The following is a 55,323-nucleotide window of genomic DNA, read 5'->3' as shown; positions in this document are numbered from 1 at the left end:
AGCGTCGTGCTCTTTCCGCAACCGGAAGGGCCGACCAACACAAGAACTTCGCCGCGGATAACCTCGAGAGTGAGGTTTCTAACGGCTGGCTCCGTGCCGGAGCCATAGGACTTGCTTACATTTTCTAGACGAATTAATACATCATTCATCGAATACCCTTCGAGATAGTGGCCAATTTAAGGGCCTGGAGAATCAAGTCAATAACTAGAGCGAGTAGCAGACACAGAATTGTGCCCAGCCATATCGACTCCAGAGAATTTGGCAGTGGCAGCCTGGCAAGACCGCTCTTTATGAAATCACCTAGCCCGCCACCGGCAACCAATGTTGCGATAGCGGCAATTCCAACAACCAGCATTGATGAAACTCGAACACCGGCCAGTATTACCGGCCATGCCAGCGGAAGCTGAACCTTGATTAGAACTTGGGCGGGCGATAGGCCCATCCCTTTGGCGGCGTCAAGGACGCCTAGGTCTATTCCATCGAGTCCAGTAATCGTGTTACGCAAGATTGGTAGCAACGAATATAGAAACAGTGCGATGAAGGAAGGGGCGAAGCCCAGTCCAACCAGTGGAATAAAAACAACGAAAAGCGCGAGCGAAGGAATTGTCAAGAACACCGATGCGATTGCTAGCGCAAGCTCCTTGGCAAGTACATTGCGCCGGGTCACGACGCCGGTGACGATGGCAAATAAGCCAGCCGTCACCAGCACCGAAACCACGTACACGGTGTGCTGGGCAAGACCTTCTAATACCTGCTCTTGACGAGCAAGCGCGAAATCAATCAGGCTTAATAAAAAGTCCATGGGGTTCCTTAGTCGATCAGACCTTCAGAAACCAAGTACTCCTTGGCAACATCAGCTGCGGGTCGGCCATCGGCCGAAACAAAGCCGTTTAGCTCTGCCATGCGGGTGTTGTCCAACGGAGCAAGGATTGCCTCGATGATTGCGTCAAAAGCTTCTGGGGCTTCGTTGTACTTGTCAGCGCCCATTGTTCCAGAGACGTTATACAAGAGGTTGACGCCTGGATCTTCAACAAGGGTCAAACCTAGGGCTGGGATGCGGCCGTCAGTTGTGTAGACCTCGCCGAAGTCGCAGTTATTAGCTGCGGTCTCGGTGTAGATGATTCCAGTGTCAAGAATCAACTGCTGATTGTCTGGAAGTTCGATTCCAGTGTGGTTCTCAGTCAAGATCAGACCATCTTCACGCGATGGGAACTCAGCCTCCATGCAAACAATCGCATCGGAGTTTGCCTTTACATACTCCATCATGGTGGTCAATGTGAATGGGCCACCATTGGCCTCAGTGCGCTCTGGGCTGGATGTAAATCCGTAGGTGTTGATAAATTGTGACATACCAACCCACACAATTTGGTTCTCCGCTAGGTCGCGCTCTTTCACGCCAGCTGTTAGCTCTGCTGGGTCAAAGCTAGGATCTGGAAGGCCCAAGTGCACAGCCCAACCGGTTCCGTTGTACTCCATGTAAATGTCAATTTCACCGGACTCGAGAGCTGCACGAGCCACGTTGGTGCCACCGAGGTCTACTTTATTGTCGACTGTAGCGCCGGCTGCTTCAAACGCGGCCACTAGCATCTCGCCAAGAATCAACTGCTCATCAAAATCTTTTGATCCAACGGCAATCGAAATGCCTGTCAAATCGTACTCTGCAAGGCTTCCGCCCGAACTTGTCTCGGTCTCAGCTGCTGCGCAGCCTGCGAGTACTAGAGCCGACACGGCTCCGATTGCAAACATAGAAAATTTAGTTCTCTGCTTCATATATCTCTCCTTAAGGTATTTGCTAAGGGTAAAGAGGTAGTTCCGCCTGCGCCTAATTGGGTTGACCATAGGTCAACTACTCGGTATTGTTGCCTCATGAGGACCCACACATCAGGCTTGGCGAGGGACCTTGAAGTCCTTGAAGCCCTATCGATGGCTGAGGCTTTTACAAACGGCGGTTTGGGCGTGAACAGAATTGCGGAAATCACCGAGCGGGACAAAGGCCAAATATCTAGAGTTCTAAAGACACTGTCACAGAGCCAACTAGTAGATCGCGACTCAGCAACCCTCAAATATTCATTGGGCTCAAAGATATACTCGATGGCGATGCGCACCAAGGAGGCCCACCTGGCATCCCTTGCTGAACCAAGGTTATTCGAGCTCGTCGCTCAAACCCAAGAATCTGCTCACCTAAATGTCCTAAGAGGAGGCCGATTACTAACCACCAAGACGGTGGTCGCGGCAAACGCTCTCAGAAGGTCTGGTTGGGACGGGTTGATTATCGCAGCGGGCAACACAGCTTCGGGCCGTGCAATTCTTGCCGGTCTGAGCGATGAAGAGGTGTCGCTGTGGTGGTACGAACACGCCCAAGACGCTCCGCTACCGGTCGCCAAAAGCAAACTACCTCGAGCTCTTGAGCCAATAAACACCGAATTCAAAAGACAGCAACCGGCCAAGAACCTGAGGACATTTTTGGTAATGATGCAGGAGATTAGGGATCTTGGCTACGCAATCAGTGATGGTGAGTTTCAGCCGGGCATCGTTGATGCGGCAGCGCCAATTAGAGACTCGAGCAACAAGATTGTCGCAGCTATCAGCACCGGTGTTCCCAAACAGAGAGTCGGAGAACAGTTCGACTCGATTGGTCAATTGGTTTCAGCTGCGGCGTTGAAATTCTCTGCCGACCTGGGTGCCCCGATTATTGGACCGGCTTAGTAGAGTTTTACCTATGAGCAATGTCGCCATCATCACCGGAGCAGCCTCTGGATTCGGGTTCGAACTTTCTAAAAAACTCCTCGGCTTGGGCTGGGTGGTCTATGCCACCGATGTGAATAAAGAAGCCCTGGCTGCCATAGCCGAACACGGCGCAATTCCCATGAAGCTTGACGTCACCCTCGATGCTGACTTTGACAAGGTCGTGAAAAAGGTAATCAAAGACCAGGGCCGCATCGACCTTATGGTCGCGAACGCGGGCTTTGGAAGCTTTAGCGCGGTGGAGGAGACCTCACCCGAAAAGGTCCGGCAGCTCTTTGAAGTGAATGTCTTCGGGGTTGAACGCTCTATTAGGGCGGTTTTGCCTCAGATGCGCAAACAGCGATCTGGCAGAATCCTCTTGGTCACCTCAGTCGTAGGCACGGTTTCACTGGCTGGTCTTGGTTGGTATGCCGCCACTAAGCACGCCGTGAAGGCGGTCGCCAACGCCCTCCGTCACGAGGTGAAAGACCTTGGAATCAAGATAACCGTGGTCGAACCTGGCACCTCTAAGACCGGCTTCGATGCGGTGGCATTCAATAATTTGGCAGAGTCTCGCGGGCTAGGTGATTACGACAAGATCATGGCCGGCTCCGGCAAGTGGCTTGGCAAGCTTTATAAGGCTTCACCCGGACCCAAACAGGTAGTCAAAAAGATGCTCCGGGCATCGACGGTAAAGAACCCCGCGCCAATGTATCCGGCGAGCTGGGACGTTAGGGCGCTAAAGGTGGTCTTCAACCTGTTTGGCCGAAGGCTGACCGACTCAGTGATTTTGTGGCTCGCGAAACGCTGACAAAGCGGCACTGGGGTTCCTGGGTCGTAATTTTTGCATTCACAAGTTCGGGAATCCTGCACCTATTAAACCCGAACGCTTTCCTTGGCTTGCTTCCAAGCTGGGCACCGGAGCCCCTGCTTTTGGTTTACGCATCCGGGGTGGCAGAACTGTTGGCAGCTCTTGGCCTCATTTTGCGACTCAAGTGGGCCCCTATTTTCACCGCCCTGGTGCTGTCGGCAGTTTGGCCGGCTAACTTATGGTTCGCCATTGACACAACCGCTAGTGGGGACCTTCTTGCCACGATCATCGCCTGGGCCAGATTACCTCTGCAAATTCCCCTAATTATTTGGGCGCTCAGGTCACCGGTGAAAAGCTAGCTTCTTAGGTGTTCTGCGAAGAAATCTTCGATTCTTAGCCAGGCGTCCTTAGCCGCTTCGGGTTCTGGCCTAGCGCCAGAGATGCGAAGAATGGTTCCAAACACTGGACCACCGGCTTGCTCAGGATTCATGAAAGCGTGACCAGCACTCGGGTATTCCTTGATGTCATTCACAACACCTTGGTTGTTTGCTGCCTGTTTGAGCTTTTTAGTAGCGCCTTTTAGCTGCCCGTCTCTACCCCCGTAATTCCCAAGAATTGGGCAGGCGCCCAAAAGGGCGGCATCGAGGTCCTTGGGCAGCATGCCGTAGTTCGAGACTGAAGCTCCATAGCCCTTATTGGCATGCAAGAGCGCAAATCCACCACCCATGCAAAACCCGATTACCCCGACCTGGTCGGTGGTCTCATCCATCCCCAGAACTAGATCTTTGGCTGCCTGAATATCTTCAAAAGCCTGGCCCGATCCAGATGCCAAAGACTTGAAGGTGGCGGTTAGGCATTTCCTAAGACCACCACGACTAAATAGGTCTGGCATCAAAACCACATAGCCAGCGCCTGCCAAGCGTTCAATTTGAGCCCGCATGACCTTATCGACGCCAAAAACCTCATGCACCATAACTACCGAAGGAAATGGGCCGGGGCCCTCTGGGATTGCAAGAACTCCAGCTAGCTCGTCATTGATCTGAATGTCTTTTAGCTTCATTTGGAAACAGTAACACCGGGAAATGCCAGGGGGGCCTCTGAAAAGATCAACTTGGTCGCTGGTTTCACAATTGGAGCGAGTGACGGGAATCGGACCCGCGCTACCAGCTTGGGAAGCTGGAGTTCTACCACTGAACTACACTCGCAAAACTATTTGATTCTAACGCTTTGCCGGCTTGCGCTTGAGTCTAAAAAGCTTGCGCAGTTTTGAGGTTCGCCCAAGTGGCTCCAGCTCGGCGAAAGGTTCTCTGGATTTAGTTGCCACCAGCACCAAAAGCACCCAGCTGATTTCAACCAAAAGCCTTGATTCGGTTAGAGATTGCGCAGCAATCACCAAGAAAATAAATAGTGGGTAAAGGTACAGCGGGTTGGTGTGTCTTACGGCAACTCGCCACAACCTCACAAAGGTTGCGATCATTAACCACCCGAGCAAAATTAGACCAAATATCCCGACTTGCAACCAGGTGTCGAGATACGCGTTATGAGCCTGATACATCGGAACACCATTAATCACAATCAAACCGTCAAACGGCTCCACCCCAGGAATCCAATAACTGATCCAACCCCAGCCTTCGATTGGTTTTTCCCAAATCAAACCGAGCACTGTTTCCCAAATATAAAACCGGCCCGAAGCGTCCGCTGATTTACCGAGGAGGTCAAAAAGTTCCACCCGATAAACCAGCGCCACCAGAGCGATAAAGCCCAAAAGCCCGAGTGCAATCCGATAAATCCGATGCCTTGTTGAGCGAGCCCTTCCCTCAGCCAGGATTGCAATTGCAGCCGCAAACACTATTACAAAAACCGCCAACGTCATCCCGCCGGATTTCGCCAAAACGGCCAGCAAGATTGCCAGACCCATGGATGCTATGGGGATTTTCTTTGAGCGGTTTGTCACGATGTATTCGACTAAAAACAGCAAAGCTCCAAGGACTGCGATAAACGCTAAGAGATTTGCGTTTCCAACAATTCCCTGAATTCTTTGTGAATCAAAAAGGTTGCCCTGGCTCCATAGATATGAAGCGCTTGGCGGGGTTTCGCCCTGGTAATTAGGGAATATCGGTTTGATTGGTCCAAAGATTCCGGCCACAATCTCGAAAACCAGGGAGGTCACCAAAATGAAGCGAATCAGATTGCCAAAGATGTTTAGTAGTTGACGCCATCCGAATTGATTGGCTAAGAATATTGCAAACAATGTTGAGATGAACTGCAGTGCTAAACCCAAATAGGTAGCCTCGCGATACTGAGACCAAATAACGCTCAGCGCCATCAAGGCCAGAAGTAGAGCGAGTGGGATTGGCACTCGCAAAAAAGTTCTTCTGGGATTGGTGGCTAAAAGAGTGATTACTAAAACCACCGCCAAGACTCCGACGATTATGCCCCAACCAACCCAGCCCACCGAATAACGAACCGCGTCACCGGCGGTAATTACAAACAACCCAGGGTAGGCAAGCCAACGGCCGGCGCGATAGCGCGGCTGTCGCGAGTCGAAGGGGATTCGAATCGGTTGAGTGATCGGGATTGTATTTGTGATGATTATCTCCGTTTGAAGGGCCTTTCAAGAATACAGTTCTAAACTCAAAGGATGAAACTACCTGTCCCCAAAATCATCGATCCAGCATCAGTCCCAGTTCTTCGGTGGGGGATCATTGGCCCGGGAAGTATCGCAGAGACCTTTGTGGGCGCGACTCAAAACCACACCAAGCAGGAGTTTCACGCTGTCGCATCTCGAACCCCGGGAAGGGCGCAAGAGTTTGCGGATAAATTTAAAATCCCAAAAACCTATGCCAGCTATCAGGACCTAGCCGACGACCCTGATTTAGACGCCATATACATCGCCAGCTATCCGGCAGACCACCACGCTCACGCCCTATTGGCGCTAACTGCCGGCAAGCACGTTCTAGTTGAGAAGCCAATCACTTATTTGCCTGAGCACGCCAAGGAGATCTTCGAGGTTGCTAAATCAAAGGGTCTATTGGCGATGGAAGCGATGTGGACCAGGTATTTGCCACAGTCCACAATTCTTCAGCAACTCTTGACCGATGAATCACTCGGCGATCCGCAACTATTCACCGCAGCCTTTTGCACCGATAACCGAGCAGTTGGTCGGCTATGGGAAAAAGGTGGCGGGGGCGTCATATTCGATATGGGCATCTACCCAATCGCAATGGCCCAACAATTCATGGGTAACCCGGTGAAAATACACGCCCAAGGCAAAGTGAGGGCGGACGGCATGGACGAGGAAAGCTACGTCGTAATGGAGTACGCCAATGGCTCTCGGGCCAACATCACAATGTCTGGCATCTCCTCGCTGCCAATCGAGGCCAACTGCTCATTCGAAAATGGTTTGGTAAAGATTGCCGAACCATTCTTGGCGCCTTCGGCAATATCTGTTCGAGATAAAGAGTTTTATTTTTCGGAGGACACCTGGAAAGACGAAACCGGAATCTTGGGCCACGAGGGCCTGAGCTACCAGGCAACCGCGTTTGCCCAATACGTTGGTGAAGGGCTGATTGAGTCACCAGTTCACAGCTCATCCGATGTAGTTGCCAACATCGAGGTCGCTCACGAAATATGTCGGCAAATTGGAGCTAGCGTCTTTTAGTAATGGTGGCGGCAACTTAGGATTTTGATTTCACCAGGCAAAACCCCGTAAACAAGTCGGTGCTCCAGCGTTATTCTCCGGGAGAAGATCTCTGCCCCTAAACCCCGCAGTGGCTCGGGCTTACCGATACCCTCTCGTGGTTGTCTGAGGACGGCGTCTAAAAGCTTCCTAATCTGTTTTGCAATCCGTCTGTCGTGTTCGATCCACCACTGCAAATCCTCCCAAGCACTTGCCTCAAACGACAGCTTCATTATTCTTTGTCATCAGCTTGTCAATATCCTCAAGGGTAACCTCGACTGTTTCGCCCTTTTTGGCCCGCTCAATACTGGCAAGTAATCGGCTCGCATTAGCCGGTGATGAAAATAGGTGGTTGAACTCTCGCAGACTCCGCAGTTCCGCACTATTAACCAGCTCCACATCCCCGTCTTTTGTGTTGATTATTAGACTTCCGGAATCATCTGCCAGCACTTGTTTCACGTGCTGGTAGATGTTCTGGCGAAATGCTGTCAGTGAGATTGCCACTCAGGTTCCTAACGTACGGGATTAGGTACGCCGTTTAGCTCACGCCAAACCCTGAAGCAATAGATTATTTGGGGCTGTGGATAACTAGTCTCTAACCCCGATAATCATTGGTGTGTGGAAGCTTGAACCAAATGCCTTCTCAGAAGAACCAGAACGATCAAGATAAGGGGTAATTCCACCTAGGTGGAATGGCCAACCGGCACCCATGATCATGCAAAGGTCGATGTCTTCGGCCGATTGCACGACACCCTCTTCAAGCATTAACTTGATCTCCTTGGCCAGACCAACATTCACTGCCTCAAATATCTCCTGCTCCGAGCGGCCCTTATTCGCCGAGTTGCCGACAATCTCAATGGCCCTTTTGTCATAACCCTTGATCTTGCCCTTGGAGTCACGCTCTAATAGCTTGCCGTATTCGGCAAGTTTGTGAAGGTTTGCACTTGCATAGAAGCGCTCAGAGTTGAACGCGTGCATCGAGTCCAAAACGTGAGCACCGACTTTGAGCCCTACCAACTCCAATAGATCAAAAGGGTTCATTGGCAAACCAAGTGGGGCAATCGCGCTTGTTACCTGATCGAAGCTGGCGCCCTCATCGACTGCACGCATGGCTTCTCCGAGAAGGTAACCGAGCAGGCGGTTTACAACAAAGCCTGCCGAATCAGAAGTGATGACGGCGGTCTTTTTTAGACCCCTGGCCACCTTCATTGCGGTAGCAATCGCCTCGTCACCAGAGTTTTTGGCCCTTACTACCTCGACCAGCGGCATAACTGCCACGGGGTTGAAGAAGTGAAAGCCAATAAGGCGCTCTGGGTTTTTCAATGCCGACCCAATTGCGTCCACCGACAACGAAGAGGTGTTGGTGGCGAGGATGCAATCCTCGCGCACTACCTTTTCAATGGCGCTAAAGACTTCCTGTTTGATGGATAGCTCTTCGAACACTGCCTCGATAACCCAGTCGCAGTTCGCAAATGCCGCGTAGTCCAAAGACCCGGACAGGTTACCGACATAGCGATTGCGGTCGTCCGAGGAAAGTCGGCCTTTTTCAACCAGCTTGTCCAGCTCTGAAACGATATACGAAAGACCCTTATCGATTCGATCTTGCGAGATGTCGGTAATAACCACCGGCACCTCGAGCCTGCGTAAAAACAACAAGGCAAACTGCGAGGCCATTAGCCCAGCCCCAACCACACCAACCTTGGTGACTGGTTTAGCTAGCTTGGAGTCAGGTGCGCCCTGAGGCTTTTTGGCGTGTTTTTGAACAAGATTAAATGCGTAGATTGAGGCTCGGAACTGGTCAGAAGCGCTGAGGTCTTCAATTGCCTGGTCTTCGCGCTCGAAGGCGTCTTTTTTGCTGCCAGATTTTGCAGCGCCAATCAAATCAAGCACTCGGTAGGGGGCAAGTGGCACCTTGCCGAGTTTTTCTTCGACCATGGACCTTGCTATTGAGACAGCCGGTCCCCAGATAGTGGCTTTCTCGATTGCGCCAGGCTCGTTTTTGCGCTTTATTTTTTTGCCGCCCAAGACCTCATCGGCCCAGGCTAAGGATTGCTCTAAGAATCTAGGGGAGTCAAATATCGCATCGGCGATCCCGAGCTCAAAGGCTTCTTGGGGCTTTAGCATGCGGTTTTGCTTGAGCGGATTCTCCAGCATCACCTTGAGGGCGTTTTTGATGCCGATCAAATTCGGCAGCAGGTATGCTCCACCCCAACCCGGAATCAGCCCGAGGAACACCTCGGGCAGTGCTATTGCTGGCGCTGCTTGGTTGACAGTTCGGTAATCAGCATTCAGTGCAACCTCTAGTCCGCCGCCAAGCGCCAGGCCGTTGATAAAGACAAAGCTGGGAACACCTAAGTCGGAGAGTTTATCCAGCGCCCAGTGGCCCATCTCGCCAATCAGGCGGCCAGAGTGGCGATCTTGCAGACCCTGAACCTTGGTTAGGTCAACACCCGCTGCCAAATAATATGGCTTGCCGGTTACGGCGACGCCGTGAATTTCCTTATTTGCAGCGCGAGCCTTTAGTTCATCGAGCTTGGTTGCAAATTCGAGCAGGGTGTGGGGACCAAGGGTGTTTGGCCTGGTGTGGTCTTTGCCGTTATCCAGGGTGATTAGTGCGATTATTTTTCCTGAGGCAAGATTTACATCCGAAACATAAGAGTGGGTGATAATTTCATCAGTGTCAGCCAAAAGGGGTGCGAAGCGCTCCATTATTTGCCTCCATGGCTTAGGTTTTCCCAGATTATTGTTCCACCCATGCCAAGCCCGATGCACATTGCTGTTACTCCGTACTTGACCTCTGGGTGCTCTTCGAATTGTCTAGACAGCTGATTCATCAGCCTTACTCCGCTTGATGCAAGGGGGTGACCAAAGGCAATGGCGCCGCCGTATTGATTGACCCTTGGGTCGTCATCGGCAATTCCAAAGTGATCCAAAAAGGACAAAACTTGCACCGCAAAAGCTTCGTTTAGCTCAAGGAGCCCGATGTCCTTTATGGTAAGCCCGGCTTTTTCAAGCGCCTTTTCGGTGGAGGGAATTGGACCTATGCCCATGATCTCTGGCTCCACTCCGGCAAAGGCGAAACTAACCATTTTCATTCTTGGCTTTAGGTTGTGCTTTTTCACAGCATCACCGGATGCCAAAAGCGCAATGGTCGCGCCGTCAGTCAGTGGTGATGCGTTTCCAGCAGTTACTTTGCCGTGGGCTCTGAATGGGGTCTTTAGATCTTTCATGCCTTCGAGTGTTGACTCTGGTCGCATTAGTTCATCCTGAGTGACCAAGTTCCAACCGGCTGCGCTGCCAGCCGAAACTGGAATTAGGTCTTTTTGAATCTTGCCTTCTTTATAAGCCTTGGCCGCCTTTTGCTGGCTGCCAACTGCAAATGCATCGGCCCGCTCTTTGGTGAGGTGGGGGAAGCGGTCGTGAATTTTTTCTGCTGTGCAACCCATGTTTAGTGCGTCTGGCGAGACCAGCTTCTCGGAGAGGAATCTGGGGTTTGGGTCAGAATCAAAGCCCATCGGGTGTCTACCCATGTGCTCAACTCCGCCGGCAAGAACCAGGTCATAGGCACCAAAGCCGATGCCCGATCCGGTGGTGGTTACAGCAGTCATTGCGCCAGCACACATCCGGTCAATTGCAAAACCCGGAACGGTGTTCGGGAGGCCCGCCAAAATGCTGGCGGTTCTCCCGATCGTCAAACCTTGATCGCCCTGCTGGGTGGTGGCAGCGATTGCCACGTCATCTATCGCATCTAAGGGAAAATCTGGGTGGCGCTCCAAAAGACCAATCATCGCCTTGACCACCAAGTCATCGGCTCTGGTGTTCCAGTAAGCACCCTTTTCTCCGGCTTTGCCAAATGGGGTTCTAACGCCATCCACAAAATAAACTTCCTGAGCCTTCATTATTTCCTCACTAGGGTGTTGATTGTGGCGCGGCGTTCGGCTTCATCTTTGGCCAGCGTGCTTCTAACTAGAGACTCATCTAACTCAAAGGCGTCAACCAAGCTAATAACGTGCGGCCTGAGCCTTGGAAGCAGCCTGGTGTCAATGTATTCGGTGATGGCTTCTGCTCGAGAGGAGCTGATTCGGCCATTAATCAAGTACCAGGCCATGTTCTCCTCCAAAATGGTGAAGCCATAAAGATCTCTGAGCCAAGTTAGGATTTTTTTGGAGTCCTGGTCTTTGATGGTTCCCAAAGCATCGGTGAATGCTTCCCAAAGAATCAATTCGCCATGAGCCTTAGCGGCCAAGATGATGTCGTTTTGGTAGCGGTTGAAGAGTTCAGCCTGCTTGAGCTTGTCCTTGCCGCCGGCTTTGAGAGCGTTTGCCAACTTTGCAACCATGGTGTGGACTCGGTCGGTAAGCAGCTGGTGCTGGTGCTCTTGCTCCTTCACAAACCCAACCGAACGGGCTGTTGAACCAAAGTCAATCAAGTTCTGAGCCAAGCCCCTGAGGCCGCCTCGGTTGATGGTTGCTTCACCGACCTGGCCTGCCACAAATTGCGCAAGGGTGGAAAAATCTGGTGACTTGAACGCCTTGGCGTAGTCACCCAATAACCTTTTGGCAACTAGCTGTAGCAAAACGTTGTTGTCGCCCTCGAATGTCACATACACATCTAGGTCTGCGCGCAAACCGGTCATCCGGTGCTCCGCCATAAAACCTTGGCCACCGCAAGCTTCACGGCACTGCTGGATGGTTTCTAGTGCATACCAACTGCTGAGTGCCTTACCGGCCGCCGCAACTGTCTCGAGGTCCTGGCGGGTTTCATCGGTGTCGTTCTCTCCCGAAAAGACCCCGTGAAAGGACTCGAGAAGTTCGTGGTGCATAAAAATTTGAGCATATGTTCTGGCAATCAAGGGAATTAGACGGCGCTGATGGCGACCGTAATCCATCAGGGTCTTTTCTTGACCATCTGGCCCGTGAAACTGCTTGCGCTCCTCGCTGTAGCGAACCGCGATATCCAGAGCGAGTTTCTGAGCATTGGTAACGGCTCCGGTGAGTGAGACTCGACCCTGAACCAAAGCTCCAAGCTGGGTAAAAAACCTGCGGCCGGGAGATTCGATTGTTGAGGTGTAGGTGCCGTCTTCTAAAACATCTGCGTAACGGTTGAGCAGGTTGCGCCTTGGGACTCGAACCTGGTTGAAAAATAACCTTCCGTTATCGATTCCGTTCAGCCCACCTTTGAGACCATCATCCTGCGAACCCACACCCGGCAATAGCTTGCCCTTTTTGCGTATTGGCACATAAAAAGCGTGCACACCCTGATTCTCACCGTCGGTATAAAGCTGAGCAAAAACGACAGCAGCTTCACCGTGCATTGCCGCGTTGCCCAGGTAGTCCTTATAGCTGTGACGATCTGGCGTGTGAATAACGAACTCTTTTGAATCCGAGTCATAGGTAGCGGTGGTGCCGATAGAGGCGACATCCGAGCCATGGCCGGTCTCGGTCATGGCAAAAGCGCCAGGAACCTCAAGGGATATGGCGGCTGGCAAAAGATTCTTCAGGTGATACTCGGTGCCCAGGTAGCCAATTGCCGAGCTAAACAGCCCAATCTGTACACCGTATTTGATTTGAAGCGAAGGGTCTGCAAACACAAGCTCCTCGAAGCTGGCCAGTCCTCCACCAGGGTCACCCTTACCGCCGGCGAACTCGGGGAACCCGTGCTGGGTGGCGCCGGCCTTTCCGAGAACCCGAAGCTGATCCATGACCCGCTCACGGTGCTTTTCGTAGGGCATTCCCTCAATTTTAAATAGTTTATTTTGGGTGATGACGCTTCGAGTATGGCGGCGCACTTCGGCCCAACGGCCCAAAATCATTTCGCCAATTTCAGCCTGGTCTAATTGAACGTCCGCATTGATATCCATGCCCTAAGTGAGCCACAAGAAAGCTTACGAAGCTAGCCAATGCTGAAATTTCGTGAGTCAAGACAATAAAGCCAATATTGTGCCCAGGGTCTTGTAGTTAACCTACAAAAAACTAGCCTCAAATTCTCAGCTAACCCACAAAAGCTAATCACCCTCGAATTTCGCGGGCCGCTTGGTCATGAAAGCCTCCATGCCACGCATCACATCATTCGATTTCATAAGCTCGCCCAATCTCAGCATCAACTGGGCCTTCTCCTTTGAGGTGTCACCGGCCCGGGCCGAAGCCAGGGTTGCCTGCACAGCCAAGGGAGCCTGGTTTGCAATCTTCGTCGCCAACTCCAATGCTCGATCAAATTCCTGGCCGACTTCTACCACCTCGGTCACGATGTTAAATCGATGCGCATCCTGAGCCCCAAAACCATCACCCGTTAGTAAATAGCGCATCGCGTTAGACCAACCGGCTGCTTGAGGAAACCTAAAACTACCGCCGCCAAAGGGCAGGATTCCTCGAGTTACTTCGAGTTGTGCGAATTTTGTGTCAGCCGCGGCCACCACAACATCAGATACCAACGCCAGCTCGACTCCAAGGGTGTAGCAAGTGCCGCGAATTGCCATGACCACCGGCTTTGATACTTGCCTTGTGGCAATTCCCCAAGGGTCAAGGCCACCCTCTGGAATCAGGTTTAGTTGCCCGCTCGTCATCTTGGGTCCAATATCCACTAGATCGAGACCGGCGGTGAAGTGATCACCGTGGGCGTAGACCAGGCCGACTCTAAGGCTGGGGTCGCTGTCCAACTGACCGTAAGCCGTTGAGAGCGCGTGCAGCATTTCAAGATCTGCGGCATTGAGTTTGTCTGGGCGATTTAGGCCGATCAACAAAACATGGCCGCGAGTTTCTAGCGTTATCTTGGTCGAATTTGACATGTCCGAAAGACTAAAGGGTTTGAGTGGGTTGCGCCAATCGGATGCTGGCGGCTATTTTTTCCGTTTGGCAGGCCAAGTCAATATGATCGAAGAGACTGCTACTGCAACAAACGGAACCATGCCCAACGCCCATGCCACACTAATGCCCAAAATTGCCAATAATCCAAGCACCGTGTTCATCAATATTGCAATCCAGAATTTGATTACCTTTTTTCTGGCCAGCACCGCCAGAATCAAATCAACAACCGATAAAAAAATGAGACCGCCAAAGAGCGCGGCTGCCGTGATTGCTAGATCTTCCATGTCTTAATCATGCTGCTTTTCATCGGACGAGGAGCTAGTTTTTTCTTTTGGACTAGTGCCGAATCTTGATAAGCGAACCCAAACCGCCATCGTTAAAACTACGAGGCTAAAACCAAAAAGCAGATCCTCCACGGGAGCGTTTGCGACTCTAAAGCCAAATATTGCCTCGGGTGAATAGGTCACTATGCCGCTGGAGGTCAGGTAGGAGTTTGTGAGAAGCTGAAAGAAAACCACGATTAGATAAGCCATGTAGAAGCTTGGCCTTTTGAAAATTCCGGACCTAATTACTCTGGCTTCTAGAAATAATGACACCACTACCGAAATTATTGCCAAGGCGCTGTAGCTCAAGGTGTCACCTTTTTTCTAGTCGCTAGTTTTTTGAGCGTTCGCATTACCGACTCGACTCCCTCGAGGGTGAGCAGTGCAGCGATTGGAATGAAAACAAAAAACAGATACTCTTCAAGCGGCAGGCCGAAAGGCCCATAGATACCCAGAGTGAGGCTTCGGTCAAAGAACCAGTGTCCTTGTGCTGTTGCATAAGCGTCCCAAATCACAAACCAGGGTGAGACTAATCCAATAGTCAAAAAAAGCCGCTTCGGGTTTCTCAAAACTCGAAGCCTGAACGCCAACTCAAGCCACCAGGAAGCGCCGATCACGAATAAAAGCATTGCTGCGTAGGACCACTGTCCAAACAATTTACTCCCAAGGCTAGAATCAACTCGTGCTTGAGTCTCAACTAAGGCTATTGGTTCAGCTTCGGACCGTCTCCCGATACAGCATTTTCGCTGGAATCATTATTTCCATCCCTCTAAATATTTTGTTGCCACACAGCATTTCCTGGCAGGTGGTGTTAGCCATCACCGCACTGGCTATAGGCATCCCGCATGGAGCGGTTGACCACCTGATCACTGTGCCTAAGTTTAAATTTTTCAAAATGGCGCTTTTTCTAATTGGCTATCTAACGGTCACCGGCCTGTGCATTTGGTTCATTTTGTCCAATAATCTGATCGGTTTTCAACTGATTGTCCTGATCAGCGCATTGCACTTCGGAATTGGAGACGCCTCATTTATTTCTGAGATGGATGCTCGCTCAAATAGAACTGGCTTTCCGAAGGTCTTATTTGCCTTGGCGGCAGGCTTCACGCCGGTCTTTATCCCATTATTGAACTCGCGGTCAACCGAGGCACTCGAGACTGTAAATCCAATTCTTAGTGGCTGGGCCAACCCGATCACAGAGCAGCTTTTCTGGGTGGTGGTGACTCTAAATCTATTTGTCACTTCAGTAATGCTCTTCAAGGGTCGCCGCGCTGAGGCAATAGACCTGGCGGCGCTCTTGGCGATTAGCTTGATAGCACCCCCACTTGTAGCCTTCGCCTTTTATTTTGGTTTTTGGCACGCGCTTAGACACACCGGCAGGCTGACCCTAGAACTTCCTAGCTCTATCAAGGCCCATGAGCGCCAAAAACCCCTTAGGGCATTTTGGTTGGCAGTGGCGGCAGGGCTTCCAGCACTAGCCATCGTGATTGGATTCACAGTAGTTTTGGGCATCACCGGAAACTTTGACCTCGGTGCCGACCTATTGTGGCTCTTATTGGCTGTGGTTTGGGCACTCACGATCCCACACATGGCCCTAACCTCAAGGCTAGACGCCAAAGCTATGGGCTTTTCTAAGAAAAAGTCCGTGGTTAATACGAACTAGCGTTCTGCATGCTCGAAGCTTAAAGTCGATACATTTCTTGAACCAGAAGTGGCTCAAGCAGCTTGTTTTCAATGAAGGCACGCAGCTTTGCCACCGACGGGGCATCGTTGTGGTTTTGCCACAACTCTCTAGATTCCCAGGCCTCAATGAACATTAGCCTTCCCGAGACCTCTTGATAGAGGTCGTAGTACTCGCAGCCAGGCTCTTGTCTAACCTCTTTAGCAATCTCAAGGAGAAATTCAGATACCGCTTGAAGGTGCTCAGGTTTTGGACTAAAGGTGGCGACCACCGTGCAATTAGGCATGTGTCAAGATTAGGCCCTTGTTCGGGTCTAAGCCATCGGGTTAGCAATCCCGACATAAACGGTTTCCAGGTACTCGGAGATACCTTCCGCTCCACCCTCACGACCCATGCCGGAGGATTTCACACCACCAAAAGGTGCTGCGGCGTTTGAAACCAGGCCGGTGTTCAAACCCAACATCCCAACCTCTAATTTCTCAGCCAAGCGCAGGCCGCGATTTAGATCGTTAGTAAAGGCATATGCAACCAGGCCGTATTCGGTGTCGTTGGCAATAGCTATTGCCTCCGCCTCATCTTTGAAAGTTATGATCGGCGCGACTGGGCCAAAGATTTCGTTTCTAAGAATGCTCGCGGTGGCTGGGACGTTTGTCAGCACGGTTGGCGGATAGAAGAATCCTTCACCCTCCGGAATCTGACCACCCGTGAGCACCGTTGCCCCCTTTGCCACAGCCTCCTGCACTAGCGCGTGGACTGCAACGCGTGCCTTCTCTTCGATAAGCGGGCCAATATTCGCGCCCTCTTCGAGGCCTCGGGCCAGTTTTAGGGTGCTCATTTTGTTGACTAGCTTTTGGGAGAACTCTGCGGCAATAGATTCGTGAACCAGAATGCGGTTAGCGGCGGTGCAAGCCTCTCCCATATTTCTAAGCTTCGCGATGATGGTCCCCTCAACCGCCTTATCAATGTCCGCGTCCTCGAAAACCAAGAGCGGGGCGTTACCACCAAGTTCCATTGAGACCCTCAACACCTGGTCCGCGGAATCGGCTATTAATTTTCGGCCAACCTGGGTTGAGCCAGTGAAAGAAAGTTTCCTGAGTCGCTCGTCTTTAATAATTGGGCCAGTTACCTCACCCGGCCTTGAGGTCGTGATTATGTTCAGGACGCCCTTCGGAAGTCCGACTTCTTCGAGAACCTTGGCAAATAAAAGGGAGGTGAGGGGAGTAAGGGCGGCGGGCTTCAAAATCATTGTGCAACCGGCAGCAATCGCAGGCGCAATCTTACGAGTGGCCATCGCCAGTGGGAAGTTCCACGGAGTGATAAACAGACTTGGGCCAACCGGCTTTTTAAGCACCATAATTCGGTTGTTGCCATCGGGTGCAATTGAATAGCGACCGTAGGCCCGAACCGCCTCCTCAGAAAACCACCTAAGGAACTCGCTGCCATAGGCAACCTCACCCTTGGCCTCCGCAAAAGGCTTACCCATCTCTAAGGACATTAGGGTCGCGAACTCATCACTGAGTTCAGTCACTCTCTCGAAAGCTGAGCGAAGAATCTCTGCCCGGAAGCGAGGTGCGGTTCTACCCCAAGCCTCTTGAGCTTCATGGGCGGCGCTAATTGCCTCTTGGCCATCCTCATAAGAGGCATCGGCGACTTTTACCAGGGTCTTCCCGGTTGCTGGATCCTCTACGTTGATTGTCTTTCCATCCGATGAATCGCGCCAGATTCCCGAAATGTATACGCCGGTAGGAACTAGGTCTAAAACGCTCTGCTCTTGCGCCTGGCTGATGCTCATAACACTCTTTCTAGAATCTCTTGAATTTGCTGAACTGTGGGATTGATTGGATTGTTTAGAGTTACCGCGTCCATCGCCGCAGTCTGAGCAATCATCGGAATATCGGAGGCGGTGATTCCAAAATCGGACAGCCTGGCCTTGAGGCCGACCTTTTCCACTAAATCCGCAATGCGCTCGATGCTTGCCGAAGCATTTGCTGCGTCGTCGGATTGAGTGCTTCCTACCCCCAAAGCGAAGCTAATCTGTGCCATCCGGACAGTGCAATTAGAAAGATTGAATTTCAGGGTCTCTTCTAGAACTAAACAAAGGGCTACTCCGTGTGGAATATTGAAGTGCCCTCCAAGAGAGTGGCCGATCCCGTGGACTAGGCCCAAACCGGTGTGTGAGAAACCAACTCCGACCACGTGCGAAGCCAAAAGCATCTGAGATCTGGCTTCTAAATCTGAGCCATCACTAACTGCAATTTCAAGAAACTGATTCACGGTTTCTATTGTCTTTAGCGCAATACCATCCGAATATGGATTAGACCTAATTGATATATATGACTCGACAGCATGAACCAATACGTCCATGCCGGTAGCTGCGGTTGATTTTGGAGGCAGGCCCAAAGTTAGTTCTGGATCAAGGATTGCCGCTTTCGCCAAGGCCGAAGAATGTCCAACATAAAAGCGTGTGTGGCTGGCCTCATCGGTGATAACTCCAAAAGCATTCACCTCAGACCCGGTTCCGGCCGTGGTTGGAATTGCAATGATTGGTAAACCCGGCTGCTCAAACTCAGTCCTATAGTCAAGGCCGAGTCCGCGTTGCGGGTTAAGTGCTCCGAGCGAGACGCCCTTTGCGGTATCCATGGAAGATCCCCCGCCCAACGCAATCAAAATATCGCAACCTGAATCCCTTGCAACATCGGATCCCGCGTCCACGCAAGCTGTGGTTGGGTTCGGCGTTACACCGTCGAACACCTGAACAGAGATTCCACTGGCCCTGAGTGAAGCTTCGACCTTTAGTAAGATCTCCGACTTAGCCAAAAAGGAATCTGTAACTATCAGGGCCTTCGTTGCCCCTTGGGACTTAGCTAAATCTCCAACCTTAGTAACGGCTCCGACACCAAAGTGGGTGGGTGGTTTTGGGTCTAAAAAGAGTTCGTAATCAGAAAGGTTTCGACCTTCACTCATATTGCCAGCCTCAAATCTTGACCAATTATATCTTCGTGGATTGCCATCCTCAAATCTTGGCCAATTAGATCTTCATAAAGTTTGATCGGTGTCATCTCTCCAGCCTTATCACCATATTGAGACTTTGCTCTGCGATAAATCTGTTCAACAACTGCCGATAGTTCAACTGGCACCGAAACAGAACGCGCAAGGTCGATCGATAGACCGAGGTCCTTGCAGGCAAGGTCGATGGCAAATCCCTCGTCGTAATCTGAGTGGTTCAGAACGCTTAGAACATCGTGTTCTAAAAAGTTAGAGTTGGCAGGAGACGCAACTAGAGACTTCACCAAAACATCAAGTTCGACCCCGGCCTTGACCCCAATTGCCAGCACTTCAGCGGTTGCAACCAGGTGGGAAAACCATAGTTGATTAATCATTAACTTCACTGCGTAGCCTGCGCCCGCCTTGCCAACGTGGAGTATTTTCTTAGGGTCACCCATGCCCTCGAAAACGTTCTTTAAGGCCAAAAACTCTTCTTCTGTGGATCCCACAAAAATCTGCAATGTGCCATTGCGAGCTCCAGCCGACATGCCGGCCACAGGCGCATCAACGATGTGTACTTGCAACTCCTCCGAGAAACTGCGAGCTCGCTCGGTCACCTCGGGGACCGAGGTTGACATGTCGACCCACCAGCCATCTTTTTTCATACCGGTCAATATTCCATCGGGCCCCATTGCCACAAAATCGAGCAGCTTTGGGGTTGGCAGCATTGTGATAACCACGTCACTATGAGCAGCGACTTCTGCTGGAGTATCGGCCCAAACTGCCCCGGCCGCTAATAGGTCTGCCGCAGCCTCCTTGCGCACGTCGTGAACGATTAGCTTGAAGCCGTTTTTTTGCAGATTTTTGGTCATACCGCTACCCATGTTCCCGAGGCCGATAAACCCGATAACTGCGTTTTGATTGTCGAACATTTTGTCCCTTTAGGTTGGCGTTATTAGATGGGTTCGTTGCCTAGGTTTATCCAGGTTGTTTTTAGTGCGGTATAAGAATCGAGTGCATGTAGTGAGCGGTCCCTGCCAAAACCAGAGTTCTTGAAGCCACCAAAGGGCACGATGATATCTGAGACATCGTAGGTATTTACCCAAACGGTGCCGGCTCGAACAGCTTTGGCCACCTTATGAGCAAGGGTGATGTCTTGGGTCCAAACACTCGCGGCCAAACCATATTCGGTTCCATTGGCGAGCTCCACCGCTTCTTTAGCAGTCTTGAAGGTTGTGACTGCTAGCACGGGGCCGAATATTTCCTCTTGAGCAATTCGGCTGTTTATCTTCACGTTATCTAGAATCGTGGGCTCAATAAAGTAGCCACCGGCCACCGGCTGATGAGCATTGCCGCCAAATATCACGTTGGCGTTTTCTTGTTTTGCTATCTCCAAATATTCCAGAACCCGAGTGTGCTGTTTTTTGTTTACGATTGCTGACACCTGGGTCTTGGGATCCATGGGATCCCCAGTTACCAAAGCTGCGCCAACCCTGATGACGGCTTCTAATAAGCGGTCCTTTATTGCCTCGTGAACCAGCAATCGAGAACCACCGTGGCAGGTTTGTCCAGCGTTATAAAATATGCCCCAAGCAATTGCCGAGGCGCAGGCTTCGATATCTTCAACATCCTCAAAAACTATGTGTGGGGATTTTCCACCCAGCTCAAGCGCCACCTGCTTGCCGTTAGATTCACCAGCGTATTTCTGGAACATCTTTCCGACTCCAGGCGACCCTGTGAAGGTTATTTTGTCAACTAGCGGGTGTCGCCCAAGCGCCTGCCCGGCTTCGGCTCCGTAGCCGGTGACAACATTTAGTACTCCGGCTGGAATCCCCGCTTCAATCGCCAATTCTGCTAAACGAAGTGAAGATAAGTTGGTGTCTTCCGAGGGCTTTAGAACCACGGAGTTGCCAGCGGCTAGCGCTGGAGCCAGCTTCCAAGCAGAAATAATTAGCGGATAGTTCCATGGCACAACCGCCCCGATAACTCCCAACGGCTCTCTTGAGATGAGGGCGAGTGCCGAGACTGGTGCCGGGGCGATCTGGTCATAAACCTTGTCGATTGCTTCTGCATACCAACGATAGGTTCTCGCTGCCGATGGGACATCGACGTTGAGCGCATCACCAATTGGGTGCCCTGTTTCGATGGCTTCTAAAAGAGCAAGCTCGGCTGCATTTTCCAGCATTAATTCGCTCAGTCGATAAAGGGCCTTTTGGCGCTCTCTAGGGTCTATCCTCGACCAAACACCCTCTTCGAAACGCTGATGGGCGATCCGGACTGCGTTATCGATGTCTATTTCTGCGCCACGCGCAACGGTAGTTATAACCGATCCATCTCTTGGTGAGAGGGTTTCAAACCGCTCGTTGGAGGCTGCCGGAACAAATTCACCATTAATAAATAAGTCTGCTTTAGGTTTTAGGTCTTTGGCTTTTTGGAGCCATTGCTCTTTCGTAAATTTATTCATCCCTAGACCCTAAACCTTTGCACAGCGTCAAGATCAATTTCGGCACCAAGACCCGGTGCTTTTGGCACGTGAACATAGCCCTCTGAATCAATATCAATCGGTTTTATAAAAAAGTCCCTCCGCTCGATGGTCCAACCCGGCGGATCATAGGGGAATTCGAAGTATGGCCCTGAGCCAACACCGGCGGCCACTTGAAGATTCGCCAAAACACCCAGGCCGTTTGTCCAAGAGTGTGGCGTGAATCTGCGGTGCTTCAAGGCAGCCATTTCCGAAGCCTGGCGAGCACGCAACATTCCAACCGCCAGGACAACGTCTGGCTGGTAAATATCAAAAGTGTCTTGCTCAATCAGGTGAGCGAGCTCAGCCATAGAGCGAACCATCTCACCGCCAGAAATTTGAACACCCAGCGCTTGACGAATCGATTTAATGCCCGCTATGTCGGTTTGTGGAAGCGGTTCTTCAATCCACAGCACACCGAGTTCACTAAGCCTTTGCGCGACGCTTCGAACCTTCGATAGCGGGAGGGCGTTTTCGATATCTCCCGACATTCGCCACATCTGATTCATATCTACTGCTATCTCGAAGTCCTCTCCGAGGGCTTTTCTTGTTGCGGCGACCGCTTCGATACCTTCATCCAATTGGTCTCGGGCGATGCGAATCTTGCATGCCCTGAAACCCTTTTCGCGGGCTTTTTCAGCTGCCAGTGCACGGTCTTTAGGCTTACGCAATTCACCAAATGAGGCGTAGGCCAATAACCGATCCGTGGATCCGCCAAATAATGTTGCGACTGGCAAGTTTGCTACCTTGCCGATGATGTCCCAGAAGGCCGCCTCAAGAGGCCAGTAGCGGCCACCGTGAAAATTAATTGTTTCGATTCTTTTGACCTGATTCAGAATTTCCATCGGGTTGGTGCCGATAAATAGATGCTGGTAGCCCTCAAAGCCATCCATGCTGTCACCAGATCCGTAGCCCACCACGCCCTGGTCGGTGTGAACCTCGACCAATGTCGCGAGGAACTCGGTTCTAGGGTTTGGGTCCCAAGCTGCAAAAAAGGGTGGGTCAAGTGGCAAGCGCATCCGTGTGAGCTTGATGTCGGTGATCTTCAAAATCTAGTCCTTTGCGGTGTAGAAGGGGTTGAACGGTAAAGCCTTGTTGGCAAGGACATCTTCGATACTCGGCAGCGCACCAGCGCCATTTTTCAGTGCCGTGAAAGTTGCTTCTCGATTATTTTTATAGACCAAGTCGGCATCATTAGCTTCTGGGTTTACCCAAACCGCAACGATTATGCAACCCAGGTCTACCTCGTCTTTATTTATATGACCGGCCTCTACCGCGTCAGCCACCCCTGAAGACACACCGGCCTGAGCCGGGCCCCAAATCATGTTGCCGTGGGTGTCACTGCCGGGTGCGGCTTTGGTGACAAAAAGGGTGAGTGGCTTCACCGGCAACGAGGGCCGAAGAATTGCCACAAATGGAACGTGTCCCTGAGAGGGAGTGGCTAAGGCCGTAGCCCAAGCCACTCCCGTGGGACCCTCACGATCACCGAACACGGTGTTGATGTGTGCGGCGTTCACGCCTTCTCCAACGAATGATTCGCCGATCTGCATTTTGAGGGTCATCTCAGTTCCTTACTTATTGTTTGAAGGCTTATTAGCCCTGGATTAGGCCTTGCTCGATCAAGAACTGACGAGCGATGTCTTCTGGGTCTTCGCCATCAACATCAGCTTTTGCGTTCAGTGACTGCATTACCTGATCGGTGAGCAAAGCGGTCAAGCCGTTGACGATATCAGCTAGTGCTGGGTAGGCGTCCAGGGTTGACTGCTTCAAGGTGAATGCGCCCTGGTAAACAGGGAAGAAGGACTTGTCGTCGGTCAAGACCAATAGGTCTAGGGCCGCGATGCGTCCGTCAGTTGCAAATACCTCACCAAAGTTGCACTGCTTGCCCTCATCGGTTACCGCATAAATCGCACCGGTATCCAAGGTTACGGTCTTCGCATTGGCTAGACCATAAGCAGTCTGAACTCCGGCCCAACCATCTGGGCGGGCCGCGAACTCGGACTCGATGCAGAAGGTCTGCTCCGCAGCATCAAGGGCAGCAAGGTCGGAAAGCTTGGTAACTCCAAGCTCTGCGGCCTTCTCGGACCTGATTGCAAATGCATAGGTGTTGTTAAAGGCGGCGCCGTTTAACCAGGCAATGCCCTTGGCAGCATCTAGCTCAACAACTGCGTCGTATTGAGCCTGAACTCCGACCACTGGTGCATCCTGCAAGTTATATGACAACCATGAGGTTCCGGTGTATTCCCAGTAGCCCAAGAACTCGTCAGCCTCTAGCGCGGTTCGAACGTTTGCTGAACCAACGATCGTCGAGTAGTCAGTTGATGCACCATTCTCGTTTAGAAGAATGCTGACCATGTTGCCCAGGATGTACTGCTCAGAGAAGTCCTTGGCACCAATTGTCCCGGATAGCCCCTCTAGAGGAAGTGCCTCTGCTGCCGTTTCGGTCTCGCCAGCAGCTGTGGTTTCAGCGGTGGTTGTGCCTGCGGCACAACCAGTAAGTAGTGCTAGGGAGGCGACTAACGCTGACGCGGCCCAAGCGGATTTGACGCTATTCATGAATGCTCCTTGTTTATTAGTTGGGTTGGTGTTTAAGTGGAACTATCTATCGAAGTGCTTGTTGCTAAACGCCTTTTGGTCTCAGCGCGTCTTCCACCAGACCGGCTATCCAGTCAAGTAATAAGGCGATGCAAGAAACCACTACTGCACCGGTGAGCAGCACTGCAGGTCGGGAGAGCTTCAGGCCCACCACGATTACCTCCCCCAAGCCACCGGCATTGATGAATGTGGCAATAGTTGCCACACCAACACTAAAAACCAAAGCGGTCCTAAAGCCAGCCAAGATCACTGGCACCGCAAGTGGTAATTCGACGCGAAACAGAACCTGCGAGCTGCGCATGCCCATTCCCCTGGCACTCTCGACGATATTCGGGTCGATCTGCGAGATTCCAACAATGGTGTTTCGCAATACCGGCAATAGGCCGTAAAGCACCAGTGCAATCACTGCGGTGGGCCAGCCGATTCCCAGGATCAAAGCCAGCAAAATGATTACGCCAACTGCAGGGGTGGCCTGCCCGATATTTGCCAACCCTAAAACAACTACGGTGGCGACCTTGGACTTGGACCGGCTCACTGCGATACCCAGTGGAACGGCAATCGCAGCTACTACGACTGCGGAGAAGACCGAGATTCGGATATGCTCGTCGACTCGAGCGAGCATGTATTCCCAGTTCAGCGCAAAGATCTCAATGGCATCCGGTTCACCGCGCAGGTATAAAAATGCTAAAAGTGACCCGAGGGCGACCAAAATCAGGACCGGCGTGCCAAATCTTTTGGCTGTGAAGTACTTACCTCTTCTATCAGAAGGCTGGGAGTAGGCGGTTGATACGTCTTTGGCTGCCTGGATTTCCATAATTAGCGGCCGATTCCTGAGACGTCCGCACCCAGGGCATTAGAAATTGCCTCCACAGAGATGTTTCCGATAATTTTGCCGCTCGCATCCTTGACTGACACTGCCCTACCACCCGAAAGAACAATCGCATCCAGGGCCGCCCTCAGGTTAGAGTCGGCCAAAACGGAGATCTTCGATTCCGCGCCTCCAGTGCGCATGGCCGAATCCACCGACATCAAGGCGAGGCGCTTTAGCGCCGCACCCTCACCGATAAACGAAGCAACATAATCGGAAGCGGGGTTGGTCAAAATGTTTGCAGGGGTGTCAAACTGCTCGATCTTGCTGCGTTTTGACAAGACCGCGATCCGGTCACCAAGCTTGATTGCCTCTTCAAAGTCGTGGGTCACAAATACTATGGTTTTGCCGATTGACGCCTGAAGTCTGAGAAACTCTTGCTGCAGTTTCTCGCGAGTAATCGGGTCAGTCGCGCCAAATGGTTCATCCATCAACATCACGGGCGGGTCGGCTGCCAAAGCCCTGGCGACTCCGACTCTTTGTTGCTGTCCGCCAGAGAGCTGGCGAGGGTAGCGACCCCCGAATTCCTTAGGATCCAACTCGACCAGTGCCAGCATTTCATCGACACGAGAGTGGGTTTCATCCTTGGTCCAGCCCAAAAGTTTCGGGACGATTGCGACGTTCTCGGCAATAGTTAGGTGCGGGAAAAGACCAATTTGCTGAATGACGTATCCGATGCGGCGTCGCAAAAGATTCTCATCCAAAGAGGCGGTGTCTTCGCCGTCAATTTTGATGACCCCCGAGCTTGGCTGAATGATGCGGTTGATCATCTTCATGGTGGTGGTCTTGCCGCAACCCGAGGGTCCAACCAGCATCACTAACTCACCCGGGTTGACCAGCATGTTGAAGTTCTCAACCGCAGGTTCTGGCTGGTTTGGATAAACCTTTGATACATCAATTAGTTCAATGGATGCTCCACTGGTGGCTTTTTTCTCAGGCACGAATCCCCTTTGAGGTGGTTAGTCTGGATATTGCGGCAAACAAGGCGTCGAACAACAAGGCGATGATCACAATCATTACAGTGCCGGTGAGGGCGAAGTTCAAGGCGTTTTTTGCTCCGAGGCTCGAAAGGCCTTTGAAGATGTATTCGCCAAGTCCGGGGCCGGCCACATAAGCTGCGATTGCTGCGATCCCGATGGCTAGCTGGGTGGCAACTCGAAGCCCGGTGATGATCACAGGCCAAGCCATTGGGAGCTGAATCTTAAAAAGGACCTTGGTCTTGCTCATGCCCATTCCCTTGGCCGACTCCATAACGGCAAGTGGTACTTCACGAAGGCCAACCACGGTGTTTCGAACGATTGGCAAAAGTGAGTAGAGGCTCAAGGCCACAATCGTTGGAAGCCAACCGAGCCCGAATGTTGGAATCATCAGTGCCAAAAGGGCCATCGAGGGGATTGTGAGGATCACGCCGGTTGTGGCGATTGCAAGAGAACGAGCAATCGGTCGTTGCCAAACAAGCAAGCCGGTTGCTACGCCGAAGACAGCCGCGATTGAGAGCGAAACAAGAACGGCAATCACGTGCTCTGCACTGAGTTCGAGGATCTCATCGAACTTGTCAATCATGAAAGGGATCCAAAGCCCTAGGTCGTAATTTCCCACTGGCCCCACCTCCTCATTGATTAGATATAGGGAATCTAGGTAGGAGTTGCAACTGACGCAATTGGAGTTGTTAGTATGTCATCATAATTAGGTAACAATCGCATAAACAAGATGGGTGGGGAACTAATGCCAAGCGCCGTGAGTCAAAGAAGAAACGTCTCTGGGCTAATTCGCGATCTGGAGGTTTTAGAGGTTCTCGGCTCGAGAGAGGCCATCGACTCCGTTGGTTTGGGTGTAAATCGAGTGGCTGAGCTTTCGGCCAGAGATAAGGGTCAAATCTCTAGGACACTTGCGACCTTGGCGGACTCGGGATTCGTGGAGCGCGACCGCGAGTCAGGCAAATACAGCCTGGGTTATCAAATTTATGCTCTGGCGGCTAAAACTAGTGAAGCGAATTTGGTCAAGCAGGCCAGCAAATATTTAAAGCAGGTGGTGGGTCTCACCCATGAAACCGCTCATCTTTGCGTCCTAAGGGGTGGAAACGTACTCACCCTGAAGTCGGAACTGTCTCCCAGTGCTTTTCGTGGTGTGGGTTGGGAGGGCGTCTCCGTTGCGGCTGCCCCAACCTCATCAGGTCGCGCTTTGCTGAGCGACTGGTCGGAGCCCGAAGTGAGAAGATGGTATGCCGATCATGCAGGTGACACCCTGGTGGTCCGATCCGAAAATGCACTGCCCCCGGGAATCGCCGCAATGAATTCAGTGGACAACCCAATTCCGTTAATAAAATCCAAGGTCAGAAACCTCGAAGACCTATTGAAGGAACTAACGGTGGTGAGGCGACAGGGCTATGCGCTAGTGGATGAGGAATTTGAGCCAGGCCTGGTTGGGGCTTCTGCACCAATCAGAGACGCCACCGGTCTGATTGTTGCAGTCATAAACGTCAGTGCTCCAAAGACTCGAATTGGGCCCCACCTTCACCAGGTTGGTGAGATCGTGAAGCAGGTGAGCGCTGCCGCCTCCGCACAACTCGGATACGTTGAGTAATAACCGAGCCCAACGCGATTACCAGGGCTCCCAGTGGCATATTCCAACTGAACGGTTCAGAAAGCACAACCCAACCAATAATTAGAGATACCACCAGGGTTGGGTAAGTTATCGAGCTAGCGATTGCCGATCCGGCGCGTTCTAGGACTTGGAAGTGCCAAATATAAGCAATTCCCGTTCCCAGCCCGAGAATCAAAACTTGCCCAAGAATCAAGGGGCTGCTTGGAGTGGTGAATGCGGGAACCCCCAAAAAGCTGACCTCTATGACAAAAAGCACCGTTAGAACCACGGCAGCCAAAAGCACCTGCACGTGAGCCATAATCATTGGTGAAAATCCAAGCGGAGTAACCTTATTTCTGGCATACGGAATTGCGAATCCATAGCAACTGATGGCCAGGATTAGGGCCAGCACGCCAATCGGCTCGTTTTCGCCAAGGTCGCTAAAACCGACTCCGAGAGCAATCAGCGCGCCTACTAGGCCAGTAAAAAGACCAATAATCTGCCTTGGAATTAGCTTTTCTTGCCGGAAGACAACAGCAATCATCACAAGGGTCATGATTGGCGTTGCCGAGTTGATAATGGCGGCAATAACCGTCGATACGTGGTTTTGAGCAAAAGCAAAGAGTGTTCCGGGAATAACGTTCAAAAGCATTGCGAGCACAAAGAGTCTTCGCACTAGCTGGCTCGGTAATTTCCTCAACCGAGGAAGCTGTCCAAGAATCAACAACAGCACCGCAAGTGCCAAAGATCCGATGATATGCCTCGTGGCAGTTATCCCAATTGGGCTTGTTATAGAAAGGCCAGCCTCGGTGTAGGCGAACGAAGAACCCCACACGAAAGCAAGCAAAAAGTACTGAAGTACCCAACCGTTAGGTGGGTTGATTGTTCTGCGCACGATACAGTGTGCGTCCGCGAATGCTAAAGCACAAGAGGGTTGAAGAAAGATTAATTCGTGTCGCAAAAATACGTAATGAATCCGTGGCCGTGCGTTGGGAACAAAGCTAACATTCGCTCTCAATTTTCGGCAAAAACCGCAATTGAAATTTCCTACGCTAGAGGATTCTTGGGAGGGTCCAAGATAAGAATTTTGTCTTTTTTTCTTTACCGTTCTCTGTCCTCGCAGAGCCGATGTCGCCGGCAAGTAACGAGGTTTTTAATGCAAACCATGCCGTTGATGCATTGATTGAAGTTAGGCCGACCAGCTTATTTACAGAACAGGGTTGTTATTTCCGCGAGGCAGGGTGGTCCGCTCGCATAAAGACTCCCCCCTTTTCTAGTTCGTCTAGCATTTGCTTGAGCCGTTTTTGACGAATTTCATTACGCTCGGCGCGGGTAATCCAATTGAGGTAGTCGTTTCTTTGGTAGCTGGGTCGGTGGTCAAAATCGGCCCGCAACCCACGTTGCTCAAGCTCCAATTTCACATCGGCCGGCATCTCTGGGGCTCTTGCGCGAAGGGCACCTTTTTTATTTCGCATCTCTCGAGAACCCATTGTGGGAGTTTATCTAATTCAAACTCCGGTCAATGGGTAAGAGGGGCTGACCATTCTGGCCTAGCATTCAATGATGACCAGTTATGAACAATTCCATGAGCTTGCTCAGTCCAGGCGCTCAACCAGAGACTTCCTTACAACACCGATAGCCCCAGAGCTTCTTGATAAAGTTCTATCCACTGGCCTAACCGCACCTAGCTGGTCCAACACCAGACCCTTTATGATCGCGATAGCGCAGCACGAGCAGCGCGATCGACTCAGCAAAGCGCTAGTCGACAGATTGCGGGACTCGGCAGAACTTCCAGGCATGGGGGGCAACCCAGATTTCACCCACCAAAACCCCTACCCAGAGGTGCTCTTGCAGAGAAGCCAAAGGGTTGGTAAAGGAATCTACGACACTCTTCAAATTGATCGCACCGACTCGAAAGCCCGCTTTAATTTCCTAGAGCGGAACTACGAGTTTTTTGGAGCACCTACCGCACTGTTCTTTTTCACCCACCGCGGTCTCGACCAATTTGGGACCCTGGATCTTGGTCTATACATGCAGGCCACCATGTTAGCCGCCACCGCAAACGGTCTTGGCACTTGCGCACAGGGCTACCTAGGCAACTACCCTGACATTATTAGAAGCGAGTTCGATGTCAGCGATGACTACGCGCTGGTTTGCGGCATGTCCATTGGCTACCCATCGGAACACCCAATTAATGGCTGGCAGGCTGAGCGCTTGCCTCTGGAAGAGCTGTTGATCAGACCCTCTAATAGCTAGACAGACGCCCCACTAACTCAAAACCCAGCCTTCAAAAACTAAGGGGGCTGGGTTTTTGCATTGCCAAACCCAGAAGCAAAACACTTTTCAGAACTAGGCCGTTCCCTCGGTAACTACTCAGAGGATTGCCAGTGAAGTCCCACTCTTTACACACGGGATAAGCGATTGCCCTTGTTAGTTTTGGGGCCTGATGTGAAATTGTCGCATCGGAAGCACTTCAAGCCGAAAGAAGATCATCATGATAAAAGCGAAGACTATGACAGCCCTTGCAGGAGTCGCCATTGCGGCCCTTGCTCTGACCGGATGTGCCCCAGCGGATGAAGAGACGGCTACCCCAGCGGAGACTTCAACGGTTGATGAGACACCAACCGAGGAAGCCACAATGGAGACTCCAGGCAACATTATTGATGTAGCCGTAGGTGCAGGAACATTCACGACTTTGGCAGCAGCTTTAACAGCCGCTGACCTAGTTACCACCCTGCAGGGCGATGGTCCATTCACCGTTTTTGCTCCAACTGACGAAGCCTTTGCGGCATTGCCAGCTGGACTGTTAGACGCACTGCTTCTTCCAGAAAACATTGGAGTATTGCAGTCAATCCTTACCTACCACGTAGTGTCTGGAACCGTTCTTGCAGCTGATGTCACTACCGGTGATGTCCCAACTGTCGAGGGTTCAAACATCTCAGTTGACACCTCAATGGGTGTTGTCCTAAACGGAACAGCAAATGTCACAGCGACCGACATCATGGCCTCAAACGGTGTCATCCACGTGATTGATGCGGTCATCTTGCCACCAGGGCTTGATGTAACGCCATTGCTTGGCTAATTCGAAAAGCTAGTTCCAATAGAGCCGGAGAGAAATCTCCGGCTCTATTGCTTTAACAAAATTTCAATAAAGTATTTATTCGACAGGCTCCAGGCGATCTACTGCCGTCTTGATAATCTGCTTCTGGTCCTCGGAAAGCGGGCCGTAGCTAATCGATACCACCCCGGATTCACCGGCTTCAACAAATGTGACCTCGTCAAAGTAGCCATCTACCACGCTGTACCTAACGACGCTGACTCCAAACTCACCAAAGTCCTGGGTGGTTTCAAAGACTTCCTCTTCGGCCAAGTATTCAACCGCGATACCAGCCTCAGCCCCCGCCTCTTCAGACAGAGCATAGGTATTGCTTGCCGCACAAACTGCGAACCAGTCGGTTTCATAAATTAACTCGTAGGTGTCTTCGGGCTGAAAATACGCGGCGCTGTAGCCTTCATAGCCTTCGTCTTTGGGAACCAGAACCTGCTCGAAGCCGACCAGCCCGACTTCTATTTCAGAGACCCCAAATTCGAGGGCGCGGCCACAGCTCTCATCAGCGACCGACCTGAAGTCACTGGCCGAGTAGCTCTGGCGCGATTCGGTCGGAGTCTGAGTTGGTGTTTGGCTGGCCCCTGGGGCTACCGGGCTCGAACTGCAACCAGCTAGAAAAATTATTGGGAGTGCAATAAGAAAAATTTGCCTTTTCAAAGCACCTCCCTAAATCACGGTGACCAAGCCACAGCCACAACTCCAATGCTAGGCCCCCAAGGAGGAAGGTAAAACCCTTCATTGCGCGCTACCCATAGGATCCCCAGGCCAAATTATGTGCTTACAGTGAACATCGGCCACGGGGTGGAATGAATACCCAGTACCCCTGTTGTAGTAAAGGTACGTCTCGAGTCTTTCGTTCCGTATTCCACCGAGATCGAATCATTGAGGAAATCATGACAGACAAGAACATAGTAGAAGTAGCAGTAGAGGCCGGATCATTCACCACTTTGGCAGCAGCCCTTGGTGCAGCAGGCCTAGTCGAGACATTGCAGGGCGCAGGTCCATTCACCGTCTTCGCACCAACCGACGATGCATTCGCAGCCCTTCCAGAGGGTCTAGTAGCAGCACTATTGCTACCAGAAAACGTTGACGCCCTAAAGGCGATTCTTACCTACCACGTAGTAGCTGGCCAGGTACATGCAGCAGACGTCACAACCGGTGATGTTCCAACCGTTCAGGGCTCTACATTCGCCGTGGACACTGCAGATGGTGTAGTTATCAATGGCACCGCCAAGGTAACCGCAACCGACATCGCAGCATCAAACGGTGTTATCCACGTAATTGACTCAGTGCTAGTTCCAGCAGGAATTGACCCAGCAGCGTTGCTTGCATAATTCATAAGTAATCTAAAAATTAATGAGCCAGGAAGAAATTCCTGGCTCATTTTTTATGAACTTTGGCAACCTGTTGCCCAGACAAATTGAATAACAAAAGACACAATCTTTTGTTCGAATCCTAAAGTGCTCTCTCTCAAGCCTGTCTTGCCCTGAAATAAGCAACCAGCGCGTTGGCATGACCATGGCCCATACTGTGATCATTCTTTAAAAATGCGACCTGTTGCATGTGAGTGAGGTTGTCTATCAGAGCTAAAAGCGTGAACCAGTGTTCCACTGGGTGCTGGTACTTGGACACAATGGCTGGGAAATAGCTTTGTGGGCCCTTTAGCTGCTCAGACATGCAAAAAGGTTATCCCTTGTTCTTGATTCAGGAAAGTCTTTGCCCAAAAAGATGGCGACCCAAGACGGTTTAGGTAAGTTGTGCCACTCGCTGCGGAGACACCTGCAAAAGCACACCTATGTCCCTCATGCTCAAACCCTCTTCGCGCAATCTTGCAACTACTGAGCGAATTTCTCTGGAGGACTCCTCCTGGAGGCGATTAGCTTCGCGCATCTTGACCTGAGCGCTCTCGAGATCACAAATGATTCCCGGCATCGAGGTTTCGACCTTAACAATCACATCGCAGCGATCTACACCTTGAAACTCGTGAACTAAATCCTTGATTTGCTCAGTCGCAATATCCAGCCGCTTAGTTGAAATTAAGAGGTTATCTAGCTGGGGCACTCGGACCCTCCAGGCCCCACCCTTGCGCTCACACTCAGCTTTAATTTCCATTTAGTAAGAATACCAAGGCAAACGCAGGCTGGCTAGACAATTTTTGCCAAGTGTGCTAGAAATTCTTTGTCTAGTACCACTTTACTTATGGAGAACTCTAATGAACATTGCAATTGGCGTAGTCGCCGCAGTCATATCCGTATTCCTTGCCTTTGGCTTTTTTAAAGCTGGTAAGTTCAAGGCCACCTCGTCCAAAGAAGCTCTTTTGGGAGCCGGCTTTGGTTGGATTGAGAAAATACCCTTTGCAGCGGTAAGACTGATTGCTTGGCTTGAGATCCTTGGTGCGATTGGAATTGTTCTGGCACCAATCGGATACTTCTTAGGATTCGAGTGGGCAATTTGGGTAGCGGTTGCAGCTGCCGCCGGCCTGGCGCTAACTATGGTTGGTGCAATTTGGGTGCACGGCGCCCGCGGCGAGGCCAAGTTCACCCTTAAAATGAACCTTAAGCTTCTAGTGCCCGCCGTTATTGCGGCGGTGCTCTGGGCGATTCTGCCTAACTTTTAGGTCCTACTCCCCGGTAACACACGAAGATTACCGAGTAAATGCCCCTCACGCCAAGGCGCTTGAGGCTGTGACCCAGAACGTTTAATAATATCCCACCGGTTTGCTCGTTTTCAAAGACGGTGAGCCGGTGGGATTTTCAATACCCTTTCAAATTTCTCTGGCTAGAAACCTCAGGAAAAAGGAAAAACCCTCCCTTCCGGGAGGGTTTTTCACTTTGTGGAGACTAGGGGGGTCGAACCCCTGACCCCCTGCTTGCAAAGCAGGTGCTCTACCAACTGAGCTAAGTCCCCAAAGCGAGACTTCCCTTTAGGAAAGTCATCACCGTGGGCCTAGGAGGACTTGAACCTCCGACCTCTTCATTATCAGTGAAGCGCTCTAACCACCTGAGCTATAGGCCCATAGAGCAGTGCAACATTACTAAAGAAAAGCCAACTAAACAAACCAAAGTTGCTAGTTGTTTGTAAAGGTTACCGAAACCCCGCCAATAATCTTCGAAATTAGGTTGAAAAGTGCTGCCCAAATCGCCACCAAGGCTGTGGTGAGCGCGATATTTAAAAGTGCCAAGGTGAGCGCGGTAGACATAACGCTGCCAAAAGAGAACTGTTCCTCGATGTTCAAGGTGCTGCCATCACCCAAGATGCTCCCGAGTAGATCACCGAATGAGGAGAAGATGCCCGAGTTGGCCAGAACTGCCCAGATCAACCAAGCACCAATGATTGTCGCAATACCCAAGGCGATAGACACCAGGAAGCCGGCTTTTACCGCGGACCATATGTCTATGCTGCGGAGTTTTAGCCTGACCTGCTTGGTCTGCTCCTTGGGGCCTTTATTCCGGTTGAACAGTGATGTCAACTGCTTCTCCCTCTCCTTCTGGATCTCCCGAGCCTTCTAGATTACGCTCCGCATTTTTTGCAAGTGACAAAACCGAATCAGAATCTTCGAATCGAGCAAAGACTACTCCCATTGTGTCTCTACCTTTGGCCGGGACCTCACTGGCATTGGTTCTGATTACCTTGCCCGAAGCAAGCACCACCAAAACCTCATCAGTGTCCTCAACAATCAGTGCACCAATTAGATCGCCTCGCTTTTCATCCAGCTTGGCAACTTTAATTCCAATACCGCCACGTTTTTGAACGCGGTATTGATCGGCGGCTGTGCGCTTGGCGTAGCCGCCCTCTGTTACAACAAACACAAAGCCGGCTTCGCCGATCACAGATGCCGACAACAATTGATCCTCCTTGCGAAAAGCCATGCCAATCACACCAGAAGTGTCACGACCCATGGGCCGCATCGAATCATTGCCGGCGCTAAAGCGAATCGACATACCCTTTTTAGAAACCAAGAGCAGGTCGTTTTCCTCGCTCACAAGCATCGCGTTTACTAGCTCATCGCCATCGCGCAGCTTGATAGCGATGATGCCACCAGTTCTCGGGGTGTCATAAAGCTCCAGGGAGGTCTTTTTCACAAGACCCGACTTAGTGGCCAGCACCAGATAAGGCTCGACCTGGTAATCCCTGAGGTCCAAGACCTCAACCACTCGCTCGTCTGGCTGCAAGGCCAGCAGGTTCGCAACGTGCTGACCCTTGGCGTCTCGCCCGGATTCCTGCACTTCGTAGACCTTGGAGCGATAGACCCGACCGGTGTTGGTGAAGAACATCAACCAGTGGTGAGTGGTGGTCACAATAAAGTTCTGAACTACATCATCCGCCCGCAGGTTTGCGCCCTTCACGCCACGACCACCGCGGTGCTGCACGCGGTAGTTGTCGCTTCTGGTGCGCTTGATATAGCCACCGGAAGTCAGGGTAACTACCATCTCCTCCTCAGGAATCAGATCCTCCATAGAAACATCGGAATCAAAGCCCATCATGATCTCGCTGCGACGATCGTCACCATAACGAGACACAATCTCGGCCAATTCCTCGGAGACAATCTCGCGCTGCACATCGGCATCGCCGATGATGCGCAGGAACTCAAGTATTTGTCTCTCAAGCTCGGCTGCCTCATCGATAATCTTTTGACGCTCTAGGGCTGCGAGTTGGCGCAGCTGCATGTTCAAGATTGCACGAGCTTGCAGCTCGTCAATCTTTAGCATTGCGATTAGTCCCTCACGAGCCTCCTCAACGGTGGCGCTCTTTCGAATCAGGGCAATTACGTCGTCTAGGTTGTCCAGGGCCTTGAGGTAGCCGCGCAAAATGTGGGCACGCTCTTCCGCCTTGCGCAATCGATACTGGGTGCGGCGAACAATTACTTCAATTTGGTGGGTAACCCAGTGGGTAATAAAACCATCGATTGAAAGTGTCCTTGGGATGCCGTCAACCAGCGCCAACATGTTGGCACCGAAGTTGTCTTGCAACTGGGTGAACTTATAGAGATTATTCAGAACAACCCGTGCGACCGCGTCGCGCTTTAGAACAATGACCAAGCGTTGGCCGGTTCGACCGGAGGTTTCGTCGCGAATATCCGCGATGCCGGTGAGCTTGCCCTCTTTGACTAGCTCGGCAATCTTCAGAGCCAAGTTGTCAGGGTTCACCTGATAAGGCAATTCAGTTACCACCAAGCAGGTGCGGTTGTGGATTTCTTCCACACTTACCACTGCGCGCATGGTGATTGAGCCTCGGCCAGTGCGATACGCATCTTCAATGCCTCGGCGACCAAGAATCTGGGCGCCGGTTGGGAAATCGGGGCCCTTTACGATCTTGATTAGCTCTTCAATTAGCTCTTCGCCAACAATTTCTGGGTTTTTGAGCACGAACTGAGCGGCGGCAGAGACCTCTCGCAGGTTGTGGGGCGGGATGTTTGTCGCCATTCCCACGGCGATACCGATAGATCCGTTGACTAAAAGATTTGGAAACCTCGAGGGCAAAATTGTTGGTTCCTGGGTGCGGCCATCGTAATTGTCCTGGAAATCAACGGTTTCCTCGTCAATGTCCCGCACCATCTCCATCGCCAATGGTGCCATCTTGCACTCGGTGTATCTAGGTGCTGCAGCCGGGTCGTTTCCCGGGGAACCAAAGTTTCCCTGACCAGACACCAATGGGTAGCGAAGGTTCCAATCTTGAACTAGGCGCACCAGGGTGTCATAGATTGCGGTATCACCATGCGGGTGGTACTGCCCCATAACATCGCCAACTACGCGCGAGCACTTGGAGAACTGCTTGTCCGGCCGGTAGCCACCGTCGTACATTGCATACAAAACCCTGCGGTGCACAGGCTTTAGCCCATCTCGAACATCAGGTAGGGCGCGTCCGACGATAACGCTCATTGCGTAGTCGAGGTAGCTCCGCTGCATTTCAACTTGAATATCGACTTGCTCGATCTTGTCCATCTGGTTTTCAGTCATCATCTACTCCTAGATATCCAAGAAGCGAACGTCTTTGGCGTTTCGCTGTATGAAGTTCCGACGAGACTCCACGTCTTCACCCATCAGGGTCGAGAAGATCTCGTCTGCCAGAGCGGCATCGTCAAGGGTTATTTGTAAAAGAGTTCGAGTAGCAGGATTCATGGTGGTCTCCCACAACTCGTCATAATCCATTTCGCCAAGACCCTTATAGCGTTGGATTGCGTTCTCTTTCGGGATGCGCTTGCCGGCGGCCTGGCCTTCGGCCAGTTTCGCCTCTCGCTCAGCATCTGTAAAGACGTATTCGTGTTCGGCGTTGGACCACTTGATTTTGAAAAGTGGCGGCTGTGCCATGTAGACGTAGCCGTGTTCGATCATCGGCCTCATGTACCTAAATAGCAATGTCAACAAGAGAGTACGAATGTGCTGACCGTCAACATCGGCATCTGCCATCAAAATGCACTTGTGGTATCTGATTTTGGAGACATCGTAGTCTTCACCGATGCCGGTTCCAAAGGCTGTAATTAGAGCCTGGACCTCGTTGTTGGCAAGCGCCCTATCGAGTCTCGCCTTTTCGACGTTCAGGATCTTGCCTCGAAGCGGCAAGATTGCTTGGGTTTCAGGATCGCGGCCACGAACGGCAGAGCCGCCGGCCGAATCACCCTCCACAATGTAAATCTCCGAGACAGCCGGATCTCTAGAAGAGCAGTCTCTTAGCTTTCCTGGCATTCCGCCGGATTCCAATAATCCTTTGCGCCTAGTGGCTTCGCGAGCTTTACGAGCCGCCATGCGGGCGCTGGCAGCTTGGATTGCTTTGCGAATAATTTCTTTGGCCTGGATTGGATTTCTCCCCAACCAGTCCCCAAGCTGGTCATTAACCACCTTCTGGACAAAGGCCTTGGCCTCAGTGTTGCCGAGTTTGGTTTTTGTCTGACCCTCAAACTGAGGCTCCGTGAGCTTTACCGAAATGACGGCAGTCAGGCCTTCGCGAACATCGTCACCGGTTAGGTTCTCGTCTTTTTCTTTAAGTATTGACTTTTCGCGCGCATATTTATTCAAAAGAGAGGTCATCGCTGCGCGAAAGCCCTCTTCGTGGGTTCCACCCTCGTGGGTGTTAATTGTGTTCGCGTAGGTATGAACTCCCTCGTTGTATCCGGTGGTCCACTGCATTGCGATCTCCACCGACATGTTCTTCTCGGCGTTTTCAGTTTCGATAGAGATGATTTCATCGTGCACCAGCTCTACCTTTTTGGCCGCATTTAAGTATTCGACGTAGTCGATTAGGCCTTTTTCATACATGTAGCTGTCGTTCTCGCCAGATCGCTCGTCTTTTAGGTTGATGCGAAGACCCTTATTCAAAAAGCACATCTGCTGAAAGCGCTGCCTAAGAGTTTCGTATTCAAAAACAACTGTTTCAAAGATGTCGGTGCTCGGGGTGAACTCGATCGTGGTTCCGGTTCGGTCGGTTTTTTCGCCTTTTTCAAGCGGAGCATCTGGCACGCCAATTGAGTAGCTTTGGCGCCAGACAAAACCTTCGCGGTGGATTTCCACCTCTAATTTAGAAGAAAGTGCGTTTACGACCGAAGCTCCAACACCGTGCAGGCCACCTGAGACCGCATATCCGCCGCCGCCAAATTTACCTCCAGCGTGCAAAACGGTGAGAACCACTTCAACGGCGGGTCTTTTTTCTACAGGGTGCATTCCAACGGGAATACCGCGACCATTATCGGTGACTCGGATGTGCCCGGCTGCGGTGATGAGGATGTCGATGTTGTCGCAGTAGCCAGCCAGGGCCTCGTCTACAGAGTTATCTACAATTTCGTAGACCAGGTGGTGAAGGCCCCTGGGTCCAGTGGACCCGATGTACATACCGGGCCTTTTTCGAACTGCTTCAAGCCCTTCAAGAACTTGAATATCCCCGGCGTCATAAGATTTTTTTTCTTCAGTCATATTCAGTTACTTTCTGATTCGGTTAGTTCCACGTAAATGCAGCCCTAGGACCGACTTAGATTCGGGTTTACTAACCTTCTTATCCTACCTTAGAAGCCCGAAAACTAACTGTGTGTGGTCTTTAGCCATATGTGTCGCGTGGACCGCGTCCTGGAACCGAGCGTGGGCCTTTTTTCCAGCTCGGCGCAGTGGGCCCGATAAAGCGAATATCAGTTATCTGAAGCTTGGGATGAAGATCAACCAATTTTTCGAATATCTTGGGCTGTAAAAGTCTTAGCTGTGTTGCCCAGGCAGTTGATCGACAACGCACGGTGAGCACCCCGTTGATAAGTTCTTCGGGTTCGGATGCTCCCGCTGAGTCTTTACCAACTACATTCACCCAGTTTGCAAAAAGGGCTGCCTGGTCAAGTCGGGAATTCCAGTGGAACTGATCCACCAGCTCATCCAAAGACTCAGCAGCCAGGACAAAGTCCCGGCCTTTATCAAAGGGCTGGGATCCACGGCTACTGTTCTTCTCTCGTCTTTTGGCATCGCGGGATTTAAAACCCACCGAGCCTTTTAGATATGAGCTAAAAAACCGATCGGCAAATTCAAAGTTCAACCTAGGCAACGATTTCACCCCCGAGTACCCTGTGTATCGCACTCCACTTTAGATCGGGTGCAACCGATAAATCCGCCGAGGTAATTAGGACCTGTTCGTTTTTGGCCACGAACTTGGTAAGCCTCTCGCGCCTACCGGCATCCAAGACCGAATAAACATCATCGAGAATCAAAACTGGGTCACCTTGCTGAGAGTCAAGACGAATCAGTTCGGCCTGCGCGAGCTTCAGGCCCAGCGCCAGAGACCACGCCTCGCCCTGTGAGGCGTGAGATCTAGCCGTCAGCCCCCCGAGATCAATCCTCATCTCGTCTCTGTGGGGACCCACAAGAGTAAGTCCTCTTTCGAGTTCTAGGCCTCTGAGTTTAAGAAGTTGATCGTAGAACAAGTCCCGGATCTCTTGAAGGGTTAATTGGCTTAGGTCTATTAAGTTGTCCTCGGGGTCTTGACCAAGGATGCTCGATTGAACACCAAGAGTCACCAGGTCGTTTTTAGCAGATAGTTCTTGGTAAAAAGAATTCAGTAACGGTGCCAGACTTGCAACCAGCTGGATTCTTGAAAATATTAAATCTGCCCCAAACCCAACCAGTTGGTCATCCCAAATATCTAAAGTGCTTAGGTCTGGGTTCTTTGTGTTCCTGGCCGATTTTAGAAGAGCGTTTCTTTGCTTTAGAACCCTTTCAAAATCAGATTTGACACCAGCCAGCCTTGGCTTTAGTTGGGTCATAGCGTTGTCCATAAAGGATCTGCGGTCTTGGGGGTCGCGTCGAACGATATCCAGATCTTCTGGCGCAAAGACAACCGTCTTTAGGGTTCCAATGATTTCAGATGTGCGTTTCTTATGGTTTCCATTTACAAAATAGCGATTAGAGCCGGTTCTATTTAGTTCGGCAGCAATTAGAAGAGCGCGTTTTTCATGGTGCAATCTCAAGGAGAACTGGCTGGTCTCTTTATTGTTTGATATAAGGGATTGATAACCAGAAACCCGGTGTGAGGAAAGTGAAGAAAGAAATCCAACTGCTTCGATCAGATTGGTTTTTCCCTCGCCGTTCTCCCCGTGGAAAAGCGTTATTCCCGGGGACAGGACTAGGTCAAGATGCTCGTAGTTTCGGAAGTTCTCGAGGGTTATGGAGCTAATCCACAAGACAGAATTCCAATTTCACTTATGAGACCAGGAGATTGGGTTGTAGTAAATACCTAAAGTCGGGCTTTTCGGTTTTAGAAGAAGCGGCAGAGATCAATACTGGTCCCGGTTTATTTGGGTTATTGGGATTTGTTGTGAAGGAAATTTTCACATTTGCATCAGAAATCCCACTCAGTGCATCGGATAAAAACTGAGGTCTTAGCGAGACCACAACTTCGTCTCCCGTAAGGGAGCAAGGTACCTGCTCGGTTGCTTCAGCAACATCCGAGCCAATCGATTCCAATACCAACTCTTTGTCAGTGAAGCTATATCGAAGGGGTTTTTCTCTATCTACTACCAGGGCAACCCTCTTGGTTGCGTCCAATAGGTCGTGGGTGGCTAAAACCGCGTGGTTTTCCACGTTATCGGGGAAGAGTCCGAGAACGGCAGGATATTTACCCTTAATGGTTGCACTCGAAACTGACTTATTGCCCGCTGAAAACCCAACTACCTCTTTATCGCCCTCTCCGAAGGCGATTTCTAGATCTCCCTGCGAAGCAAATGTCTTCGCTATTTCCTGAAGAACTCGAGCTGGAATAAGAAGATCTTTTTGAGTTGCTGATCCCTCCCAGGGTAAATGCTTCACAGCAACACGAAACCTGTCTGTAGCGACGAGAGTTAGTTCCTTGGAAGATGCCGAAACCATGACGGATGTGAGTACTGGGGTAACTTCTTCTCTAGATGCAGCAATCGCCACCTGGGCAACTGAATGGGCAAAATCAGAGGCAGAGACTTTTCCGGTTGGGCTTGGCATTGCTGGAATTTCTGGATAGTCAGACGTAGACATTGATGAAAGGGCAAACTTGCTCGCTCCTGACACAACTTGCAACCGAGCTTCTTGCATGGAGAGGGAAATCGAATCTCCAGGTAGCTTTGACACAATCTCGGACAACAATCTTGCCTGCACCAAAACTTTTCCCGGCAGGTCAATAGCTGCAGCGAAAACTACCTTTGCTGAGACTTCATAATCAAAAATTGAAAGTGTTACCTGGTTACCCTCTGCAACGATCATTACCCCCGAAAGCTGAGGAAGCTGGGGTTTGGGCGATACAAGCCTTACAACAAATGAAATTGCGTCACTGAATACTTCACGGTCTGCTTGAAATTTCATAAAATCTTTCCTCAATTGGGGTTTTATCTTGGCACACTGATCGAAAAGGGCAAAGGCGAAATGCGAATCGTAAATATCCCCTTCTATTTAAATCTAGATAATCACAATAATAAGCACTGTAGAAACTGTGGATAACTTGAATTTACCCATTGTTTCTATGGGAACTACACGGCTGTAACTTGTTTACACAGTTGTGGATAAGTCTGTGGATAAGTAGTCAGTCTGTGGATAAGAATCTGGCAGCGCACATAAATTGGAATTTTCTGAACAGAAATTTTCGGGTTATCCACAATATTCCCTGGGTTATCCACAGGAAAATTTGAAAACTATTTGTGGTCGTCTTTGATTTTTTGGATGATTTCGGACACCTGGTTGTAGATGTACCTTTTTTCTCTCATCTCCGAGCTAATCTTCTTAGTTGCATACATGACAGTCGTGTGGTCTCTGTTTCCAAATTGAGTCCCGATTTTTGGAAGCGACATGTTTGTAAGTTCCCTGCAAATGTGCATCGCAATTTGTCTTGCTAGCGCGACTGCTTGTTGCCTTCCGGAGCCAGTCAGTTCCTCTACGGATATTTTGTAATAGGAGGCTGTTGCAGAAATTATCGAAAGTGGAGAGATCTGGGTTCCAGGATCGGATGCATAAGAGTCTTTTAGAACTAGTTGGATTAGATCCATGTCGATCGGCTGGCGGTTGAGGTTGGCAAAAGCAGTGACCCTAATCAGTGTGCCCTCAAGTTCCCTTATGTTCGAGGAAATCCTCGAAGCCATGTACTCGATTACCTCACTGGGTATGACAATTCTCTCAGTAGAAGCTTTTTTCCTTAGGATCGCGACCCTAGTCTCGAACTCGGGGGCTTGAATGTCGGTGATCAAACCCCACTCGAACCTTGAGAGCATTCTTTCTTCGAAGCCATTTAATTGTTTGGGGCGAAGGTCAGACGTGATTACCACCTGCTTATTGTGATCGTGCAGGGTGTTGAACGTGTGGAAGAAGGCCTCTTGGGTTTGGTCTTTGCCTTGCAAAAATTGAATATCGTCTACCAGAAGAATGTCTATGTCTCGGTATGCGGCTTGAAACTCTGCATTTTTATTGGTTTGGATGGCATTAATAAAGTCGTTTGTGAATTCTTCGCTAGAAACATATCGGACCTTGGTCCTAGGTTTTAGGTGCATCGCGTAGTGACCAATGGCGTGCAGCAGATGAGTTTTTCCAAGACCGCTTGAGCCATAGATAAAAAGCGGGTTATAGGCTTCTGCAGGCGCCTCGGCCACCGCGAAGGATGCCGCGTGCGCAAAACGGTTGGACCCGCCCGTCACAAAATTATCGAAGCTGTATTTCGGATTCAGTCGGGAATCCTTGAAAGTTGTAAATGGACCCGTTGAGGGATCTCTATCCACCAGCACTTGAGGTTCTTGGAAGACTTCCATCTTCACCGGCGTCTGCAGTTCCTCGTTGGTAATCACAAGATAGCTAGACGGGCCCCCCAGCTCGGCTAGTTCCCCAAGCGCGTCCATAAGTAGTTCCCGAAGTCTTTGCTGGAGCATCAGGCGCGTTGTTTCGTTTGGAACCTCAATGTAAAGAGTGTCGTCCAAAACTCCTTTTGGTACCGCCAGCTCCAGGTGCCCCCGGAGGTGGGGGGTTACTCTGGGATCCGAAGCGATTTTGTCGACTAAGGAGCGCCAGTTGGCGGCCAGAGTCGGATCCATCGTTTCTCCCTAAAATAAAGTTATCCACAGATGTTTGCACATGTTTTGGGGTTGTGGATAAGTATTGTAAATTCTGTGCATAAGTCTTATAAATCGACCTATTTCCTCCTTAGCTCTCATCATGGTGAATATCTAGGTCTAAATGCAAATCCAATCGGCGTGTCGGTCGCAATATTTTCTCTGTTATGTGAGAAGAGATTTTTTATCCCTAATTTTCTTTCAAGTAGCTTGACTAGCTGAGCGGATATGGCGTAAATTACTGGAGTTGTCTTGGACACCTTTTGGTCCAATTGATTCAGGGAGATTTCTAACGTGAGTAAGCGCACTTTTCAACCGAATAACCGCCGCCGTGCGAAGAAGCACGGCTTCCGTGCCCGCATGCACACTAGAGCTGGCCGCGCCATTTTGGCAGCTCGCCGTCGTAAGGGCCGCTCAGAACTGAGCGCCTAGGTCAAATAACTTGTTGTCTCGAGGCTTCCGCCTCACCGGAGGCGATGAGATTCGCGAGGTTGTCAAACTCGGTTTGAGAACCTCAAATCAGCACTTGACTCTTCACTATATGATTTCGGAGCAGCCTAAATTCGCCATTGTCGTCTCCAGGGCCGTTGGTGGGGCAGTTCAAAGAAACCTACTCAAACGCCGAGCTCGATCTGCCATATTTGAAATAATGAGTGTTCAACCGGTAGGCCTGAACGCGGTGCTTCGGCTGAGGCCTGGGTCGGCAAAGGCCTCTTACGCAGAATTCCTAACCTCGATCTCCGCTCTAATCAAAAAGGCGACTCAGTGAAATACGCGGGTTTTATTTGGTTTTTGCCTAGGAACTTGCTAGCCGCTCTAATCGGCATGTATCGAAAATTTATATCGCCGCTCTACGGTGATGTGTGTCGCTATTATCCGAGTTGTTCGGGTTACGGGCTCCACTCGGTGCAGCAAAAAGGTGCGGTTATAGGCACTCTTCTCACCATCTGGAGGGTTATGCGGTGTAATCCGTGGTCAGCGGGCGGTGTCGATGAAGTGAAACCCGGACCTAACTACCTTTTGGTAAGCAAGCTAGGATTTGTGAGTCTCAACATGCAAGAAAGATCGAGGTAGGCATTGGATCTGTTATGGCCAATTAAATGGGTAATCGAGTTAATTCTCGTCACCTTCCACAACCTTTTTGTGGGAGTTGGTATTGCTTCTGCCTCTGGAATCTCATGGGTGTTGGCCATCGTCGGTCTTGTGCTAGTGGTCCGGGCCGCTCTAATACCAATTTTTGTGAAGCAGATTAAGAGCCAGCGCAACATGATGCTGGTCCAGCCAGAGCTTCAAAAACTTCAAAAGAAGTACAAAGGCAAAACCGACAGAGAGTCAAAAGAGCGTTTCGCAAAAGAGCAGATGGCACTTTATAAGCGCACGGGGTCGAACCCCCTGAGCTCCTGCTTGCCCCTTTTGCTTCAAATGCCCATCTTTTTTAGCCTATTTTCGGTATTGAATAATGCCCAGCGGGATCTTGCCGGTGTCGGGCTTATGACCAAGAATCTCGCGAACTCATTTTCTCAGGCTGAAATTTTTGGTGCCAAACTCTCGGCCACTTTTTTTGGTAGCGATGAACTAAATGTAAAAATTATTGCGGGAATCATGATCGTCCTGATGTCTGCATCGCAGTTCATCACTCAAAAGCAGATTATGGCCAAGAACCAGAATCCTGCCACCCAGAACAGCCAGTTCATGCAAACCCAGAAGATAATGCTTTACGCACTTCCGCTGGTCTTTTTGTTCTCGGGGCTGACCTTCCCGCTGGGTGTTATGACCTACTGGTTAGTTTCAAACTTCTGGACCATGGGTCAGCAGTTTGTAGTGATAAGAAACATGCCAACCCCTGGTTCTCCAGCCCATGACGCACGCCAGGATCGGCTGATCAAAAAGGGCAAGATAACTCGCGAAGAGCCCAAAGCACTTGAAGCGGCCGGCGAAGCAGAAGAAGAAAAGCCACCACAGCGAGTCCAACCAGTCTCCAAAAACCGAGCCAAGAAAAAGAAGAAGTAGATGACAACTGAGCAAGAACTAGAGCAAGAGGGCGAAATCGCCGCTGATTTCATTGAAGAGTTTCTGGATTCTGCAGACCTCGATGGTGACCTGGAGATTGAGTTTAGGCAGGAGCGCGTTTACCTGAGCGTTTCGAGCGAAGGAGATTCGAATCTGAGCAGAATCTCCGACCCCAACACGGTAGATGCGCTTCAAGAACTCACCAGAATTGCGGTCCAAACCAAAACTGGTCAAATGAGTCGACTAATTCTTGATGTTGGCGGGTCTAGGGCAAAAAAGACCGAACAACTCAAGCAGCTGGTAGACCGCACCATCGCAAAGCTTGAAGAGTCCGATAAGGAACAGCACCTCAAGCCAATGTCCTCCTACGATCGCAAGCTCGTGCACGATATGGTGTCCGAGGCGGGATTCATCTCGGAATCTGAGGGCGCTGGCAAGGAACGTCACATAGTCGTTCGAAAGGCCTAATGTTTCACGTGAAACATTAGGGGCCACAAAATGTCAGATGACGAGCAATTTGAGATTGAGCCAATCTTCGCCGCCGTCCTTTTTGAAGACCGAATCGATTTAGCCCGGGCTTATACGGAGCGCCTCGCTCAAGACTCTGACACTTTTGGCCTTTTGGGTCCTCGCGAGCTGGCCAAGATTTGGAGCCGGCACGTAATCAACGGCGCTCTGTTAGCCGAGCTCGTTCCGGAGGGCGCAACAGTCGCTGATGTAGGTTCTGGTGCGGGGCTGCCCGGTATTCCCATGGCCATAGCCAGTCCAAACTCTCACTTCACCCTTATTGAGCCCATGGAGCGCAGGGCCAACTGGCTAATCGATGTGGTTCGAGACTTGGGCCTGAGCAATATCGATGTGGTTCGGATGCGCGCTGAAGATGTGGAGAGGACGGATTTTGACATCGTCACCGCCAGAGCGGTAGCTGCTTTGGACAAGTTGCTAAAGCTTTTGACCCCACTCCTAAGGGGTTCTGAGCTCAAAACCGTCTTGGCCATGAAGGGCTCTAGGGCTTTGGTTGAAATTGAGGAAGCCACACCAGGACTCAAAAAACTTGGTTATGGCGAGCCAGAAATCATTACGCTTGGCCTTGGTAGAGCACCCGAAACCGCCACGGTAGTAAGACTTAGGTTGCAATGATTGGAGAAAATGTGACTGATCAATCAGCTGAAAACACGGCGCAGGTTTCGAAGAGTGTTTCACCCACCCTTGGGTTCCCGAATAATCGCCTAGAGCAAAGCCCTACTCCGACTGGGTGGCAGGGCTTAGATAGTAAAAATATCGTGAATGTTTCACGTGAAACATTGTCCGGAGCCAACGCTTGATGATGAATAACATGCCGAACACTCCGCTGTTGCGAGAGATGACCCAGACCATCGAGCGAGCTAAGCGTGTAGCTGAGACTGAGCTTTTTGCACCGGCCAAAACTAGGGTGATCACCATTTCAAACCAAAAGGGTGGCGTCGGTAAAACAACCAGCGCGGTGAACCTGGCATCTGCTTTGGCGAGAAAGGGTATGCGAGTCCTGGTAATCGATCTTGACCCACAGGGCAATGCCTCAACAGCACTGGGTGTTGAGCACCACAACTCGGTTCGGGGCAGCTTTGAAGTTTTGGTAGACGGTATCGAGATGGCGGAGGCGGTGGTTCAAAGCCCGGAGCACCAAAACCTCTTCTGCCTGCCTGCCACCATAAATCTTGCCGGCGCTGAGATCGAGATGGTTTCGTTTGATAATCGCGAGCAGGTTTTGAAGCTTAAGCTTCAAGAATATTTAGATTCGCAGAACCCAAGGTTGGACTTTGTTTTTATCGATTCGCCGCCAAGCCTTGGGCTTCTCACCATAAACGCGCTGTGTGCTGCCACCGAGGTGTTAGTTCCAATTCAATGCGAGTACTACGCGCTTGAGGGTGTAACCCAGCTGATGTCGAACATCGAGCGCGTGAAAAGAGCCCTGAACCCGACTCTTATGGTGGGGGGCATCTTGCTAACTATGTTTGATAATCGAACCAACCTGAGCACCGATGTGGCAGCTGAGGTCCGTAAATTTTTCCCAGCAGAAACCCTAAATGCCACAATCCCAAGATCGGTGCGGCTTTCGGAAGCACCGAGTTTTGGCCAAACTGCAATAAGTTATGACCCAAAGAACATCGGCTCTCTCGCCTATCAAGAGGCCGCAATCGAATTAGCGCAGCGAGGTAGCGAAGAATGAGTGAAAAAAAAGCGGAGCGTCGAGGTGGCTTGGGTCGAGGTATCGGCTCCCTGATCCCAGGCGGAGATCGTGACGCCGTAGACGTATTTTTTAGCTCCACTGTTGCATCTGCCGCACCAGCCTTGGTCGAAGTGCCGGGGGCCAGGCTAGCCCAGCTAGATCCCAAGACCATTTCTCCCAACCCTCAACAACCCCGGAGCATTTTTGAATCTGAGGCCTTTGCCGAGTTGGTGCACTCAATCAAAGAATTTGGTGTATTGCAGCCAATCGTGGTTCGACCCAAGGGTGATGCTTTCGAGCTAATCATGGGTGAGCGTCGGCTCAGGGCGTCAATCGAGGCCGGGCTCGCGACCATTCCGGCGGTTGTGCGCGACACAGCCGATGAGAACATGCTGCGAGACGCACTGCTGGAGAACTTGCACAGGGCGAACCTAAACCCGCTAGAAGAGGCTTCCGCTTATAAGCAACTTTTGGAAGACTTTGGGTCCACTCAGGAGCAACTAGCAGATCGACTTGGAAGATCAAGACCGCAGATCACAAACACATTGCGGCTTTTGAGGTTGCCACTTGATGTGCAATCCAAAGTAGCCGCCGGTGTTCTGAGCGCCGGTCATGCCAGGGCCTTGCTGGGAGCCCCCGATGAGGCGACGATGCGCCTCTTAGCCGACAGGACGGTCCGTGAGGGCATTTCGGTGCGCGGGCTAGAGGAACTAGTGGGAGGGGTAAAAATAATCCCTAAGCGGGGCAAAATCATCCCGGGCGGCCGCACCGACATGCTCAAGGAGATGGCAGAAGGCCTCTCGGAAACCCTGAACACGGTTGTGAAGATTCAGATTGGTCGCAAAAAGGGTCAGCTGGTGATTGAATTTGGCAACATTGCCGATCTTCGAAGGATTGTTGAAGATATCCAAAAAGGCGCAGCTAGGGACTAATAGCGCTTAGTGCTAGGGCCAAATAGGCATCCGAGAGCTTTTGCCCATCGGCGATTATGGCTTGTGGGAAAAGTGAAGTCTCGGTCATGCCCGGGGTGACATTGGCCTCTAGGAACCAAGGGGTTCCAGACTTATCAACTATAAAATCCACTCGACTAAGGTTTCTAAGTCCCAACGCTTCAAAGGCGGCAACGGCAGCCTCACCGGCTTTTTGTAACTCGAGTTGGCTGAGCCTTGCGGGAACGTAATAGTTGCTCTCCCCTGGGGTATACCGCTCACTATATCCAAACTCACCGCTTAGCGGCTCCACCTCAATCGCTGGAAGGGCTCTGGGTCCTTGCCCTAAATCAACCACGCTGATTGCAAGCTCCGTTCCCGCTACGAAACTTTCAATGAGGACCTCATCGCAGTAAACAAAAGCGTCCACCATTGCCTTGGCAAAATCCGAAGCTTTTGTTACCTTGGTCACTCCCTGGGCAGAACCACCCTGGGCCGGTTTGACTATTAGGGGAAACCTCAATTCGGTTGCCACCAGGGCCAAAACTGCCTCCGCGTTGAGCTCTCTAAAAGTCGATTTTGGCAGAGTAATTGATTGCGGGGTCTCGATTCCCCGTCTTTTGACCAACGTCTTCGCAATTGGCTTATTCCAAGCGAGTCGGGCTGATTCTGCGGAAGAGCCGATGAAGGGGATATTTGCTAGGTGCAAGAGGTCTTGCAGTGAGCCGTCTTCACCCACTGTCCCGTGCAGTGTTGACCAAACCAAATCTGGCCGATCCGCCATTAGGTGTCCGATTAGCTCGGCATCTGGCTCACGCAGTTCCACGCGGGCGCCCGCATCGATAAGGGCATCGGCGACCCGGCGACCAGATTTCATCGAAACGTCACGCTCGTGGGAGATGCCTCCGGCAAGCACTAAAACATGAGGAACCATAGTTAGTCCTTTGAACTGAAGGTATCGAGCAGATCCAACTGCAAGTTCACAACATTCGAGAGTCTTTTGATGCCAACTTTAACATTCTCGGCGCTCGGGTGGCTGAAGCAGACCCTGATATTGTTTGCTCCCCGGCCGTCCCCATAAAAGGCCGTGCCCGGGGTGTACGCAACAAGCTCATTCACCGCCAATGGAAGCATTTCTTTGCTGTTTAGCCCTTCGGGCAGCGTGAGCCACAAAAAGAATCCACCGGCTGGCACCGTGGTTTCTATGCGAGGCAAATACTGCGTTAATGCTTCTAGCGCTGCATCGCGCTTGGTTTTATAAAGCTGGCGAAAAGTTTCAATTTGCCCCTGCCAGTCCGAAATCGAAAGATACTCGCTCACTAACATCTGGGCGAAGCTGGCGGGTGACAGAATGGCCGACTCATTTGCTAGCACTAGCTTTTCCCGAATCGCTGGCGGGGCTAGCACGTAGCCAACCCTGAGTCCCGGCGACAAGATTTTCGAGAAGCTCCCTAGGTAAACCACATTTTCACTATCAAGCGATGCGATGGCGGCCGGGGGTTTTTGGTCAAAGTACAAAAGTCCGTAGGGATTATCTTCCACAATCAAAATCCCGCGCTCTTTGCAGATTTCCAGCACTCTGGCTCGGCGTTCAGCAGAAAGTGTTACTCCGGATGGGTTGGCAAAGTTTGGCACCACATAGAGCAGCTTGATTTTTTTACCCTCGGCCCTGAGCCGATCGGCGGCTTCGACCAAAGCCTCCGGCGAAATTCCTTGCTCATCGGTAAAAACATGCTCAATGTGGGCTTCTTTATGCCGGAATATTCCCACTGCACCAACATAGGAGGGGGCTTCAACTAGAACTACGTCACCAGCATCTAGGAAAAGGTCTGCTACTAGCTCTAAACCGTGCTGAGAGCCCGTTGTGATAGTTATGTCCTCCACTGAACCATGAACCCCGTCCAAGGCCATAATCTCCTGGATTTGCTCGCGAAGCCGAAGATCACCCTGCCCCCCGCCATACTGCAGGGCATAGTTCTTTTTGGAAGCCATCATTGAGAGGAAGGCTTTTTCGATGAGGTCACTGTCTAGCGCCGACACATCCGGCATCCCGCCGGCAAGAGAAACTACCTCTGGTCTGGAAACGACAGCAAAGAGTGCCCTCACCTCGGAAACTGAAAGATTTGCCGCTCGAGATGCGTAGGCATGTTTCCATGCATCGAAGTTAGTAACACTTCCCGAACGCGTCTGTGGCATTTGCAATCTCCAAGTTTTTTCGTAAGTTTACTTGGCTGAAGGGACTAGAGCCCAATGTTGCAGGGCTTTAGCCCAGAAATTCACTGAGTTCTGAAATAATTGCCGCTTTGGGCCTTGCACCGACAAGCTGCTTCACCAATTTACCCTCGTGGAAGACCCCAAGTAATGGAATTCCGGTGACTTTATATTCCATGGCAAGATCTGGTTCTTCGTCAACGTTTACTTTGACTACCTTGATTTTTGTCAGATACTCGCCTGCGATTTCATCCAAGATGGGAGAGACCATCTTGCATGGGCCACACCACGGTGCCCAAAAATCTACGATTACTGGTCGGTTTGATTCCAAGACCTCTGCCTTGAAGGTTGCGCTGGTTGCGTCTACTGCTGACATTTGAGGCTCCTTTAATTAGTTTGAGAGGTAGTGCTCGGCATCCAAGGCGGCAACGCAGCCGGAACCGGCTGCGGTGATGGCTTGGCGATAGGTCGGGTCAATCACGTCGCCGGCGGCAAAGACACCGGGCAGTGAAGTTTTCGAGGTGCGACCCTCAACCTTGATGAAGCGATCTTCAGAGAGTTCTAGCTGGTTTTCAATCAGGCCAACCCGTGGATCGCTTCCGATGGCAATAAATAACCCGTCGATAGCTAAGTCGGTCTTGGCGCCGGTCTCGGTGTTTTCCAAAACCACTCCGTTCAGAGAACCCTCACCCTTGAGCTCTGAGATTGCCGAGTTCCAAATAACTTCGATTTTTGGGTTGTTGAAGGCTTTTTCTTGCATGATCTTGGAGGCTCGAAAGCTATCACGACGGTGAATCATGTAGACCTTGGAGGCAAACTTTGTGAGAAAGGTGGCTTCTTCGATGGCTGAGTCGCCACCACCAACAACTGCGATCGTCTTATCCCTAAAGAAGAAGCCATCGCAAGTGGCACACCAGGAAACCCCGTGCCCGCTGAGCTCCTTTTCCTTCGGCAATCCAAGCTCACGGTAGGCGGCCCCGGTTGAAATAATGACCGCCTTGGCCTGGTGGGTCTCGCCATTGCCGGTCTTTACTATTTTGATGTCACCGGTTAGATCTACTTCAATTACGTCGTCAAAGAGAATTTCAGTGCCGAAGCGCTCCGCTTGGGCTTGGAAGGCCGCCATTAGGTCTGGCCCCAATAATCCATTGGGAAAACCGGGGTAGTTATCCACATCCGTGGTCTTCATTAGCTCGCCACCAGGCTCAACGCTCGAGGCGATCATGAGGGGCTTCAGCAGCGCTCGGCTTGCGTATATGGCTGCGGTGTAGCCGGCCGGGCCGGAACCGATAATGATGACTTCGCGCATTATTAAATCCAATCTTCAAAGGGTTCAAACATAGATGCTCATCTATGAATTCCCAAGCTTTTTCTCTGGGGCGGTGTTTTTGTGTTTAGCCCCGCTTTAACCTACTTCTCAACTGCGCTTGTAGCTCACGCAATTCAGAAACTCGGAATACCCACAGCAAAACTAAATAGCTCAGCAGCGTGACTCCTGAAACCAGGGCGCTGGAGGCAACAGAACTTAAAACCGAGTCCAGCGCGAAGGACCTTGCGCCCGCTCCACCAATCCACTGAAGGGTCAAATACCCCAACCCCGCTGCTGGAATCATGGCAAGCACAAAACCACCCAGTGCCTTGCCAACACCGAGGCCGGCTAGGCCACCGATTCGTTTTTTCAAAAGCGCATAGGCGATCACGCCTTGGATAACTATTGTTCCCGCGGTCAATAGCGATATCGACACGACCAGCCACTCTTTCTCGACCAAGCTTCCGAGGGTCAAAGAGCCCGCAATGTGGATGGAAATTTGAATAGAAGTGAAAATGAAGGGCGTTCTCGTGTCTTCCAGGGCAAAAAACGCCCGCTGCATCATGTAAACAAAACTAAATGGCACCAGCCCAATCATCAAAGCCATAATCACATTGCCAAGCGCAACCGTGGCTGGGTACTCTCCCACAAACACCCTTGCTACCGGGTAGGCCACCAAGATCAGGATTGCCGATGAAATAACGCTCACCAAAGCAATGACCCTTAGACCGGTGGTCAAATCCTTCTTAAATTCTTCCAGGCGTCCAGCGGCGGCATGCTGAGACATTCGAGTGAAGTAGGCCGTTGCAATAGAGACGGTCACCACCGAGTGCGGCAACATAAAAATCAACCAGGCTATTGCCGCAGCTGCGACCGATGCCACTGCGGGAGCCCCCGGAGACCTTCCGGCTACCGCTGTGGAAGCCACCATCGTCTGAACCACGCCGCCGATTTGAGTAACCAAGACCATCGCTAGCGACCAAGATGCTGCCTTCATGGCTGGGCCCAAGCCAAAACCGCGCCACTTAAAATTCAGCCGCAGGGTCAGCCCAATTCGCTTCCAGAAAAACAGCAAAATCAAAGCTTGAGCGGCTACTCCCACCGTAGCGCTGCCTGCCAAGAGTGAAATTCTGTCGGCACCCCACAGTTGAGCCATCCGCTGGCCCGTTGGATCGGCCCCAAAGATCAATATGAAGGCCACGAGGCCGGCTATTGAAACCAGGTTATTAAGAACCGGTGCCCACATAAATGGACCAAAGGCGCTTCTCGAGTTGAGCACTTCGCCAAGAATGGAATACAAGCCATAAAAAAATAACTGCGGCAAACACCAGTAGGCGAAGGCAGTTGCCAGTGCTAGTTGATCTTGGGTCCAACCCGAGGTGTAGAGCTGAACCAAAAGCGGTGCTGCGAGGGTGAAGATAACCGTTACTGCAAAGAAAACCGTGATTGCCAGGGTCACAAAGCGATCAACGTACCCCTTGCCACCATCGGCCTGGGATCGGGCCCTGACTAGCTGTGGCACCAAAACAGCGTTCAAAACTCCACCGACGATAATCGCGTAAACGTTATTCGGAAGCTGGTTAGCTACTCCGAAGGCATCTGCGGCATCGGTTGTTACACCGATCGCAGCAGCCAACAGGACCGCTCTTAGAAAGCCGAGAATTCGCGACACAATGGTGCCAGAGGCCATCACCAGGGAGCTTCGGGTCACCGAGGGGTTCAGATCACTCATTCTTTGCTCTTCGAAGCTTCACAATCGTGCGGATTGCACCCACCGAAATCAGGGCGACAATCCCCACCCCCAGGGTCACAAGCAAAAATAGTTCGATGTCGTAATTTACATTTACGTTCAAGAGCTGAGATTGCCCGACTCGAAGCCCGGATTGCTCAAGCCAGATTGTGATTTCAACCGGACCATTGGCGATTGCTCGAACGCTCAGCTCCGCCAACTGGGAGCTGTTGGCGGCAACGGTAAATGACTGGCCCTCCACCACTTCCAAGCGAAACGAACCGGAACGCCCCTGGAGGGTGAGCTCCAGGTCTTGGTCTGTTGGATTTTCAATGGTTACCGGGATTCTGCCGTCTCTAGCCACCAGGTTGATGGTTGAACCCGGCACAATTTGAGGCGCAGCATCCTCGGCCTGGGCTGCTGGCCCAAGCACCAAGAGCGTGGCCAATAATGCGATGATTCGCCTCAACCCAGAATCTCCCAGGCCAGAGTCACCATCTTTTTCTCATTTTCATGAGCCAAAACATCGTGCAATTCATGCATTGCAAACCACTTGACCGCCAGCACCTCGCCGGTGGGATCGCCTTGGTGGTTTAGGTCCCCTCCCACCTGCTTCATCAAATAGTGGTGAACGGTTTTGCGAATTCTTTTTGGTCCCAAACGAAACGAGTATTTGATTTCACCGATCTTGGAAATCACCTCGGCCTCCAAGCCGGTTTCTTCGTAAACCTCACGCACGGCGGTTTCAGCTGTTTTTTCACCGCGCTCAATATGTCCCTTGGGAAGACACCAGTCTGCACCGCCGCCCCTATTTCTGTGGGAAATCAGGGCTACCAAGTTCGAATCGTGGCCCGAAATAACCAATCCGCCAGCTGACACCTCGGTCACTGTAAAGGGGCGGACGATTTTCATTCCACAACTCTATAAGGGCTACCAAGTTTCTTTACTATGGCAAGCTATTGCGCATGCAATCCGTAGCCCAGGCGCTTGAGAACCTAAAGCGCAATACGGCGCACCCACTGTTGAGTCAGCTCGGCGAACTATTCACCCGGGCTGGCCACGAAATTGCCCTCGTGGGGGGCCCCGTTAGGGATGCCATCCTTGGCAGAGCCGCGCCCGATCTAGATTTCACCACCAGCGCGAGCCCAGACCAAATACTTACCCTGCTAAAGCCGATATCTCAGGCAACCTGGGATATCGGTCGAGAATTTGGCACGATCGCGGCCCAGATTCAGGGCGAACAGGTGGAGATTACTAGCTATCGGGCCGACAGCTACGATAAAGAATCTCGCAAGCCAACCGTTGAATTTGGCGACAACCTAGAAGATGACCTAATTAGGCGGGACTTCACGGTGAATGCCATGGCGTTGAGGCTGCCGGCAATGACCTTTGTGGATCCACACCAGGGTCTGAGGGACCTATTGGGCAAGACTCTCAGGACTCCGACCGCCCCGGAAATATCATTCTCCGATGACCCATTGCGCATGATGCGCGGAGCTCGCTTCACCTCGCAACTGGGATTTGAGATTGAGCCTTTGACATTCGAGGCGATGTGTCAGATGAAAGATCGCATCAGCATCATTTCTAAGGAGCGCATCAGGGATGAGCTGACCAAGCTCTTGCTGTCGGAGAATCCAACCCCGGGGCTAGAGGCCCTGGTCGATACTGGATTAGCGGAACTGGTTCTGCCGGAGCTGCCGGCTCTAAAACTTGAAATGGATGAG

The 55,323-nt window shown here is 51.3% G+C and carries 63 protein-coding genes and 3 tRNA genes (2 of these 66 only partly in view); 19 read left to right on the top strand and 47 right to left on the bottom strand.

Annotation, left to right across the window (positions count from 1 at the left end; all coding sequences use genetic code 11):
• The 3 genes in view from BLP47_RS01560 to BLP47_RS01550 are tightly spaced (at most 8 nt apart) and all read right to left on the bottom strand, a layout consistent with a single transcriptional unit that may run on beyond the window.
• Positions 1-149, bottom strand: partial view of an ABC transporter ATP-binding protein gene (locus tag BLP47_RS01560; RefSeq protein WP_249883365.1) — the start only. 976 nt of this gene lie to the left of the window's left edge; 149 of the gene's 1,125 nt are visible here — the first part of the coding sequence; its start codon is at positions 147-149; its stop codon lies beyond the left edge, outside the window.
• Entirely contained in the window at positions 146-802 is a 657-nt protein-coding gene (locus BLP47_RS01555; RefSeq protein WP_091849718.1) for an ABC transporter permease, read from the bottom strand. The genes BLP47_RS01560 and BLP47_RS01555 overlap by 4 nt, the downstream gene beginning before the upstream one ends.
• An 8-nt stretch (positions 803-810) precedes the next feature.
• A complete protein-coding gene (locus tag BLP47_RS01550) occupies positions 811-1,770 on the bottom strand; it encodes a glycine betaine ABC transporter substrate-binding protein (RefSeq protein ID WP_091849716.1) in 960 nt (319 codons plus the stop codon).
• 96 nt (positions 1,771-1,866) lie between these two features.
• Between BLP47_RS01550 and BLP47_RS01545 the strand changes: the two genes are divergently transcribed.
• The 3 genes from BLP47_RS01545 to BLP47_RS01535 are packed head-to-tail and all read left to right on the top strand — an operon-like array spanning position 1,867 to position 3,894.
• Positions 1,867-2,706 carry an IclR family transcriptional regulator gene (locus BLP47_RS01545; RefSeq protein WP_091849713.1) on the top strand — a complete coding sequence of 280 codons (840 nt, stop codon included), beginning with the start codon at positions 1,867-1,869 and terminating at the stop codon, positions 2,704-2,706.
• Between the two features lie 13 nt (positions 2,707-2,719).
• Entirely contained in the window at positions 2,720-3,535 is an 816-nt protein-coding gene (locus BLP47_RS01540) for an SDR family oxidoreductase (protein ID WP_091849711.1), read from the top strand.
• Positions 3,517-3,894: a DoxX family protein gene (locus BLP47_RS01535; RefSeq protein ID WP_091849709.1), complete on the top strand. Its 378-nt coding sequence runs from the start codon at positions 3,517-3,519 to the stop codon at positions 3,892-3,894. Before BLP47_RS01540 ends, BLP47_RS01535 begins: the two co-directional genes overlap by 19 nt.
• Here BLP47_RS01535 and BLP47_RS01530 read toward each other — a convergent pair.
• From BLP47_RS01530 to BLP47_RS01520, 3 genes are all read right to left on the bottom strand, one after another.
• Positions 3,891-4,595 carry a dienelactone hydrolase family protein gene (locus tag BLP47_RS01530; protein WP_091849707.1) on the bottom strand — a complete coding sequence of 235 codons (705 nt, stop codon included), beginning with the start codon at positions 4,593-4,595 and terminating at the stop codon, positions 3,891-3,893. The genes BLP47_RS01535 and BLP47_RS01530 overlap by 4 nt on opposite strands.
• 71 nt (positions 4,596-4,666) lie before the next feature.
• Positions 4,667-4,740: transfer RNA gene (locus BLP47_RS01525), tRNA-Gly, on the bottom strand.
• Between the two features lie 14 nt (positions 4,741-4,754).
• Complete coding sequence (locus tag BLP47_RS01520; protein WP_091849705.1) at positions 4,755-6,029, bottom strand: O-antigen ligase; 1,275 nt, start codon at positions 6,027-6,029, stop codon at positions 4,755-4,757.
• A gap of 147 nt (positions 6,030-6,176) precedes the next feature.
• Here BLP47_RS01520 and BLP47_RS01515 point away from each other — a divergent pair, with 147 nt between their 5' ends.
• Positions 6,177-7,196: a Gfo/Idh/MocA family protein gene (locus BLP47_RS01515; protein ID WP_091849703.1), complete on the top strand. Its 1,020-nt coding sequence runs from the start codon at positions 6,177-6,179 to the stop codon at positions 7,194-7,196.
• Here the strand turns inward: BLP47_RS01515 and BLP47_RS01510 are convergent.
• The 9 genes from BLP47_RS01510 to BLP47_RS01470 all read right to left on the bottom strand — a co-directional run bounded on the left by BLP47_RS01510 (position 7,193) and on the right by BLP47_RS01470 (position 14,996).
• Entirely contained in the window at positions 7,193-7,447 is a 255-nt protein-coding gene (locus tag BLP47_RS01510; RefSeq protein ID WP_091849701.1) for a Txe/YoeB family addiction module toxin, read from the bottom strand. The genes BLP47_RS01515 and BLP47_RS01510 overlap by 4 nt on opposite strands.
• Positions 7,431-7,718: a type II toxin-antitoxin system Phd/YefM family antitoxin gene (locus tag BLP47_RS01505; RefSeq protein ID WP_091849699.1), complete on the bottom strand. Its 288-nt coding sequence runs from the start codon at positions 7,716-7,718 to the stop codon at positions 7,431-7,433. Before BLP47_RS01505 ends, BLP47_RS01510 begins: the two co-directional genes overlap by 17 nt.
• A gap of 84 nt (positions 7,719-7,802) precedes the next feature.
• The gene (locus tag BLP47_RS01500; protein WP_091849697.1) at positions 7,803-9,923 is read right to left on the bottom strand and encodes a 3-hydroxyacyl-CoA dehydrogenase NAD-binding domain-containing protein; all 2,121 of its coding nucleotides are present in this window, start codon (positions 9,921-9,923) and stop codon (positions 7,803-7,805) included.
• Positions 9,923-11,113 (bottom strand): thiolase family protein, encoded by a 1,191-nt coding sequence (locus tag BLP47_RS01495; protein ID WP_172807164.1) that lies wholly within the window; start codon positions 11,111-11,113, stop codon positions 9,923-9,925. The genes BLP47_RS01500 and BLP47_RS01495 overlap by 1 nt, the downstream gene beginning before the upstream one ends.
• Positions 11,113-13,074: an acyl-CoA dehydrogenase gene (locus BLP47_RS01490; protein ID WP_091849693.1), complete on the bottom strand. Its 1,962-nt coding sequence runs from the start codon at positions 13,072-13,074 to the stop codon at positions 11,113-11,115. The genes BLP47_RS01495 and BLP47_RS01490 overlap by 1 nt, the downstream gene beginning before the upstream one ends.
• A 144-nt stretch (positions 13,075-13,218) precedes the next feature.
• Positions 13,219-13,998: a crotonase/enoyl-CoA hydratase family protein gene (locus BLP47_RS01485; protein ID WP_091849691.1), complete on the bottom strand. Its 780-nt coding sequence runs from the start codon at positions 13,996-13,998 to the stop codon at positions 13,219-13,221.
• Positions 13,999-14,049: 51 nt separating this feature from the next.
• Complete coding sequence (locus tag BLP47_RS08405) at positions 14,050-14,301, bottom strand: hypothetical protein (RefSeq protein ID WP_157671337.1); 252 nt, start codon at positions 14,299-14,301, stop codon at positions 14,050-14,052.
• Between the two features lie 3 nt (positions 14,302-14,304).
• Entirely contained in the window at positions 14,305-14,649 is a 345-nt protein-coding gene (locus BLP47_RS01475; protein ID WP_091849687.1) for a lycopene cyclase domain-containing protein, read from the bottom strand.
• Positions 14,646-14,996 (bottom strand): lycopene cyclase domain-containing protein, encoded by a 351-nt coding sequence (locus BLP47_RS01470; RefSeq protein ID WP_197672382.1) that lies wholly within the window; start codon positions 14,994-14,996, stop codon positions 14,646-14,648. Before BLP47_RS01470 ends, BLP47_RS01475 begins: the two co-directional genes overlap by 4 nt.
• A gap of 26 nt (positions 14,997-15,022) precedes the next feature.
• Here BLP47_RS01470 and BLP47_RS01465 point away from each other — a divergent pair, with 26 nt between their 5' ends.
• Complete coding sequence (locus BLP47_RS01465) at positions 15,023-16,000, top strand: Brp/Blh family beta-carotene 15,15'-dioxygenase (protein WP_091849683.1); 978 nt, start codon at positions 15,023-15,025, stop codon at positions 15,998-16,000.
• A gap of 19 nt (positions 16,001-16,019) precedes the next feature.
• Here BLP47_RS01465 and BLP47_RS01460 read toward each other — a convergent pair whose 3' ends face one another.
• The 11 genes from BLP47_RS01460 to BLP47_RS01410 form a co-directional block, all read right to left on the bottom strand.
• The gene (locus BLP47_RS01460) at positions 16,020-16,304 is read right to left on the bottom strand and encodes a putative quinol monooxygenase (RefSeq protein WP_091849681.1); all 285 of its coding nucleotides are present in this window, start codon (positions 16,302-16,304) and stop codon (positions 16,020-16,022) included.
• A 27-nt stretch (positions 16,305-16,331) separates the two neighbouring features.
• Positions 16,332-17,810, bottom strand: a complete 1,479-nt coding sequence (locus BLP47_RS01455) for an NAD-dependent succinate-semialdehyde dehydrogenase (RefSeq protein ID WP_091849679.1) — start codon at positions 17,808-17,810, stop codon at positions 16,332-16,334.
• Positions 17,807-18,982 (bottom strand): iron-containing alcohol dehydrogenase, encoded by a 1,176-nt coding sequence (locus BLP47_RS01450; RefSeq protein ID WP_091849677.1) that lies wholly within the window; start codon positions 18,980-18,982, stop codon positions 17,807-17,809. Before BLP47_RS01450 ends, BLP47_RS01455 begins: the two co-directional genes overlap by 4 nt.
• Positions 18,979-19,935, bottom strand: a complete 957-nt coding sequence (locus tag BLP47_RS01445) for an NAD(P)-dependent oxidoreductase (protein ID WP_091849675.1) — start codon at positions 19,933-19,935, stop codon at positions 18,979-18,981. The genes BLP47_RS01450 and BLP47_RS01445 overlap by 4 nt, the downstream gene beginning before the upstream one ends.
• 23 nt (positions 19,936-19,958) lie before the next feature.
• Positions 19,959-21,467 carry an aldehyde dehydrogenase gene (locus BLP47_RS01440; protein WP_091849672.1) on the bottom strand — a complete coding sequence of 503 codons (1,509 nt, stop codon included), beginning with the start codon at positions 21,465-21,467 and terminating at the stop codon, positions 19,959-19,961.
• A 2-nt stretch (positions 21,468-21,469) separates the two neighbouring features.
• Entirely contained in the window at positions 21,470-22,573 is a 1,104-nt protein-coding gene (locus BLP47_RS01435) for a mandelate racemase/muconate lactonizing enzyme family protein (protein WP_091849671.1), read from the bottom strand.
• Between the two features lie 3 nt (positions 22,574-22,576).
• Positions 22,577-23,086, bottom strand: a complete 510-nt coding sequence (gene fae, locus BLP47_RS01430) for a formaldehyde-activating enzyme (RefSeq protein ID WP_091849670.1) — start codon at positions 23,084-23,086, stop codon at positions 22,577-22,579.
• Between the two features lie 31 nt (positions 23,087-23,117).
• A complete protein-coding gene (locus tag BLP47_RS01425) occupies positions 23,118-24,080 on the bottom strand; it encodes a glycine betaine ABC transporter substrate-binding protein (protein ID WP_091849669.1) in 963 nt (320 codons plus the stop codon).
• 64 nt (positions 24,081-24,144) lie between these two features.
• Positions 24,145-24,933: an ABC transporter permease gene (locus tag BLP47_RS01420; RefSeq protein ID WP_091849668.1), complete on the bottom strand. Its 789-nt coding sequence runs from the start codon at positions 24,931-24,933 to the stop codon at positions 24,145-24,147.
• 2 nt (positions 24,934-24,935) lie between these two features.
• A complete protein-coding gene (locus BLP47_RS01415; protein ID WP_249883363.1) occupies positions 24,936-25,928 on the bottom strand; it encodes an ABC transporter ATP-binding protein in 993 nt (330 codons plus the stop codon).
• Complete coding sequence (locus tag BLP47_RS01410; protein ID WP_091849667.1) at positions 25,921-26,550, bottom strand: ABC transporter permease; 630 nt, start codon at positions 26,548-26,550, stop codon at positions 25,921-25,923. The genes BLP47_RS01415 and BLP47_RS01410 overlap by 8 nt, the downstream gene beginning before the upstream one ends.
• Before the next feature lie 162 nt (positions 26,551-26,712).
• On the opposite strand from BLP47_RS01410, the gene BLP47_RS01405 reads away from it, so the two are divergent.
• Positions 26,713-27,570 carry an IclR family transcriptional regulator gene (locus BLP47_RS01405; protein WP_091852789.1) on the top strand — a complete coding sequence of 286 codons (858 nt, stop codon included), beginning with the start codon at positions 26,713-26,715 and terminating at the stop codon, positions 27,568-27,570.
• On the opposite strand, the gene BLP47_RS01400 is transcribed toward BLP47_RS01405, so the two are convergent.
• Positions 27,467-28,465 (bottom strand): DMT family transporter, encoded by a 999-nt coding sequence (locus BLP47_RS01400; protein WP_172807163.1) that lies wholly within the window; start codon positions 28,463-28,465, stop codon positions 27,467-27,469. The two genes, BLP47_RS01405 and BLP47_RS01400, sit on opposite strands and share 104 nt — an antisense overlap.
• Before the next feature lie 328 nt (positions 28,466-28,793).
• Positions 28,794-29,060, bottom strand: coding sequence for a YdeI/OmpD-associated family protein (locus BLP47_RS01395; RefSeq protein ID WP_249883361.1), 267 nt, complete (start codon positions 29,058-29,060; stop codon positions 28,794-28,796).
• A 73-nt stretch (positions 29,061-29,133) separates the two neighbouring features.
• On the opposite strand from BLP47_RS01395, the gene BLP47_RS01390 reads away from it, so the two are divergent.
• Both BLP47_RS01390 and BLP47_RS01385 read left to right on the top strand, forming a co-directional pair.
• A complete protein-coding gene (locus tag BLP47_RS01390; RefSeq protein WP_157671334.1) occupies positions 29,134-29,826 on the top strand; it encodes a nitroreductase in 693 nt (230 codons plus the stop codon).
• A 238-nt stretch (positions 29,827-30,064) separates the two neighbouring features.
• A complete protein-coding gene (locus BLP47_RS01385; protein ID WP_091849664.1) occupies positions 30,065-30,652 on the top strand; it encodes a fasciclin domain-containing protein in 588 nt (195 codons plus the stop codon).
• Positions 30,653-30,727: 75 nt separating this feature from the next.
• On the opposite strand, the gene BLP47_RS01380 is transcribed toward BLP47_RS01385, so the two are convergent.
• Positions 30,728-31,336 (bottom strand): hypothetical protein, encoded by a 609-nt coding sequence (locus BLP47_RS01380; protein WP_091849663.1) that lies wholly within the window; start codon positions 31,334-31,336, stop codon positions 30,728-30,730.
• 236 nt (positions 31,337-31,572) lie between these two features.
• Here BLP47_RS01380 and BLP47_RS01375 point away from each other — a divergent pair, with 236 nt between their 5' ends.
• Positions 31,573-32,013 carry a fasciclin domain-containing protein gene (locus tag BLP47_RS01375; RefSeq protein ID WP_091849662.1) on the top strand — a complete coding sequence of 147 codons (441 nt, stop codon included), beginning with the start codon at positions 31,573-31,575 and terminating at the stop codon, positions 32,011-32,013.
• 136 nt (positions 32,014-32,149) lie between these two features.
• Here the strand turns inward: BLP47_RS01375 and BLP47_RS01370 are convergent, their stop codons facing one another.
• Both BLP47_RS01370 and BLP47_RS01365 read right to left on the bottom strand, forming a co-directional pair.
• Complete coding sequence (locus BLP47_RS01370; RefSeq protein ID WP_091849660.1) at positions 32,150-32,356, bottom strand: DUF4287 domain-containing protein; 207 nt, start codon at positions 32,354-32,356, stop codon at positions 32,150-32,152.
• A 69-nt stretch (positions 32,357-32,425) separates the two neighbouring features.
• Positions 32,426-32,791, bottom strand: coding sequence for a hypothetical protein (locus tag BLP47_RS01365; protein WP_091849658.1), 366 nt, complete (start codon positions 32,789-32,791; stop codon positions 32,426-32,428).
• 100 nt (positions 32,792-32,891) lie between these two features.
• On the opposite strand from BLP47_RS01365, the gene BLP47_RS01360 reads away from it, so the two are divergent.
• A complete protein-coding gene (locus tag BLP47_RS01360; protein ID WP_091849656.1) occupies positions 32,892-33,296 on the top strand; it encodes a DoxX family protein in 405 nt (134 codons plus the stop codon).
• Between the two features lie 217 nt (positions 33,297-33,513).
• Here the strand turns inward: BLP47_RS01360 and BLP47_RS01355 are convergent.
• From BLP47_RS01355 to dnaA, 9 genes are all read right to left on the bottom strand, one after another.
• Positions 33,514-33,586 (bottom strand) — tRNA-Ala (locus BLP47_RS01355).
• 34 nt (positions 33,587-33,620) lie between these two features.
• Positions 33,621-33,694 (bottom strand) — tRNA-Ile (locus BLP47_RS01350).
• A gap of 52 nt (positions 33,695-33,746) precedes the next feature.
• Positions 33,747-34,148 carry a DUF3566 domain-containing protein gene (locus BLP47_RS01345; protein WP_157671330.1) on the bottom strand — a complete coding sequence of 134 codons (402 nt, stop codon included), beginning with the start codon at positions 34,146-34,148 and terminating at the stop codon, positions 33,747-33,749.
• Complete coding sequence (gene gyrA, locus BLP47_RS01340) at positions 34,123-36,636, bottom strand: DNA gyrase subunit A (RefSeq protein ID WP_091852783.1); 2,514 nt, start codon at positions 36,634-36,636, stop codon at positions 34,123-34,125. The genes BLP47_RS01345 and gyrA overlap by 26 nt, the downstream gene beginning before the upstream one ends.
• A 9-nt stretch (positions 36,637-36,645) precedes the next feature.
• Positions 36,646-38,583, bottom strand: coding sequence for a DNA topoisomerase (ATP-hydrolyzing) subunit B (gene gyrB, locus BLP47_RS01335; protein WP_091849652.1), 1,938 nt, complete (start codon positions 38,581-38,583; stop codon positions 36,646-36,648).
• Between the two features lie 121 nt (positions 38,584-38,704).
• Positions 38,705-39,193, bottom strand: a complete 489-nt coding sequence (locus BLP47_RS01330) for a DUF721 domain-containing protein (protein ID WP_157671325.1) — start codon at positions 39,191-39,193, stop codon at positions 38,705-38,707.
• On the bottom strand, positions 39,186-40,325 hold the full coding sequence (gene recF, locus BLP47_RS01325) for a DNA replication/repair protein RecF (RefSeq protein ID WP_091849648.1): 1,140 nt from the start codon (positions 40,323-40,325) through the stop codon (positions 39,186-39,188). The genes BLP47_RS01330 and recF overlap by 8 nt, the downstream gene beginning before the upstream one ends.
• Before the next feature lie 19 nt (positions 40,326-40,344).
• Positions 40,345-41,475 carry a DNA polymerase III subunit beta gene (gene dnaN, locus BLP47_RS01320; protein ID WP_091849646.1) on the bottom strand — a complete coding sequence of 377 codons (1,131 nt, stop codon included), beginning with the start codon at positions 41,473-41,475 and terminating at the stop codon, positions 40,345-40,347.
• A gap of 326 nt (positions 41,476-41,801) precedes the next feature.
• Entirely contained in the window at positions 41,802-43,184 is a 1,383-nt protein-coding gene (gene dnaA, locus BLP47_RS01315; RefSeq protein WP_091849644.1) for a chromosomal replication initiator protein DnaA, read from the bottom strand.
• A gap of 312 nt (positions 43,185-43,496) precedes the next feature.
• On the opposite strand from dnaA, the gene rpmH reads away from it, so the two are divergent.
• From rpmH to BLP47_RS01270, 8 genes are all read left to right on the top strand, one after another.
• Positions 43,497-43,634, top strand: a complete 138-nt coding sequence (rpmH, locus tag BLP47_RS01310; protein ID WP_091849642.1) for a 50S ribosomal protein L34 — start codon at positions 43,497-43,499, stop codon at positions 43,632-43,634.
• A 13-nt stretch (positions 43,635-43,647) separates the two neighbouring features.
• Positions 43,648-43,971, top strand: a complete 324-nt coding sequence (gene rnpA / locus BLP47_RS01305; RefSeq protein WP_157671322.1) for a ribonuclease P protein component — start codon at positions 43,648-43,650, stop codon at positions 43,969-43,971.
• A complete protein-coding gene (yidD, locus tag BLP47_RS01300; protein WP_256381061.1) occupies positions 43,968-44,276 on the top strand; it encodes a membrane protein insertion efficiency factor YidD in 309 nt (102 codons plus the stop codon). The genes rnpA and yidD overlap by 4 nt, the downstream gene beginning before the upstream one ends.
• A 3-nt stretch (positions 44,277-44,279) precedes the next feature.
• Positions 44,280-45,212: a membrane protein insertase YidC gene (gene yidC, locus BLP47_RS01295; RefSeq protein WP_091849638.1), complete on the top strand. Its 933-nt coding sequence runs from the start codon at positions 44,280-44,282 to the stop codon at positions 45,210-45,212.
• Positions 45,213-45,680: a R3H domain-containing nucleic acid-binding protein gene (locus tag BLP47_RS01290; RefSeq protein WP_091849636.1), complete on the top strand. Its 468-nt coding sequence runs from the start codon at positions 45,213-45,215 to the stop codon at positions 45,678-45,680.
• 30 nt (positions 45,681-45,710) lie between these two features.
• The gene (rsmG, locus tag BLP47_RS01285; protein WP_091849634.1) at positions 45,711-46,352 is read left to right on the top strand and encodes a 16S rRNA (guanine(527)-N(7))-methyltransferase RsmG; all 642 of its coding nucleotides are present in this window, start codon (positions 45,711-45,713) and stop codon (positions 46,350-46,352) included.
• Between the two features lie 187 nt (positions 46,353-46,539).
• Positions 46,540-47,421: a ParA family protein gene (locus BLP47_RS01275; RefSeq protein ID WP_091852777.1), complete on the top strand. Its 882-nt coding sequence runs from the start codon at positions 46,540-46,542 to the stop codon at positions 47,419-47,421.
• Positions 47,418-48,353 (top strand): ParB/RepB/Spo0J family partition protein, encoded by a 936-nt coding sequence (locus BLP47_RS01270; protein ID WP_091849630.1) that lies wholly within the window; start codon positions 47,418-47,420, stop codon positions 48,351-48,353. Before BLP47_RS01275 ends, BLP47_RS01270 begins: the two co-directional genes overlap by 4 nt.
• Here BLP47_RS01270 and BLP47_RS01265 read toward each other — a convergent pair.
• The 7 genes from BLP47_RS01265 to BLP47_RS01235 all read right to left on the bottom strand — a co-directional run bounded on the left by BLP47_RS01265 (position 48,343) and on the right by BLP47_RS01235 (position 54,511).
• Positions 48,343-49,284, bottom strand: coding sequence for a D-alanine--D-alanine ligase (locus tag BLP47_RS01265; RefSeq protein WP_091849628.1), 942 nt, complete (start codon positions 49,282-49,284; stop codon positions 48,343-48,345). The two genes, BLP47_RS01270 and BLP47_RS01265, sit on opposite strands and share 11 nt — an antisense overlap.
• Positions 49,285-49,286: 2 nt before the next feature.
• A complete protein-coding gene (locus tag BLP47_RS01260; protein ID WP_091849626.1) occupies positions 49,287-50,546 on the bottom strand; it encodes a PLP-dependent aminotransferase family protein in 1,260 nt (419 codons plus the stop codon).
• Between the two features lie 67 nt (positions 50,547-50,613).
• On the bottom strand, positions 50,614-50,937 hold the full coding sequence (gene trxA / locus BLP47_RS01255; protein ID WP_091849624.1) for a thioredoxin: 324 nt from the start codon (positions 50,935-50,937) through the stop codon (positions 50,614-50,616).
• 15 nt (positions 50,938-50,952) lie between these two features.
• Entirely contained in the window at positions 50,953-51,870 is a 918-nt protein-coding gene (gene trxB, locus BLP47_RS01250) for a thioredoxin-disulfide reductase (RefSeq protein ID WP_091849622.1), read from the bottom strand.
• 85 nt (positions 51,871-51,955) lie between these two features.
• Positions 51,956-53,602, bottom strand: a complete 1,647-nt coding sequence (gene murJ / locus BLP47_RS01245) for a murein biosynthesis integral membrane protein MurJ (RefSeq protein ID WP_091849620.1) — start codon at positions 53,600-53,602, stop codon at positions 51,956-51,958.
• Complete coding sequence (locus tag BLP47_RS01240; protein WP_091849618.1) at positions 53,595-54,068, bottom strand: DUF6049 family protein; 474 nt, start codon at positions 54,066-54,068, stop codon at positions 53,595-53,597. The genes murJ and BLP47_RS01240 overlap by 8 nt, the downstream gene beginning before the upstream one ends.
• On the bottom strand, positions 54,065-54,511 hold the full coding sequence (locus BLP47_RS01235; RefSeq protein ID WP_091849616.1) for an NUDIX hydrolase: 447 nt from the start codon (positions 54,509-54,511) through the stop codon (positions 54,065-54,067). Before BLP47_RS01235 ends, BLP47_RS01240 begins: the two co-directional genes overlap by 4 nt.
• A gap of 53 nt (positions 54,512-54,564) precedes the next feature.
• Here BLP47_RS01235 and BLP47_RS01230 point away from each other — a divergent pair, with 53 nt between their 5' ends.
• Positions 54,565-55,323, top strand: the 5' portion of a protein-coding gene (locus tag BLP47_RS01230; protein ID WP_091849614.1) for a CCA tRNA nucleotidyltransferase. Its footprint extends 660 nt past the window's final position; 759 of the gene's 1,419 nt are visible here — the first part of the coding sequence; its start codon is at positions 54,565-54,567; its stop codon lies off the right edge, out of view.

Origin of the sequence: Candidatus Aquiluna sp. UB-MaderosW2red (assembly GCF_900100865.1) — a bacterium.
GTDB lineage: Bacteria > Actinomycetota > Actinomycetes > Actinomycetales > Microbacteriaceae > Aquiluna.
The sequence above is the reverse complement of the archived record's forward strand: the minus strand, read 5'-3'. Positions and strand labels throughout refer to the sequence as shown.

What these genes read in the sequence shown, in the direction of transcription:
- BLP47_RS01485 (WP_091849691.1), bottom strand. Translation starts at nt 13,998, where the DNA reads ATGTCAAATTCGACCAAGATAACGCTAGAAACTCGCGGCCATGTTTTG.
- gyrA (WP_091852783.1), bottom strand. Translation starts at nt 36,636, where the DNA reads ATGACTGAAAACCAGATGGACAAGATCGAGCAAGTCGATATTCAAGTT.
- BLP47_RS01410 (WP_091849667.1), bottom strand. Translation starts at nt 26,550, where the DNA reads ATGATTGACAAGTTCGATGAGATCCTCGAACTCAGTGCAGAGCACGTG.
- BLP47_RS01375 (WP_091849662.1), top strand. Translation starts at nt 31,573, where the DNA reads ATGACAGACAAGAACATAGTAGAAGTAGCAGTAGAGGCCGGATCATTC.
- BLP47_RS01550 (WP_091849716.1), bottom strand. Translation starts at nt 1,770, where the DNA reads ATGAAGCAGAGAACTAAATTTTCTATGTTTGCAATCGGAGCCGTGTCG.
- BLP47_RS01440 (WP_091849672.1), bottom strand. Translation starts at nt 21,467, where the DNA reads ATGAATAAATTTACGAAAGAGCAATGGCTCCAAAAAGCCAAAGACCTA.
- BLP47_RS08405 (WP_157671337.1), bottom strand. Translation starts at nt 14,301, where the DNA reads ATGGAAGATCTAGCAATCACGGCAGCCGCGCTCTTTGGCGGTCTCATT.
- BLP47_RS01540 (WP_091849711.1), top strand. Translation starts at nt 2,720, where the DNA reads ATGAGCAATGTCGCCATCATCACCGGAGCAGCCTCTGGATTCGGGTTC.
- BLP47_RS01510 (WP_091849701.1), bottom strand. Translation starts at nt 7,447, where the DNA reads ATGAAGCTGTCGTTTGAGGCAAGTGCTTGGGAGGATTTGCAGTGGTGG.
- dnaA (WP_091849644.1), bottom strand. Translation starts at nt 43,184, where the DNA reads ATGGATCCGACTCTGGCCGCCAACTGGCGCTCCTTAGTCGACAAAATC.
- rsmG (WP_091849634.1), top strand. Translation starts at nt 45,711, where the DNA reads ATGTCAGATGACGAGCAATTTGAGATTGAGCCAATCTTCGCCGCCGTC.
- BLP47_RS01270 (WP_091849630.1), top strand. Translation starts at nt 47,418, where the DNA reads ATGAGTGAAAAAAAAGCGGAGCGTCGAGGTGGCTTGGGTCGAGGTATC.
- BLP47_RS01455 (WP_091849679.1), bottom strand. Translation starts at nt 17,810, where the DNA reads ATGAGCATCAGCCAGGCGCAAGAGCAGAGCGTTTTAGACCTAGTTCCT.
- BLP47_RS01370 (WP_091849660.1), bottom strand. Translation starts at nt 32,356, where the DNA reads ATGTCTGAGCAGCTAAAGGGCCCACAAAGCTATTTCCCAGCCATTGTG.
- trxB (WP_091849622.1), bottom strand. Translation starts at nt 51,870, where the DNA reads ATGCGCGAAGTCATCATTATCGGTTCCGGCCCGGCCGGCTACACCGCA.
- murJ (WP_091849620.1), bottom strand. Translation starts at nt 53,602, where the DNA reads ATGAGTGATCTGAACCCCTCGGTGACCCGAAGCTCCCTGGTGATGGCC.
- BLP47_RS01500 (WP_091849697.1), bottom strand. Translation starts at nt 9,923, where the DNA reads ATGGAGCGCTTCGCACCCCTTTTGGCTGACACTGATGAAATTATCACC.
- fae (WP_091849670.1), bottom strand. Translation starts at nt 23,086, where the DNA reads ATGACCCTCAAAATGCAGATCGGCGAATCATTCGTTGGAGAAGGCGTG.
- BLP47_RS01450 (WP_091849677.1), bottom strand. Translation starts at nt 18,982, where the DNA reads ATGAGTGAAGGTCGAAACCTTTCTGATTACGAACTCTTTTTAGACCCA.
- BLP47_RS01405 (WP_091852789.1), top strand. Translation starts at nt 26,713, where the DNA reads ATGCCAAGCGCCGTGAGTCAAAGAAGAAACGTCTCTGGGCTAATTCGC.
- BLP47_RS01385 (WP_091849664.1), top strand. Translation starts at nt 30,065, where the DNA reads ATGATAAAAGCGAAGACTATGACAGCCCTTGCAGGAGTCGCCATTGCG.
- dnaN (WP_091849646.1), bottom strand. Translation starts at nt 41,475, where the DNA reads ATGAAATTTCAAGCAGACCGTGAAGTATTCAGTGACGCAATTTCATTT.
- BLP47_RS01365 (WP_091849658.1), bottom strand. Translation starts at nt 32,791, where the DNA reads ATGGAAATTAAAGCTGAGTGTGAGCGCAAGGGTGGGGCCTGGAGGGTC.
- BLP47_RS01530 (WP_091849707.1), bottom strand. Translation starts at nt 4,595, where the DNA reads ATGAAGCTAAAAGACATTCAGATCAATGACGAGCTAGCTGGAGTTCTT.
- BLP47_RS01490 (WP_091849693.1), bottom strand. Translation starts at nt 13,074, where the DNA reads ATGGATATCAATGCGGACGTTCAATTAGACCAGGCTGAAATTGGCGAA.
- gyrB (WP_091849652.1), bottom strand. Translation starts at nt 38,583, where the DNA reads ATGACTGAAGAAAAAAAATCTTATGACGCCGGGGATATTCAAGTTCTT.
- BLP47_RS01545 (WP_091849713.1), top strand. Translation starts at nt 1,867, where the DNA reads ATGAGGACCCACACATCAGGCTTGGCGAGGGACCTTGAAGTCCTTGAA.
- BLP47_RS01265 (WP_091849628.1), bottom strand. Translation starts at nt 49,284, where the DNA reads ATGGTTCCTCATGTTTTAGTGCTTGCCGGAGGCATCTCCCACGAGCGT.
- BLP47_RS01290 (WP_091849636.1), top strand. Translation starts at nt 45,213, where the DNA reads ATGACAACTGAGCAAGAACTAGAGCAAGAGGGCGAAATCGCCGCTGAT.
- BLP47_RS01495 (WP_172807164.1), bottom strand. Translation starts at nt 11,113, where the DNA reads ATGAAGGCTCAGGAAGTTTATTTTGTGGATGGCGTTAGAACCCCATTT.
- BLP47_RS01235 (WP_091849616.1), bottom strand. Translation starts at nt 54,511, where the DNA reads ATGAAAATCGTCCGCCCCTTTACAGTGACCGAGGTGTCAGCTGGCGGA.
- BLP47_RS01360 (WP_091849656.1), top strand. Translation starts at nt 32,892, where the DNA reads ATGAACATTGCAATTGGCGTAGTCGCCGCAGTCATATCCGTATTCCTT.
- BLP47_RS01275 (WP_091852777.1), top strand. Translation starts at nt 46,540, where the DNA reads ATGAATAACATGCCGAACACTCCGCTGTTGCGAGAGATGACCCAGACC.
- BLP47_RS01390 (WP_157671334.1), top strand. Translation starts at nt 29,134, where the DNA reads ATGACCAGTTATGAACAATTCCATGAGCTTGCTCAGTCCAGGCGCTCA.
- BLP47_RS01445 (WP_091849675.1), bottom strand. Translation starts at nt 19,935, where the DNA reads ATGTTCGACAATCAAAACGCAGTTATCGGGTTTATCGGCCTCGGGAAC.
- trxA (WP_091849624.1), bottom strand. Translation starts at nt 50,937, where the DNA reads ATGTCAGCAGTAGACGCAACCAGCGCAACCTTCAAGGCAGAGGTCTTG.
- BLP47_RS01555 (WP_091849718.1), bottom strand. Translation starts at nt 802, where the DNA reads ATGGACTTTTTATTAAGCCTGATTGATTTCGCGCTTGCTCGTCAAGAG.
- BLP47_RS01395 (WP_249883361.1), bottom strand. Translation starts at nt 29,060, where the DNA reads ATGGGTTCTCGAGAGATGCGAAATAAAAAAGGTGCCCTTCGCGCAAGA.
- BLP47_RS01460 (WP_091849681.1), bottom strand. Translation starts at nt 16,304, where the DNA reads ATGCCTAATTGCACGGTGGTCGCCACCTTTAGTCCAAAACCTGAGCAC.
- BLP47_RS01425 (WP_091849669.1), bottom strand. Translation starts at nt 24,080, where the DNA reads ATGAATAGCGTCAAATCCGCTTGGGCCGCGTCAGCGTTAGTCGCCTCC.
- BLP47_RS01420 (WP_091849668.1), bottom strand. Translation starts at nt 24,933, where the DNA reads ATGGAAATCCAGGCAGCCAAAGACGTATCAACCGCCTACTCCCAGCCT.
- BLP47_RS01515 (WP_091849703.1), top strand. Translation starts at nt 6,177, where the DNA reads ATGAAACTACCTGTCCCCAAAATCATCGATCCAGCATCAGTCCCAGTT.
- BLP47_RS01260 (WP_091849626.1), bottom strand. Translation starts at nt 50,546, where the DNA reads ATGCCACAGACGCGTTCGGGAAGTGTTACTAACTTCGATGCATGGAAA.